The organism is Flavobacterium riviphilum (assembly GCF_055231795.1).
Genome location: NZ_JBUYSY010000003.1, coordinates 1 through 57,671, shown reverse-complemented (window position 1 = coordinate 57,671; position 57,671 = coordinate 1). Strand labels below are relative to the sequence as shown.

Sequence of the window (57,671 nt, the reverse complement as noted above, 5' to 3'; positions counted from 1 at the left end):
ACTGGGGACACGTGGAAGTGTAACTTAAGGCAAAGCATTCAATTCGGCCTGTATTTTTTTCGTAAGACTTTTAAAAACCAAGTCATACGAATGGTTTATTAATTCCATCAACAGACCATCAGGAACATCTTGATTGAGAGCAATCGTGTTCCAATGTTCTTTGCTCATATGGTAGCCTGGTTGGATGCCATCATAATGGGCTCGCAAGTCCAAAGCACGCTCAGGATCGCATTTGAGATTTACTGAGGGTGCTTGTTTTTCCCATTGCTGTAATGAGGTCAAGGCAAACATCTTGCCTCCCACTTTAAAAACCAAGGTATCTTCATCAAAAGGAAAATGTTCCGTAACCCCTTTTTGGGCCAAACAGTAGTGGTAAAAAGTTTCCAAATCCATAGAAAAGTACTAAACAAATTGTTTTTAAGTCATTTTTAAGCTGCTCTCAAAATTAACTCTTTTTTAAAGCTAATTTGATTATCCGGCGATAAACATTTTCAATACTTTGGCTATTAATTCAATAATTTTCCTATTATCTTTGCCATCTAAACTCAGTCTTAATAAAAAAAAGCGAGTCGTTAAAGCAAGACAATATGAAATTAGATAAAAAAGAAATCTTAAATGCCTTATCCACTATCACTATTGCTGGAGAAGGGAAAAATATGGTAGAAAGTGGCGCTATTGCCAATGTGGTGGTTTTTGGCAATGAAGTTGTCGTAGACCTAGTATTGCACACTCCTGCCATGCACATCAAAAAAAGAGCAGAAGAAGACATTAAAAAAGTAATCCTAGAAAAAGTAGCTGCTGATGCTGTGGTAAAAATCAACACCAAAGTAACCGTACCAGAAAAAGCAGAAATTAAAGGAAAAGCCATCCCTGGCATCAAAAACATCATTGCTGTAGCTTCTGGAAAAGGAGGAGTAGGAAAATCTACCGTTACGGCTAACTTAGCTGTATCTTTAGCCAAAATGGGCTTCAAAGTAGGCGTATTAGATGCTGATATTTATGGACCTTCAATGCCTATAATGTTTGACGTTGAAAACGAAAAACCCATTTCCATTGAAGTTGATGGCAAATCAAAGATGAAACCTATCGAAAGTTATGAAATTCAAATGCTTTCTATTGGATTTTTCACTTCGCCAAGTCAAGCTGTAATTTGGAGAGGACCAATGGCGGCCAAAGCCTTAAATCAAATGATTTTTGACGCGCATTGGGGCGAACTGGATTTCCTTCTTATTGACTTGCCTCCGGGAACAGGAGACATCCATTTGTCTATCATGCAATCGTTACCAATTACTGGTGCTGTGGTGGTAAGTACCCCACAAGCCGTTGCGCTAGCCGATGCCAAAAAAGGAGTGTCGATGTTTTTATCAGATGCCATCAATGTTCCGGTTTTGGGTATCATAGAAAATATGGCGTATTTTACACCCGAAGAACTCCCAGAAAACAAATACTATATTTTTGGTCAAGAAGGTGCCCGAAATCTTGCCACCGATCTGTCCGTTCCTTTCTTAGGAGAGGTGCCAATTGTTCAATCCATTCGTGAAGCTGGAGATTATGGCCGACCAGCCGCTTTACAAACAGATTCTATAATCGGTACCGTTTTTGAAAACATTACCCGTCGTGTAGTAGAGGAAACCGTAAAAAGAAACGAAAATTTGCCAGCAACCGAAGCCATCAAAATCACGACCATGGCCGGATGTTCAGCAGTAAAAAAATAAATTAGCGAGCGGTCTAAAAGACCAGAAAACCATTTTGTGTTGAGCAACACACTCATCACAAAACATCCGAGGGGCAAACTCTTAATACCTGACTTTTAGACCGCTTTTTAAAATAAATCCAATGATGACAACACAAGAAGTTACCGAAAATGTAATGAAAGCCCTTGATGAGATCAGGCCATTTCTAAAATCGGACGGTGGCGATATCACCCTAATTTCGATTGAAGACGACAAACATGTAAAAGTGCGTTTGGAAGGTGCTTGCACAAGTTGTAGCGTTAATCAAATGACTTTTAGAGCTGGTGTGGAAACTACCATTAAAAAATTTGTACCACAAATCGAAACCGTAGTCAACGTACCATATTAATTACCAGACATTTACAATGTCATTGTTTTCGTTCCGTATGGACACAACCATTTCTTTAGGTAACGAAAACTTAGGACAACAAACACAAAACAACAACGTTTATGTTAAAATAATTGATTATTTTTAATGATTTTTTATTAAATCAACAAAACACAATAGGATTTATTGTTTTTTTTATGGTGTTTTTTTTCAAAAAAAAATATATTTTTGGCTTTTAATCAAAATCAAACCATAAATAAGGTACAAAAAACTAATGTTGCAATGTTACAAAAAACAAGCGCTAACAAATTGATTTTCTACCTTTAACAAGTAAACAATAAATAACTACATATGAAAAAACAGTACTTAATTTTACTTTTTTTGTTGTCGGGTTTTGTCAATTATGGACAAGAATTAATACAAGAAGCTTTTGTGAAAAGAGCGTACGTTGCTGTTGATGGCGAGTGGCAGGACACTTCGTTTTCCACACCAGTAGAGATTTTTTCCAACCGACTCGGGCATTTGAAAATTAAAGGAGCCGAATTTTTAATCCAACTCAGTGGAGAAAAAGCCAAAATGCTCGAAAATAGCGCTTACAATACAGCCGAATTGAGTTCGCAAGTATTAGCCAAAACCAAAAACGAAAAAAACGGACTGGTAAACACAACTTATGAAGGCAAGTTAATCTACAAAACTATGGACGGTGTCTACACACCCAACGTAGCAGTAGTATACACCATCAATCAAGCCGATGTGGTGCGATTAAAAATTAGTAATTTTAAAAACAATAAAGAATATATTCTGGATCTCGAGATCAAATAACCAATACAAATGGATGTTACAATAAAAATAAAAGATAGAGAAGGTATTGTACACGAGTTACAAGCCCCAACTGATATGGCCATGAACATCATGGAGTTATGCAAAGCCTATGAACTTCCCGTGGAAGGCACCTGTGGAGGGATGGCCATGTGCGCTTCTTGCCAATGCTACGTACTCAATGATGTTGCATTACCCCCAATGGGTGATGACGAAGAAGCCATGTTATCTGAAGCTTTTTATGTAAAATCCAACAGCCGATTGGGATGTCAAATTCCCATCACAGAAAATTTAGACGGACTCGAATTAGAACTAGCCCCCGAAAATTAATCACACAAGCCTTGATCATCTGCATCAAGGCTTTTTTTATTTTCGAACTATGGCACTGGCAATAGGAAAAATACGGTCCACAAACAAAGCATATGCTTTTTCAGAAGGATGCAATCCATCTAAAGCTACCAAATAGGGTTCTGTCACACCTTGTCTTGTAATATCCGTTATGGACACATACGCAATGGCATTGCGATCGCAAAAACTTTTGGCAAAAGCATTATACCGGTCAATCTCCGTCGAAATTTTATCAGGATTTAAGGAACGCTGTCCAAAAGGAGTGTAGGCATAATCCGGTATAGAAATTACAATAACGCGGCTTTTATCCCCTTTCGCCAAGAAGATGGCCCGATTTACCAATTCGGGAAACTCGCGCTCATAAATACTAAACTCTCTATTTTGAAATTGATTGTTCACCCCAATCAGCAAGGTAACCATCCCCTTATCGTTAGTAGGATTCCGCTCTTGCAATGACGAAATTAAATTGGAAGTAGTCCATCCCGATTGGGCAATGAGCTGTAAATTTACGGTCAGATTAGAAATAGTACTCTCTAGCTTCCGCTTCAATTGTTCAGGAAAACGACAGCTCGCACACACACTAGCCCCTATGGTATAACTATCGCCCAAGGCTAAATAATTAACCGTGGTGGCTTCAGGTAAAGGCTGAGGAGAAGGTGCTGGTGTTGGCGCTACAACCACAGGCATTGAACTGGGAGCATCGGTGCTGCATTGTACGGCAAAAAAAGCCGTAAAAAACAACAACACCCAACGCTGCACCACAGCACAATGAATCCTACCTTTTACCATCGCTTTAGATTGAAAAATCCCACTACCTTGTTAGCCATCTGTCCTTAGACCGAAATATTGGAGTTAATCTCCTATAAAATTAAAAAAGCTCCTTGTTTCCAAGAAGCTTTTGCGCTGAATTTATCAGATAATTAATATTCGTTTAGCTTATTTAAAAGCAGCAATTCCTGTGATGTCCATTCCGGTAATTAATAAATGAATATCATGAGTACCTTCGTAAGTAATCACAGATTCTAAATTCATCATATGACGCATGATAGAATACTCCCCAGTGATTCCCATTCCACCTAGCATTTGTCGTGCTTCACGAGCAATATGAAGCGCCATATCTACGTTGTTGCGTTTGGCCATAGAAATCTGTGCCGATGTAGCTCTTCCTTCGTTTCTTAGTACGCCTAGTCGCCAAGTCAACAATTGCGCTTTGGTGATTTCGGTAATCATTTCGGCTAATTTCTTTTGTTGCAATTGAGTAGCTGCGATGGGTTTATCAAATTGAATACGCTCTTTGGCATAACGCAAAGCGGTATCATAACAATCCATAGCGGCACCAATAGCCCCCCAAGCAATTCCATAACGAGCAGAATCTAAACATCCTAGAGGTGCACCCAAACCAGATTTGTTGGGCAACAAGTTTTCTTTTGGCACTTTAACATTATCAAAAATCAATTCTCCAGTTGCCGAGGCACGTAAAGACCATTTGTTGTGTGTTTCTGGAGTGGAAAACCCTTCCATACCACGTTCAACAATTAAACCGTGAATTCTTCCTTCTTCATTCTTCGCCCATACTACAGCTATATCTGCAAAAGGGGCATTAGAAATCCACATTTTGGCACCATTTAACAAATAATGATCGCCTTTGTCTTTAAAGTTGGTCGTCATTCCACCAGGATTAGAACCATGGTCTGGCTCGGTCAATCCGAAACAACCTATTAACTCACCTGTTGCTAATTTTGGCAAGTATTTTAATCGTTGCTCTTCGTTGCCATATTTCCAAATAGGATACATTACTAAAGAAGATTGCACTGAGGAAGTAGAACGCACTCCCGAATCGCCACGCTCAATTTCTTGCATGATGAGACCATAGGAGATTTGGTCTAAACCAGCTCCGCCGTATTCAACGGGAATATAAGGGCCAAAACCGCCAATTTCCCCCAAACCTTTAATGATTTGCTTTGGAAATTCAGCTTTTTGAGCATAGTTTTCTATAATTGGAGATACTTCTCTTTTTACCCAAGCTCTTGCTGCATCGCGCACTAACTTGTGTTCTTCGGTTAATAAATCGTCAAGATTGTAATAATCAGGAGATTGAAATAAGTCTGGTTTCATGGTTCGAAAATTTAACAGCAACAAATCTACATAAAGAAATATAACAAAACGAGTATTTTTTGTTATATTTTTATTTTTTATGAATTTGATATTAGATTCGAACCCAAGGCAGCTATTCTACTACGCCCTGTTCTTTTGGAAATTAAAAATTAGCAATATCACATCTTCAAATAAAAATCCTTAGTCAGCGCTATGTATTCAGGAGTATACACGTGGCGGGCCGTTTCGATAACCAATTCGTCAATTGATAAGTCATTAGTTTTATTTCGGCTAAAAGCCAGTAAGCTTCGTTTGATTTCTGTAGTAGGTGTTCCTTTTACCCGAGTAATTTTAAAAGGATACAATTCGAATTCGTTGGCCAAAGCCATAAAGTTTTCTTCTTCTTTGAAGGGAATAATGACTGCTAAAATTCCGTTTTCAGAGAGCAACAAATCAGCTGCTTCAAGTAATTGCTCAAAAGGCATAGCGTCTTGAAATCGGGCTAAGTCGCGTGATTCATTTTCGGTTTTATAATCCTCTGAATAGAAAGGAGGGTTGGAAACAATCAGATCGTACTCGTCTTCAGGTTCTTCTATAAATTCGTCCAAACCCGCATGAAAACAGAACAAACGATCGTTCCAAGGGGAATTTTCGAAATTATCTGTGGCTTGTTCGTAAGCGTCTTCATCAATTTCTAAAGCATCAATTTGCTGTGCTGCGCTTCTTTGTGCTAACATCAAAGCGATGATACCCGTTCCAGTGCCAATGTCTAAAATACTAAAAGGATGATTGTCAATAGGAGCCCAAGCACCCAATAAGACCCCATCGGTACCAATTTTCATGGCGCAACGGTCTTGCTCAATAGCAAATTGTTTAAATGTAAACATAAATTAAAATTCCAATTTTTTAAATTCCAAATTCCAATACTGAAATTTCAAATTCTAAATTCCAAATTCCAAAATCCAAAATCCAAAATCCAAAATCTAAAATCTAAATCTCAAATTCTAAATTCCAAATTCTAAATTCCAAAATCCAAATTCCAAATTCTAAATTCTAAATTCTAAATCTCAAATTCCAAAATCCAAATTCTAAATTCTAAATTGCAAATTCCAAAATCCAAATTCCAAAATCCAAATTCTAAAATCCAAATTCTAAATCCCAAATTCTAAATTCTAAACTTAAATTCGCAATTTGTTTTTTATTGAAAATTAAACACTAGAACTTATTTTGGTTATAATTGCAGATAATATTTTTCTTAATTCCTCAACTTCATCTAGAAGTGATTCTGAGGTTTCTCTATGTTCTGGATTCAACTCATGCAATAAGCGAATCCAATATATTGACTCTTTAGCTTCTTTTCTTGCGATTTTCAAACGAAAAACTAAGTCTTTGTCTCCAAGCTTCTCATTTGCTTCTATGTAATTGGCTCCAATTGACCCAGAGGATCTTACTAATTGCTTGCTATCTTCTATATTTGAAGTAGTTTTGTGTAGCTTTTGAACATAAGATCTACACTCTTTAGCGAACAAAAAAGTTCTTTCTTCTAAATCATAAGGTTTATTCATAAAGCTGTAAAATTCCAAAAATAAAAAATCAAAATTCCAAACATCTTAATGGATCAAAGATACATCTAGTTGGTTTTTTATTTCAAATCTAGAGTAAAATATTTGAATTCCCATTTAAAATTGGGATTTGGAATTTCTTTTTTGGAATATTCTTTTTTGATTCCCTTTATTTGGAATTTGGCATTTCTTTTTTTGGGATTCTAACTAAAGGTACATTTCAATTAAGCCTTCTGGTAAATCCATAATGATTTTTTTGTTTTCGCGGTCTACTTTTACCAAAAAATGGTCAATCATTGGGATTAAAATCTCTGTATCGCCTTTGAGTACCTCAAATAAAGGTTGTGCAGTGGTGTCGTTTATGGCTTGTATATCACCAACATACCCTAGGCGTTGGTCTTCTATAGCAAAACCGATAACTTCGTGAAAATAGAATTTATTGCCGCTTAGTTTGGGCAACATGCTTAAAGGCAAGTACAATTCGCACCCCACTAAAGCGTCGGCTTGTTCCTCGGTAGTAATGTCTTCAAAAAGAATACGTAAAAAATCGTTTTTATGAAGGGAACAATGCTCAATAAAAAAAGGAATCAAGTGTTTGTTTTGTTCCACAAACACTGATTCCAAGTTTTCGTATAACTCCGGTTCGTCTGTATCCAAATAGGCTAAGACTTCCCCTTTGAAACTAAATTTTTTTGCGATTTTACCTAAATAGAAACAGTCCTTTTTACGCATTGTCGCAAGTTAAAATTAAGCCTCAGCTGTTTCGTTATTTTCTTCTGTAGCAGGAGCCTCTTCAGTAGCTTCTTCTGCAGGAGTAGCAGCAGCCAATGCAGCAGCCTCAGCTTCTGCTTGAGCAGCTAAACGTTTTGCATTTACTTCTTGTTCTGCTTTTAAAGCTTTTGCTTTTTCAGCAGCTTGTGCTTTAGTCAAACCTTCTTTTTTAGCTTCTACTTTACCAGCTTTAGCTTCTAACCAAGCAGCCAATTTAGCATCAGCTTGTTCTTGAGTCAAAGCACCTTTACGAACTCCTCCGTTTAGGTGGTGTTTCAATAAAGCTCCTTTGTAAGAAAGAATAGCTCTAGCAGTATCAGTTGGTTGCGCCCCATTTTGCAACCATTTTGCAGCACTATCAATATCTAATTCAATAGTTGCAGGGTTAGTGTTTGGATTGTAAGTACCGATTTTCTCTAAGTATCTACCATCTCTTTTTGCGCGTGCATCTGCCGCTACTACCCAGTAAAAAGGTTTACCTTTTTTACCGTGTCTTTGTAATCTAATTTTTACTGACATAATCGTTTGATTAAATTTTGAGGTACACGACCTCGATTAATTAAGGGTGCAAAGATACATTTTTTATTTATACAAACTAACAATCAGTTTAAAATTGTAATTCAATTGATTAGGACTACGGTTTAAGTTCGCAAGGAATTGTCTTTGCCTTATTTATCAAACCAATAGCAACAAGATTATACCTTCTTAAAATTAAAAATGTACATTTGTAAGTACTGTTTAGGATTTTGCCCATGAAAAAATTTATACCCACTCTACTATTCGCCCTCCTTTTCAGCTCCTGTGCAGAGGAAGTTGTCTTTAATTCGCCTTCGGTACAAGGGTTACAGAACAGTCAGTTTTGGAGAGCATTACAAAGCAAAGCCAAAATAGACCGTGAAGGAAGCATCACTATAGAAGCGGTTACAACAAACGAAACTCTAAAGCTGCACTTCACCGCTCCCCTATCAGGAACCAAGATTCTAAACCAAAACAGCGTCGATTATGCCAGTTTTGAAAAAAGACTGCTGGGAACAAGTACTGTTTTTTCGACACAAAACGAACAAGGCGAAGGAAAAATCACCATTACGGACTATGATCCTACACGCGAAACGATAAGCGGCACCTTCACTTTTTTGGCCTCTGAAACAGACGACGACTCCCATACCGCCGACACCATGTATTTTTCGCAAGGGGTTTTCTACCAAGTTCCTGTGACAAAAGAAGGTAATTCCGCTCAATAATGCCTTTTTTGCCAATAATAAGCTAAATTTAATCCCATAAAAGCGTTTTTAGAATTATATAAGACTACATTTGTCTTTTATTATAATCATTCATATATGAACATTTTTGTTGGAAGTCTTCCTTGGAGTATCGAGGAAGCGGATTTAAGAGAGTCTTTCGAGGCTTACGGAGCTGTAGCATCGGCTAAAGTTATCACGGATAAAGTTACCGGAAGAAGCAAAGGATTTGGTTTTGTTGAAATGCCAAATGACGATGAAGCTCTTAAAGCTATAGAAGAACTAAACGGCGCTACTGTGCAAGGCCGTACCATAGTGGTAAACAAATCGGAACCAAAACCTGAAGGGGAAAGAAGATCTTTCAATACTAACCGCGGTGGAGATACACGAAGAAGTTACGGAAACAACCGTGGTGATCAAAACAGAGAAAGATACTAATCTTTCTAAACAAAAAATTAAAAGCGTCAATTCTCATTGGCGCTTTTTTTTGCTTTATTCTCAATAGCAAATAGATACTGTAAAAAACAAGTTAAACCTTGAGTTCAACCGTACCTCCCAAATTTTTTTCTTCGCAAGGAGCCACTAATGCGTCGTAAGTCTATTGATTTCTGATTTCATAGTTGCTACGCTTTCACACCGAGGGAGGACAAAAACCATACATTTGTGTGGCTGTACTGTAATGCTTACAAACCTTCATTTCCTATACTCTACACTTAAGGCAAGCCTAGTTAAGCGCTATTCCTACCACTAATCCGACCCATGGCTTGTTTTGGTACATCCAAATGTTGCGGTCGGGACTCAGAAGATAATCATAGCCAAGCGCAATGCCAAAACTAGCAATGCTAAGCTCTATAAAACCAGCAACTCCCCCCTGAAAGATCATTCCATTATATTCATCGGAGCTCTTGTTACGTGTGGTAAAAGGACTAACCAAAGTGGTACCTGGCCCAGCAAAAACGCCAAAATCATAACCCCAATTATTAATTTTACGATAACTCTTACCTAAAGGGTCTTTTTTACTTAGTATTTTGTACGAATCATACCGCCAACCCGTGTACAAAGCAATATTTAAGTCAGTCGTTAATTGTGCAGGCACCCCATTAGAAGACGGACGATATTTAAATAAAATGGAAGTCAGATCAATATCAAGGCTTTGTTTTTTAAATACCATCTGTTGAACAACCTGCCCATCCGTTGTTTTCAATGGGATGGTCAAAAATTGATTAGGATCAACTTCTCTTTTTTTATGATCATGAACCGCAATCTGTTCCTCGGTAACTTCTAAATACACCTCCCTACGCTTTTCACTTTCAGAATTCAGCGTATAAAACCCACTCTGAAAACCATGAGTAGAAGCCTTTTCCAAGGCACTACAAGAAGAGAGTAGTCCCATTATCAAAATGGAAATAGATAGGTATTGACATTTACACATCACAAACAAGTTGATTACTTAAAAGTACTACATATTTGTTACATGGTCTAATTAAAATGAACTTTTCATCGTAAAAAACGGAAAACCCCACTTACATTAACATCTTGACGTACTGATTTTTAACAGCTTTACCCAACTGAGATTATCAAGGAAAAGCTTCTTAAAAACGCCATTGTCTCACACCCTTGACCTGAAAGTCCATGCAATATCCTTTTGAGTATCGCTATTGATTAAAGCGTATACAAAATACTCAAATAAATATACCGACTGCGTTTGAGTTAAGAGTAGTTCTGATACATTGCTGTAGCTGTAAGTGGCTGGTTATTTATTGGTCTCAAATTCGTTATTCCCACGAATAATGATTTCTTTCGATTTTTTAATATTTTCTTCGGTTTTAGTAATCAAGCGAATAAAATTCACATTCCGTTTTTCTTTCTTGTTTTCATACTTCTCAACAATGATTTTTAGAATATAATTTTCATCTACTATATAGCTATCATAGTTAGCGTTTATTATTTCATTGTCAATTTGAAAAATTGTTGGTTTGTCAGTTAGGTTGGTATATTTCAACTTCAAACTGTTTAACGAAATGAATTTAGGCTTATAGGTTGGTTTAGTTACAATATAAAGTTGTTGGTGATAGTTTACCTTTTCAATTTCAATATTATTTTTTTCAACCTTCACTGTTGCAATATCATTCGGATTTAGACTTCTTAAAATACTTTCATTAATCAGCTTTCCATTTAAAAAATAAGCAGGCTTTTTATTACTTTCAATTTCGGTTTTATATACAACTTTAATAATTGTGTCGTTTTCAGAAGCAATTTCTTGTTTTGTAATTCTCAATCCGGGAACTTTTCCAGTTAATTTTTGCCCAAAACTATTAATTGAAAAAAGTATGGTCGCAATGAAAAGTATCTTTTTCATATTTTTTTCTTATCTACTGATAACCATCCACTAAAGTTTTGGCAGTACAGCGGGTTTGGGATTAAAGATGCGTAATCTTTCGGTTAAAAACAAATGTATCAAACACAAACTATTTTCAAATTAAGCCCATTGCCCAGCTTGCTTGTAGCGTGTGTTGAACTAAACCTTCGGTAGCACCAAGCAAATGATTTAGTACCTTACGAATATACTTTAAAATTTGTAAACTATGGTAACAAAAAAAAGAATCCTGAAGATTTAAGAGAAAACAAAATCCTAAATCAAGCCAAGCGAGAAGTTGTAGGTTTTGAACAATTATTAGCACGATTTGAGCGTACCGTTTCGGTTTTGGGACGCAGTCGGAGCACTTACGAAAACTATGCTCGTCATCTTGCGGCCATTTCGCTGTATTTTGGTAAAATTCCTACCGAATTGGACCCCGAACAAGTACAAGACTACTTGTTTTATCAGCAGAAAAAGTCAAAAACACCTTCGCAAACCTATTTCAAACACTGCGTTTACGGCCTTCGGTTTTTGCTGAAATCCGAAGGATTGCCCTATGAATTCCTTCGTTTACCCTCGATAAAACACGAAAAAAAATTGCCTGTAGTACTGAGCAAAGAAGAAGTTTGGGCAATGCTTCAAAAGGCTAAACTGCTCAAACATCGCGTTCTTATTGGCTTGCTTTATGGCTGTGGCTTGCGTTGCATGGAAGCCAGAAGTGTACGTTTGCAAGACTTGGATTTCGACAGAAAACAACTCAAAGTCGTGCAAGGTAAAGGTAAAAAAGACCGCTACGTTCCTTTATCGGAACACTTAATTCGTGGGCTCAAAAAGTACATCGAAGCCGAAAAACCACAAGATTTTCTATTCAACGGTCAGCCTAATGATAGGGCTGGTGGTACTTCGACTTCGCTCAGCACAGGCTTTGACAGCCGTTATTCCCAACGCGGCGTACAATGGGTAATCAAACAAGTGACCAAGGCGGCCGGTATCCAAAAGGAGGTTTGTGTACACACGCTTCGACATTCCTATGCCACGCATCTGCTCGAAGACGGAATGGACATTATGACGCTCAAAGACCTTTTGGGACACCAAAATATTGAGACCACTATGGAATATCTGCAGATTGCCCAACTCGAGAGTCAGCGTATTTTTAGTCCCCTCGATACACTTTTCGAAAAATGCAGCACGAAGTAGCCTGCACTGAGCCAAGTCGAAAAGCCTGCACTGAGCCAAGTCGAAGTGAGGTAGCCGATGTACTGCGAAAACTAGGAAAGAGCATCGAAAATTTGGGTTTGAATTCCTGGCAGCTGCGCACGCTTTATGCGTTAAAAAAATGCCGAACCGCCGAATTGGGCGGACATATTGATGCTTGTGATGATTGTGGTAATTTGAGTATTAGCTACAACTCGTGTCGCAATCGGCATTGCCCGAAGTGTCAGGGCAACAAACGCGAAGATTGGATACAAGCCCGAAGCACCGAACTCTTGCCTGTGCCCTATTTTCACGTGGTTTTTACCCTCCCCGAAAGCATCAATTCTTTGGCGATGCATCACCCCAAAATGGTGTATGATATACTCTTTGAAGCCACTTGGGAAACGCTACATCAATTTGGCAAAGCCAAAGCAATGCAAATGGGTATGATTGCCGTGTTGCACACTTGGGGACAAAACCTGAGTTTGCATCCGCACCTGCATTGTATTGTCCCTGGAGGTGGTGTGGACAAAGAGGGAGGGTGGAAAAACAGCCACACTAAAGGTAAATTTCTGTTTCCGGTAAAAGCTTTGTCGAAGGTTTTTAGGGCTAAATATTGTCAAAAACTCAAAGAAAAAGAGCCCGTTAAATACGAGCAAATCCGGCAAGAGTTATGGCAAAAGTCTTGGGTGGTGTTTGCTAAAAAGCCCTTTGGAAGCCCAAAAACAGTAGTAGAATATTTAGGAAGATACACCCATAAAATCGCCATTAGCAACCGTAGAATCAAAAGCATCGATAACCAAAACGTGACTTTTGAGTACAAAGACTATCGTGCTGAGGGTTTTAAAAAACAGATGACACTCTCGCATCAGGAGTTTATCAGGCGGTTTGCCTTGCATATTTTGCCCAAACGCTTTGTAAAAATCCGTCATTATGGTTTTTTAAGCAGTACCTGGAAACGTCAAAAGCTACAGCTTTTGCAGGAAAAGCTCCAAATTAAAGTCTTGAAAAAAGCTGAAAAGAAGCCCTTTTTGCCCAAATGCCCCTGTTGCAAAACAGGTAATTTGCACCGAATAGCGGTCTTTGACCAACGTGGGCCGCCTGCTTGGTTTCTTGGCGGTAGCCAAAAATCCATTCCCTGTGAAAGTTAGTTTTATGGGTAAGGGTACTTATGCTTAATAGTGAAGGTAAACACTCAAAAACCATACTTCATCTTAGTCCCCAAAAAAAAAGAGGATCTAAATCCTCTTGAAAATTACAAATTCTTTTTACGATAACCCCATAGTACTGGAAGTAGAGCGGTTCCGTTCAACACGGGTTTCATTGTTCGTGCTACGCACCCAACGAAACCCTAGCTGTTAGGTGGCGTTTTTTTATTTACTTTAATTTTTCTAATATTTTTACAGTTTCTATCGTATCAGTTATTTTACAATTTTCTTCGTATGTTAAACTTGAATCTAATCCAAATTCAGTCATAATTTCTTTTCTCAACATCTCATTTTTTGGATTTCTTAAATCAAATTCAGTTTTGTAATATGGTTCTCTGTTAAAGTCAAATACATTATTATTTATTATTGTTTCAACTATATCAACTTTCCAATAACTTGTGCTGAATCCGCAAGAATAATAACCGTAAGGATTTTGCATAAATCTTGAAGTACTATTTTCTGGTAAAAATATATTTTCACCGTTTATGTATTTATTGAATTTACTAATAGGAAGTTCTCTATGAATTAAACCCCATTGAAGAAATACATTTGTATCGCCAAATCTTATACTTCTGCCATAAGATATAGGATATTCGAATTCTTTTTCTTCAAGTTTTTTATGACCAATTATTTCATATTCTCCGTAATGTAAATGGTTATCCATCATATAATCTGAAGGCAACGCATTTAGATTTTCTAATAATTTTATGTCAATGTTTTTTTCTAATGATATATATGGGTATAATTTTACTAAAACAGGCATTCCCATTAATAAATTTAGACCGTGATTTTTCTCTAATAAATTACTTTTTCTTAACTTATTAATGTCAAGTAAAATTCGTCCAAATCCATAATTATTTCTATCAATTTTATATGCGAAAAAATCACCTGATTTATATTTTACGATTTTCTTTTTAGCATTTTTAAACTTGTTGATTTCTTTCAAATGATTTTCATCCGAGTTTTTTATGAAATCTTCTACCCAAAAACTAAATTTATTTTCTTCTTTTTGTGTTTTGTCTTCCCAATTACTAGAATAAAAAGTTGTCTTTGTAGTGTGATTTCCAATTAATAAACTTCCAAAAGAGGTTAATGAAAAATAGACTCCAATTGGTGTTTTTGACGATAGAACTGATGCAGTTAATTTCTGTTCTTTTCCTTTACTTGTTTTTGGCAATATGATTTCTCTGTTCTTTGTCAGTTCTTCATATTGGAATTCTACATATTGATGTTTGGTGGAAATTATATGTTTTTTTATTGTATTATCTTCAAAATATAGAATACTGGGTTCACGGTATGTATCGCCTTTTAGTATTACTTTTTCCCAATTTGGTTTTACTTTATCTAGCCCTAAATATTCTCTTTCTGTATTTGATAATTCAAAATTCATTTCTTTTTTCGTTTTTCTGTCAAAATGCCACCTAACGTCTGCAGCCTTGTGATGGTGGCGAAATAGACAGAACAAAATCTTCTTATTTCGCCTAAATCATACCAAATAAGAGAAAAATAACTAAATTAATAACTAATCCCGCCACTAGCACAAGACTGCTGTTAGGAGCTGGCTTTTTATTACAAATATTAATAATTAAAAAATAAAATAAAATGAACTTACAAAAATTAAAAGAGTATTTTGAAAAATTTCCTAAAGGAAAAGAGTTTGATTATGGATTATCAAAACCATTCTCTTGGAGAGGAAGTTATGACGAAGTTGCTTTTTCTATAGAAGGAGCTATGAGTAGAGAAGATATTTTGAAAAATATAGAATTAGCATATACAGAAACGTTTTTTGGCTATAAAGGCGGAGAATATAGATATGACGATTATACTTCTGTAAATTTTGAAGAATATGGCTCTAGGAATTATTCAGACGGCGGATACACTTCAAGAAAAATAGCTGAATTAGAAGAATCTGTTCCATATAAAAGTCAAGAGGAAAGGCTTGTTTATTTAGCTTTCTCTTAAGCTTGCTCCTAACTAGCTTATAGGTCTAATTTTATCAGACCTATCACACCAAAATTGGAGTGATAGATCCCTATAGTCTCCGTTTTTATCTTCATCCAAATATAAATAAAATTTTTACAAATCATCAAAAGGACTCTTAATTTGTTGCAAACTTTTCGCACTAACATGGGTGTAGATTTCGGTAGTCCTACTGCTGCTATGACCCAACAACTCTTGGATATAGCGCAAATCCGTACCGCTTTCCAATAAATGTGTGGCATAACTATGACGCAACCAATGCAACGTAACAGGTTTGCTAATCCCTACTTTTTGCAAAGCTTGCTTCAAAATACTCTGCAAACTCTTTTCTGAATAGGGCTCACCCGCCAATTGCCCCTCAAAAAGCCAAGTGGTGGGTTTGTACAAACTGTAATAGGTGCGCAACATTTCGAGTATTTTGGCCGACAAAGGTGCAATGCGGTCTTTTTTGCCCTTGCTCTGACGAATCAAAACAATGCCGCGTTTAGAATCAATATCCTTGGGTTTCAAATGCAACAATTCGCTTCGTCGCAGCCCACAGCTATATATCATCGAAAGCATCATCCGGTGTTTGATATTGCTGTGAGCATTCAAAATCATTTTTACCTCAGCTTTGCTCAACACGTTTGGAAGCAATTTCTCGCGCTTCGGACGGTGAATTTTGTCGATCTCTATTTTGGTGTCGCGTACCGTTGCAAAAAATAACTTGATCCCATTCACAATTTGATTCTGATAAGATGCAGAAATGTTCTTCTCCAAAATAAATTCGTTGTTGTAGATAATAACATCTTCATTCGTGATTTCGGAAATGGGTTTCTCACGATGAAAAATCAAAAATGATTTTAAAGCCTCGCAATAAATCGTAATCGTACTTTCACTGTAGCGTTTCGAACGCATCCATTGCTTGAACTTGTCGATTTGTTCTATACCCTCGGCCGAGGGCAAATAGGAAGGAGCAAAAATCCGGAACCGAATCCGATAATCTTCCGTATCGGGCAAATGCCAAACCCCCAGGGTCTGACTCCATCTCGCCCCATCCAACTGTTTGATTCGGGCTATCAATTCAGGATCTTTTTCAAAATAAACGGCAATCCGCTTTTCTTTTCGGTGTGTAATCAATTGGGCATTCCAACGCATAAGGCTTATAATTAGAGCCTTAAAGATATAGAAAAAAAAGTTATTAGCGAAAAGTGAGGAGTAATAAACAAAAACACACCCCCAGCCCCTCTAACTCCAAATTTTATTTATTTATCGGAGTCGTTGAATCTTCGATTTCAAGAGGGAGTTTTGGTGGTAATTATTGTGATTTAGGATTCGACAAAAACACACCCCCAGCCCCTCTCAAGAGGGGAGCAGTCTCTGCTATAATTGGAATTTGGTACTTAAAAATTGGAATTTAATTACACTAACGTTTCTAGCCCTGATGGGAACGGCATCCTCTTGTGGCGGGGTTCGACACAAGAGATATAGTGGACAGCAGGATTAGCTCCTAAACATTAATCCAAATGCCATCGCAAACCTATAAAAGCGCGAATGCCTTGGTTGGGTCCGTAGGCGTAGGTCGGGTCGAAAGTGAGTGCATAGGGATTGTCGGGAGTGGGTTGTGCGACGCCATTGCTATCGAAAGTGACTTGCTTATCGAAAGGGTCATGGGCACGCGCAATTAAGAAAGGATTGCCGCGATTGGGTGTCCAATTCAGGAGGTTTTTGACGCCTCCAAACAACTCTACATTGTGGAATTTCTTGTACGTGATTTGAATGTTTTGAATGCTGTACGGCAAGGAATACTCGCGGCGCGGATCGAGGGGCGACAACAAGGGCAAACGCATACTGCCAGTATAACTTCCGGTATAATCCAAACTCAGGAACCAGTTGGGGATTTCGTAGCTCAAAGCCCAAGACAAACTGACTTTTTCAGTAAACAAAGGCACAAAACGACGGCCTTCTTGCTCGGTCAACGGATGGAAATAACTACCGCCCAAAGTCCCTTTCACCCCAAACGGACTGACCCAATCCAAGGAAATACTACTTCCGAAAATTCTAGAAAAACCATCGAGATTGGCATAAATGATTTGGTTGGGATTCGTATCATAGTCGGCAATGATGCGGTTTTTGAAATGGGTGTACCAAGTCGAAACTTCGAGGGTGAGCACGCCCGCGGTGTTGGTATCGAATTTTTTGAGGTAATTCAGGTTGGCGGTATACGAAGTTTCGGGGTCTAAATCGCCTTTGAGAACGACATCTCGAGCACCCGAAAGCGCTTGATGGTCTTCGGTAAACAAATTCACCACTCGGAATCCCGTTCCCAAATTGAGTCGCAAAATATCGGTGGCGGTGGGTTTCCATTTCAGAGCGAGACGTGGGGTGACAATCGAGCCGTGTGCTGGGTGATAATCGTAACGCGCGCCCAACAGCAAGCCCGTTTGCTTAGAAAGTTGGATATCGTCTTGGAGAAATCCACTGTAAATAGCGGTTTGAGAGGAAGTGGCCGTAGCGGGCGTGTTATCGTTATACCAAGTAAAGCGCGCCGCGGCACCGAACAAAAGCGAATGATTTTGGAGCTCTTTGTCCCAAAGGTATTGCCCGAACGCAATTTTTTGGTTCGCCAAAAAAACGGAAGTACCATAGACCGAGTTTTGGTCGTGGCCCACCATCGAAAATTGCAGGCTCATTTTTTCGTCCAAAGGCAATTGGTACTTGCCCAAGATTTCGTAGCGCGAGGTGTAAATACTTTCGCCATAGACTTGGTCACCTCCTCGAAAGCTAGAATTCCACTGCATTTCGCCACCCCAACGATCTTCATACAAATACCGGGCGACGAGGCTCATTTCTTTTTTGGAACGGCGTTCAAAATGCCAGCGGCTAAAAAAGGAAACTCTTTTCTGCAAGGAAATATCCGTAAAATTGTCGCCATTGTTATCGACAGCATAGTCATTGTAAAACGTGCTGAGTCCAAAAAGCGCATTAGATTTTTTACCAATGTTGGTGCGATAACCCAAATCGAGACTGTTTTCCAGCCAAGAAGTAGTCATCAAGTCGGCAGTAAATTGAGGGGCGTTTTGTGGTTTTTTGGTAATGATATTGATGAGTCCCCCTACTGCCTCGCTCCCATACAAACTCGAAGCGGCGCCTTTGATGATTTCGATTTTGTCGATCATCGCATTTGGAATTCCAGACAAACCATACACCGTTCCCAAGGCACTCACTATGGGCATGCCATCTATCGTGACCATCGTATAAGGGCCTTCCAACCCATTGATGCGAATATCGCCGGTGTTACAAACATTGCAATTGTTTTGTGGACGCAAACCATTCACGTTTTGCAAACCTTCAAAAACAGAAGCGGTGGGATTTTGTTTCAAAAAAGTAGTCGAAATAATTTCTACTGGCACCGGATTTTCTAAACGACGTACGGCTTTCATCGTACCCGAAACCACTACTTCGTCGAGCAGTTGCTCATTCGTCACCACATTTATTTTTAGTAAATGCTTAAAATCCGCACTGCTGATGGACTGCTGATGGGTTTTGATGCCGATAGCAGTAACGCGCAGCGTGTAGCGTTGGAGCGGCAATTGAGGAATTTCAAAAAAGCCCAAACTATCGGTTTGCGTCCCAAAAGCGGTACCTACAATTTCGACCTGTGCTTGTGCTATGGGTTGATTTTCGGAGATGACTTGTCCACGCAACGTGGCTTTTTCTTGTGCCAAAGCAAGAGATAACGAAAAGAAAAACAAGCAGCTATATAATAATTTCATTAGAGTAAATAATATTTTAGACAAATCTAAAAAATAAATACATACAAACGAAAAAAATCCAGTATCGAACTTCAATACTGGATTTTACTATAATTTTACTTGACTATCCTAGACTAGTGCCATTTTGGCGAATAAATTAATTGTGGAATGTTTTTCATTAAACTTTATTCTCTCTGTTCTTTGCGTCTCTGCGACTTTGCGTGAAATTTGGCTCGCAAAGGCGCAGCGTCGCAAAGGAAATTTTTCATTTTTTAATCTCTTGGTATGACCTATAATTTTATCTTGATTAATTGCGGGCATTATAAATTGTCCTATTAAATTCCCATTTGGACTTACGCTATTTTGTTATCATTGCTTAGCTTACAAATCTTCAAAAATTTGAACCGTCAAACCGGATTCTTGATCATAATCAATCTCCAAAGCTCCGGCTTCGAAAGTGATGCTCACATAATCGCCAGAGAATTGTTCGTCTTCTCGCTCTACTTTTATGGCTAGCAATGGTGTTTTGATGTTTTCTACCCATAAAGGGGCAGCAGCAACATCTATGCGTTTTAAAGACAAGCTACCGTTAAATTGTTCTTCTAATTGTTGTTGCTCTTTTTCGAAATCATAATCGGTCACAATAGAAAATCCTGTATCTTCCTCATTGATTTTGAAAAACAATTTTTGTTCGTTCTCAAAATGCAATTCTACCGTATCAATAAATATGAATTTATTGTCCGGTTGTACCATATTGACCCACAAATGATAAAACACAGCGGTTACTTTACTACCTTTTTGAACTTGGGATAAAAGAGATACTTCTTGTGAACTAAAGGTATAACTACTACTCATAAAATGACTTGGATTAAAAAAATAAACAGTTCACAAAATTGACTGTCGCTATTCAACGCGCAAAATTACGATAACTAAGAGGAAAAAAAGAGGAATACGTTATAAATCTTTTCGAAGATCGACGAGAAACCGACTAGAAAGAGAAGCGTATTTAGACATGTCTAAAAAAATAGTTTTGGAGAACTTTTTTTGTATATATTTGGATAATAAAACACTATACAATTGAGTCATTCCTTAGAAGAAGTCAACCAATCGGTGGCTACGCAAAATAAAAGAACAACCTTTAGAAAGATTTTGGCTTTTCTAGGCCCCGCTTATCTCGTAAGTGTAGGCTATATGGATCCTGGCAACTGGGCCACTGATATTGCGGGTGGAAGCCAATTTGGTTATGCCCTCTTATGGGTACTTTTGATGAGTAATTTGATGGCCTTGCTGTTGCAAAGTTTGAGTGCGCGTTTAGGGATTGTCACCCAACGCGATTTGGCACAAGCTTCCCGCGAAACCTACTCGCCTTTTGTGAATTACATTTTATATTTTTTTGCCGAAATTGCGATTGCCGCCTGCGATTTGGCCGAAGTACTCGGAATGGCGATTGGGATTAATTTACTGTTTGACATTCCGCTGATCGAAGGCGTTCTGATTACGGTTTTGGATACTTTTTTATTGTTGTTTTTAATCAATAAAGGCATTCGGAAGATGGAAGCCTTTATTATTGCTTTGGTCGCCATTATAGGCTTTTCGTTTGTATTCGAAATGTTGTTTGCGCAACCCGAAATTGGCAGTGTCGTACAAGGGTTGATTCCAAGTCTTCCTAACGAAGCCGCTTTGTATATCGCCATAGGAATAATTGGAGCCACCGTTATGCCCCACAATTTGTACTTGCATTCGTCTTTGGTGCAAACCCGAAAATTTGATCGAAGTCCCAAAGGCATCCGACAAGCTTTAAAATACAACCTCATCGACTCCACCATCGCGCTGAATTTGGCTTTTTTTGTCAATGCCGCTATTTTGATTTTGGCTGCGGCCACCTTCTACAAAAACGGACTATTTGAAGTAGCCGAAATTCAAGATGCCCATCAATTTTTAGCACCGATTTTAGGTACAAAATGGGCTTCTATCCTATTTGCCGTGGCTTTGATTGCGGCTGGACAAAGTTCAACCATTACGGGAACTTTAGCAGGTCAAATTGTAATGGAAGGCTACTTGAATTTACGCATTCAGCCTTGGGTGCGACGCATTATTACAAGACTGATCGCCATAGTACCAGCAGTTGTAGTCATTTTAATTTATGGCGAAAGTGTCACCGGGAAACTACTCATTTTTAGCCAAGTCGTTTTGAGTTTGCAATTGGGGTTTGCCATAATTCCATTGATCCATTTTGTAAGCGACCAAAACAAAATGAACGGTTTTCACATCAATACACTAACGAAAATAGCCGCTTGGACCATAGCTTTGATAATTGTGTCGCTCAATGCCAAATTGGTTTTTGATGAGATTCAAGATTGGTTGGCCGCCGCCGAAAATCCTATCATCCTTTGGCTAACAGTAGTACCCTTGGCCTTTGGTTTTTTAATGTTACTCCTTTACATCGTATTTCGACCGTTTTTGGCGCAATCTAAAGTGAGCATTCAAAACCACTCGCCCCATCATTTGGCGTTGCAATTTCAATCCATCTCAGCGCATCCGCCGCAAAAAATTGCCATCGCAGTCGATTTTTCATCTGCCGATGAAACCGCGCTGAATTATGCCTTCAACTTAGGCGGAAAAGAAGCCCAGTACACCTTGATTCATGTGGTAGAAACAGTGGGCGCCTTGATGTACGGTAAACAAACCGACGATCACGAAACCACCATCGACGAAAAGTTATTACATGAATACAAAGACATGTTTCAAGAAAAGGGCTTTTGCATCAAAACCCTTTTAGGTTTTGGAAAACCCAACAAAGTGATTCCGAAATTGGTCAACAAAGGCAAATTCGACTTACTGATTATGGGGACTCACGGACATACTGGCATTAAGGATTTGTTGTTGGGCACCACCATCGACCGTTTGCGTCACAAGATTTCCATTCCGTTGGTCTTGATTAATAATGCTAAAAAATAATACTAACACTTAAAAACCCTTCCAGAGTTTTGAACTCTGAAAGGGTTGATTAAATAATATATGATGACCCATTCCGAAGAAAATTATCTCAAAGCCATTTATCATTTAACCGTGCAGCTTGAAGCCGAAGTGCCTACCAACGCCATTGCCGAAATGATGGACACCAAAGCTTCTTCGGTAACCGATATGCTCAAAAAATTATCGGATAAAAAACTGATTCATTACATCAAATACCAAGGCGTTTCCTTGACCGAAAAAGGACGATTGGCCGCCAAAATGATTGTTAGAAAACACCGTTTGTGGGAAGTTTTTTTGGTCGAAAAATTGGCTTTCACTTGGGATGAAGTACACGACATTGCCGAGCAATTAGAACACATCAAATCCGAACAACTCATCAACAAACTCGCTGATTTTTTAGGCAACCCCACCGAAGATCCTCACGGCGATCCCATTCCAGATGCACAAGGTCGAATTGCTAAAACCGAAAAACTCTTGCTCTCAGAATTGGCGCTTGAAGAAACCGCTATTTGCGTAGGGGTAAAAGATTCTTCCGTGGATTTTTTGCAATACCTCGACAAACAAAAAATAGCCTTAGGCGTCACCATAAAAGTGATAGGAAAAGAAAATTTTGATGCTTCCCTTCATTTGCTCATCAACGATACCCCACTTACCGTATCGTCAAAAATTGCAGGAAACTTGTACGTGAAGCGGATTTAACTTAGCGTAAGTGAACTAGCTTCTTCCATATGATTATTAGTTATATACTGAACCAAATAACGCTGGTCTCTTTGGTCAAAAAATACATACCAAGATGTTTTGTTATTTAACGAAATTACTATAAAGTAGCTTCCATATTGACTTAAAAATTTAGGCGTTTTGTAGTGTTGCCTTACATCAATATACTTTTCGATTTCATCTCGAAGCGCAATTACATATTTTTCTGCATTTTCTATATAACTGAAATACTCTTCAAAAAAAAGAATCGTAATTAAATCAATCAAATAGTTTTCAAATGATGGAGTATAGACTATTCTTTTTTCCAAGGCAAGGTGCGTAAATGGGTGTGAACACGTTTTACCAATTCCTCTCCTGAAATGCCCTCAGACCATTTTTTTTCAAAATTTTCTTCTTCGGATAAAGCGCCTACTTGCTCTAAAAAAAACTGCAAGGCTTCTCCGTGTTTTTGTAAATCTATCGTTACCGATTTTGCTTTACCAGAAACATCTCTTTTAAATTCAACACCTGAAATATTTTTCATTTGTAGCTTGTTTTAACTGTGATAGATGACATCATTTAGAGAAACTTTCATCAGAATCTTACTTATAAGACTGCCCTTCAAGTCATTTGAATACGACACTAAGAATTGTTTTGAACAAATGATCTACAAATATAGGGATTTAACCACAGCCACAATTCCCGTCTCTACAGTTTTTTTTGGACTTCTTTTTCCAGAAAAACTTCCGTATAAGGAAAACAATGGCAATAGCCAATAAAGAAAAAGCGATGATTTCTTGTAGCAACATCGAAAGTTTGTATATAAAATTAAACCCAGATTCCGAATTAGAAATCTGGGTTAAAGGTAGGCTTTATTTAAAATTTGGCACCAATACTAATGTAAAAAGTACGTCCATCATTTGGCAATACGCCAGGTCCAGGATAACCTCCAGCACGACGAGTAGCATAACTAACATTCGTAAGATTATTAATTCCCGACTTAATATTATAATTCCCAAAAAAGTCATATTTCATAGAGAAATCATAGACGCTAAATCCTGCTAATGCCCCAGTTACACCGTTTGCTGATGGAGTTTCGGTGTTGTTGGCATCGGTATAAATCTTACTGGTTCTTCGATTTTGAAACGTGGTAGAAATATTTTTGAAATCCCAGCTAATCCCAAAATTGTGGATGTAGCGTGGTGCGTTTTCCACTTGTTTTCCAGCCAAATTGCTTTCAATAATCTCTTTTTTTCCAGTTATTGGATCAGTTTTTACTTGAGCCAATTTAAAATCAGTGTAAGTAGCATCAATGAAAGACATCGTAGCAAAGAAGTTAATATCTCCTATTGTCTCATTTACCTGAAATGCTTTGGCTACGTTCACATTTACAAATCCTTCAATTCCTTTGTGTGTAGTCTCCCCTAAGTTGGTTCGAAATAAAAAAGTTTTTTGTGTTGTTGGATCATCATTTTCGAATTTAGAAATTCCTCCCACTCTGTTTTGATATGACATATAAAAATACGACACATCAAAGTTTACAAAACCAAGAACAGAACCTCTATATCCAAAATCAAAATTGTAACCTTTTGCATCTTTCAAGTTTGGGTCAATCACATCGGTGGTTGCAGAAGGTGTCAAATCAGAGAATAAAACTGGACGGAAGGCTTGCGAAAAATTACCGTAAAAATTGGTTCTTTCCCATTTGTATTCTACCCCTAAACCAAACAATGCCACATTTCGAGTAATATCTTGCGGAGTCGCTATAACATCATTTCCATTGGTGATATTAATTCTTCCTTGGCTGGTAGATCGAATCGATTCGAAACGCACACCAGGAGTCACACTTAATCTTGGGGTAATTTTGAACTGATTTTCCGCAAAAGCGGCAAAATTGTCTGTGGTGAAATCTAAATCGCGGTTGTAACGACCTTCAATACTCAAATCAAAATCGGAACCCGTTGTTCCGCTTCCTTGTTGCAAACGGTTCATATTGGCTTGGTACAAACGAATTCCAAAGGCTAATTTTTGTTCTTCTGTTCCTAGTGTGTACTTAAAAATACTTCTGGTTTCTAAACCAATATTTTTATAAAAATCACGATCTACCTGACGATTGTCATAAGCATTTGTAGCTGGATTAATTGCATCGACCAAATTTGGAGCTTTTATAAAACCTACTGAATTTCGTTCTCCGATTAATCCAAAAAGTTTCGCATTAAAAGTCAAACGGTCACTGAATTGGGTATCCAAAATCAAAGCGCCTACATTCCAAGGCGTACCAAACCAGTTACGACTGCGAAGGGATTGCTGTGGATTGGCTTCAAATTGCGCATCTGTCAAACCTCCCGCTTGTTGCATATCATAATCCATATTGGTATATTCTGCCGAAAGTTTGGTTTTCTCGTTGAACTTGTACGCAAAATAAGCGTGGGTATTGCGCACCGCATAGCGCCCGTTTTCTCTCCAACCGTCCCCGTTTCTGGAATGATTGTACACGTAATAGTCTATTTTTTTTGTGGTGCCACCAATGGCGTTATAAGAACTAAATAAGCCATAGCTTCCCACCGTATTTTGCGTTTCGAAAGAGAAAGCCTTTTCGGTTTCGCGTTTCAATTCGTAGTTGAGCATTCCACCAAACTGAGAACCAAATTGTAGTGAAGCACCACCGCGAACCAATTGAATATTGGCTACTGCTTCCAATGGAGGATTGTAATACGCCTCTGGATAGCCAAATACATCCGAGGAAATATCATAGCCATTCTGACGTGTATTCAACTCCCAACTTCTGTTTGGACTCAAACCGCGAACCCCTACATTGATTTGTATTCCAGACCCCTCATTTTCCCAAATCGAAACACCAGGTACTTTCGCAAAAATTTCTCTTGCGTTGTTAGTCACCACATTTCCATTGGTGTTTAATAATGAAATCACTTCGTTTTTCTTACCAGAAAACAAACTATGGCCTTGTACTTCTTTTAAACGTTCTACAGGCTGTTTTTTATAATAAACCGTTACAGGATAAAGTCTTTTGATACTGTCATGGAGTGCAACATCATTAGCATCTGTCTGTCCCAATACTATACTGCTTGTAAGGAGTACAAGCGCAACAAAATACGATTTCATTTTTATTTAGATTAATTCTACACGGCAAAGGTATAAGGAATTCTTAATTTAGACAAATTAAAAATTAGATAATCCTTAACTTTTTTTTGGCAGAACTTAAGACAATACTTGATAGACCACCAAGGCCATGGTGTAGGCGAAAATACTCATAAAAAGAAGTTGTCCCAAAGGCCAGCGCCAACTGTTGGTTTCTTTTCGTGTCACCGCTAAGGTACTAACACATTGCATGGCAAAAGCATAAAAGAGAAGTAAGGAAATCCCAGAGGCAAAATTGAAGACTTTTTCACCTGTCAAAGGATTGATTTCGGATTGCATTTTACTCTTAATCGTATCTTCGTTATCGGTGTCGCCCACGCTGTAAATCGTAGCCAAAGTTCCCACAAAGACTTCTCTGGCAGCAAAAGAACTAATGATGGCTATCCCTATTTTCCAATCGTATCCCAAAGGCGTCAAAACTGGTTCGATAGATTTACCCATCAATCCGATATAGGAATTCTCCAATTTTTGAGAAGCGACTTCGTTATCAAAGGCTGTCTTAGAAAGTGGTTGATCAGCATGTTTGGCTACTACAATTTGCTCTGCATTGCTGAAGTTTTCACCTGGGCCATAGGATGCCAAAAACCACAAAATGATGGAAATGGCTAAAATGATTTTTCCAGCCCCCACAACAAACGATTTGGTTTTTTCGATCACATTGATGGCTACGTTTTTAAATAAAGGCCATTTATAGTTGGGCATTTCCACAATAAAATAAGATTTCCCTCTAATATGCAACACTTTGTTCAACACATAAGCCGAAAAAATAGCCATACCAAAACCCAACATATATAGCAACATCAGGGTTAGGCCTTGCAAGTTGAAAATTCCCAACATCCTTTGATCTGGAATGACCAAGCCAATAATGATGGCATAAACCGGCAAACGGGCCGAACAAGTGGTAAACGGAGTAACCAAAATAGTAATCAAGCGTTCTTTCCAATTTTCGATATTGCGGGTAGCCATAATCGCTGGAATGGCACAAGCGGTTCCAGATACCAAAGGCACGACACTTTTGCCAGATAATCCAAACTTGCTCATGATTTTATCCATCAAAAACACTACACGACTCATATACCCACTCTCTTCGAGTATCGAAATGAACAAAAACAAAAAGGCAATTTGAGGAATAAAAATTAAGATTCCGCCAATTCCGGGAATAATCCCTTGCGAAATCAAATTGGTCAACATCCCGGCAGGTAACACCTCGGCCGACCAAGCGCTTAAGCTAGCAAAAGTGGCATCGATAAAATCCATAGGTACTTCGGACCACACAAAAATGGATTGAAAAATACCAAAAAGAATACAAAAGAAAATCACATAACCCCATAATTTATGCGTCAACACTCGATCCAATTGCGCTCTAAAATCTTTAGCAATAGCTTGATCAACGGTCATTCCCACTTTCAACACATCGTTGATGAATTGGTAGCGTTTGATGGTTTCCTTTTGTTGCAATCGTTTCAAATCCGAATGCGATTTGGTAAACGTACTCTGGATTTCTTTGCGTTCCAAATTCAAAAAGTTCACATCTTGGGTAATCACTAACCACAGTTTGTACAACAATTGGTTGGGGAACGCTTTTTGCAAACTAGCAAAATACTCGGTATCAATGACCGAGGCATTCATACACGGTTCCGTAGGGAGTGATTTATAAGAAACAATTAGATTTTTTAGTTCTTCAATTCCTTGTCCTTTTCTGGAACTCACCAACGCAATTTTGGTTTTCAGCTTCTCTTCCAGATAAGGAATATCTAAGCTAATGCCTTTGTATTCCATACGATCCGCCATATTGATGACCAAAATCGTGGGAATTTCTAGGTCTTTGATTTGAGTAAAAAGCAACAAATTACGTTTTAAATTCTCCACATCGGTCACCACTATGGCTACATCGGGATACAATTTATCGTTTTTGTTGAGCAGTAATTCAATCACCACATTTTCATCAATCGAACTGGCATTCAAGCTATAGGTTCCAGGTAAATCCAGAATATTGGCTTTAAAATTATAAGGCAGTTTACAAAATCCTACCTTTTTTTCGACAGTAATACCGGGATAATTACCAACTTGTTGATTCAGACCCGTTAGTTGATTAAATACAGAGGTTTTCCCCACATTCGGGTTCCCTATCAAAGCGACATTGATATTGTGATTGCTGGTCATTTGCTTTATTGGATTCGTTCCACTTCTATTTCCTGAGCCGTTGCTACGCGAATGGCTACGTGCGATCCGTTAATATTCAAATACAAGGGATCACCGAAGGGAGCAATTTGCAACAATTCCACTTCATTACCCGGCAAACAGCCCATTTCGAGCAATTTTAAAGGAATAGCGTCGATATCAAAATCTTTGATGATGGCTTTATCGCCTTTTTTAAGTAAATGTAGTGTGGTTCGCAAATCTTATTTAGATTGAATTTAGATTGCAAAAATACATATTAAAATAGAAATTCAAATGATTATTATCAGGATTTATACAGAACCGCTACTGAATTTTGGCTAATTGGAACACAAAAAGTTAATATCTTCAAGCAATCGGGTCATGTCCTCTTTTTTGGTTCCATCATAAAAACCACGAACACGTCTTTTTTGATCGACCAAGACAAAATTTTCGGTATGTACCATATCGTACAATTCCTCGGGTTTTCCTAATTTCACTGCCAAATACGATTTTCGAGCCATTGTATAAATTTCCTTTTTATCGCCGGTAACCAAGTTCCATTTGCGGTCTATCACCCCGTGTTCAAGAGCGTATTTTTTTAAAACAGGCACACTATCGGTCTCGGGAAAAACCGTGTGCGACAACAGCATTACTTTGGGATTATTTTTGATAGCCGCTTGCACTTCGGCCATGTTTTTGGTCATTTTGGGACAAATCGAACCACAAGTGGTAAAGAAAAAATCGGCCACATACACTTTCCCTTCATAATCCTTTTGGGTAATCGTCTTCCCATTTTGATTCACAAAAGCAAAATCGGCAATCGTATGTGCTTTACTCACATATTGTACGGTACTATCTACCATTTCCGGATTCACATCGGCCGGATTGTATATGGGCAATGTTTTTTCGGGCTTCAAGGCGTTATAAAACAAACTAATGGTTACTACAGAAAAGAGCAGTAGAACGCCAAAAAACAATCGGTATTTATAGAAGAAAGCTTTCATTAGCAATTGAAAAAAGGGGGCATGATTAAAGAATAATTCGCCACAAAAATAAGAAAACGTACCAAAATTTGACCTAAAAAGCTCTTGGATTGGTAAACAAAAAAAGAGGTTTTACACATGCAAAACCTCTTTTTCTTTGACTTGTATTATGAATTACAACAAAGCGTCTAAGCTATCAGCATAGGTTTGCTTTGGCGCTACACCTACTTGTTTGCCTACTACTTCACCGTTTTGGAAAATTAAAACAGTAGGAATATTACGTACTCCGTATTTGGCTGCAAATTCTTGGTTAGCGTCTACATCCACTTTTCCAATTACCGCTTTACCTTCGTACTCACTGCTTAACTCATCAATGATTGGGCCAACCATTCTACAAGGTCCACACCATGCTGCCCAAAAATCTACCATTACGGGTTTGTCTGATTTCAATACTACTTCTTCAAAAGTAGCGTCTGTTATTGCTAATGCCATTTTGTATTTGTTTTAAAAACCCTTATCCGAAAGATTAGAGTGTTGATTGATAAATTATTTCGAGGCCAAATTTAGGAATAATATATCAATCCTAAAACTTCAATTTATTAGTTTTGGCTATACACAAATTGTTTGTTTTTATATTTCCTTTGGATAAAGATGAGGGACAAAAAAAAGTTGTTACCGCAGCAACAACTTTTTCATAACCTTTATGATAAATGGATTACAAACTGTATTTCAACCCTACAGTCATTCCTAAACCACTAATCCCAACATAAGAACTTAATTCGTTCAAAGCTTTGGAAGTATCCACTCCATTTGGATTAGTAATAGCGTTTGAAGTAGTAGTTAATTTGTCTACATAATTTGTATGAATCTGAGAATACGTTCTGGTACTCAATTTGTCCTGACCGTTTACCGTAAACATAGTGGTCTCTTTTGTCTTTCCGTGTACGGTAAAGTTACGGTATTCTAATTCCGCATAAAGCGAAAGGTTTTTCCCAATTTTATAAGAAGTTCCCATTACCGCTGAGAAGCCAATGGTTGGATTTGGTTTCACCACATCTTTGCTTCTAACTTGGCCCATAATTGGCAAACCTGTAGCTGGATTCACAGCCACTGGAGCCAATGCATCTGAAGTAATTTCTAAATCACCGTGTACTGGTACTAAAACACCTACTTTTGTATAAGGCTCAAAACCTTTGTGCTCACCTAAAAACAAAACTAAGGCAGGAGCCAAATCAAAAGCTGTGATTTGTCCAACAGAGGTAAAATTATATACATTTCCAGTAGGAATATAAGGAACATCTGTAGTGGTTTTAGCCATCGTTTTATCAATACTATTGTAGTAATTGATTCCCATTTCTACCCCTAATCTTTCGTTAAAACGGTATCCCGCAGTAATACCTGTTCTGAAACCTTCTCCAAAAGAACCAGTAATACTTTCTTCAGACACTAATTTTCCTCCTTGATATACTTTATCCAAAGCATCTTTACCACCAACGGTTGGAAATTCAGTAGCAGCGGTTTGCATAAAATAGGAACCCCCTAATTTAAAATACCAACTCTCTTTTTTTTCTGTTTGTGCCAATAAAGTACTTGCACACAATAGGAAACTTAATGATAATACTAATTTTTTCATGATTTTTGAATTAAAATGCAATATTACCATTTAAAACTATTCGCTTTTATTTACTATGCATGCATACTATCGTAAACTACTCAATACCGCAGTACTTTTAAGACAATACTACATACTCAATAAAATAGACCTGATTTTACCTCATAATCATAAAAACATTAACATTAAAAAATTAGTTCAATTTAAAGTTAATCTGCATTTTTTCGAGGGCAAACAATAAAGGATTGGAGATTTTCACTTTCAATTTACGACTAGGCATACTCAATTTGGTGACCACTTTGACCTCTTCAATCTCTTCCATTTTGGCCACAGGCGCCGTCATAGATTGCCCTCCAATTCCTTCTTCATCAAAATCAGGATGCGACTCAAAATCTTCTGCCTCTAGCTCTTCTGCCTCGGACGTTTTGAGGACCATTTTCCGAATTCTTTCAAGTTCCATGACTTCAAATGTGACCGTATGCTCACCTTGATTCTCATGAAACAGTTGCTGCAATTGCAACACAAATTCGGGTTGTATATCATTAATATTAAGCAATAACACTAATTTTTTGGCATAGGCTTCTAATACATCTTGTAATTGCTTTACCTCAACAAATTGAATTCTAGGCTCTGCACGTTTGCCCGTCTCTTGATTGACCCAACCTTCCTTAATCAAAAGTTTGATATAGGTGTAATTGTTTTGAATAAAGAAATGGCGAAACTTTAAATACTCTTCGCCAAAAATGCGAAACTCATAGTTTTCATCATACCCTTCCAAAGTAAACATTCCCCAACCTTTTCCATTTTTGGCTACGCGGTGTTGCACATTGTTAATGATCCCGCCTACAGCAAGGGTTTTCCCTACATGTTGCTCCAAATTTTTAAGGGCTTCCAGTCGGACATTACAAAAATGTTTCATTTCGAATTTATAATCGTCTAGCGGATGACCCGAAATGTAAATCCCCACCACTTCTTTTTCTTTGGCCAATTTTTCCATGGTGCTCCAATCTTCGCAGGGAGGCACCACGGGTTCGGCGATTTGCACTTCGCTGGTTTCGCCAAACAAACTCACTTGAGAGGAATTTTCATTGTCTTGATACTTGGCCCCATAACGCATGGCTTTTTCATAAAAGGTAATGCCATCGCCGTCGTCATGAAAATATTGGGCACGAGTAGTCCCTTCGAAGGAGTCAAATCCTCCGGCTAATGCTAAATTTTCGAAAGCTTTTTTATTGGCAGCACGCAAATCAATACGTTTGGCCAAATCAAATATCGATTTGTATTTGCCGTTTTTACGGTTTTCGACTATAGTAGCCACCGCACCAGACCCCACTCCTTTGATGGCCCCCATCCCAAAACGGATAGCATAATTTTCGTTTACCGTAAATTTATAAAACGATTCGTTCACATCGGGGCCCAACACCTGCAATCCCATACGCTTACATTCCTCCATAAAAAACGATACTTGTTTGATATCGTTCATATTATTGGAAAGCACCGCCGCCATATATTCGGCCGGATAATGCGCTTTCAAATAAGCGGTTTGATAAGCAATCCAAGCATAACAAGTAGAGTGCGATTTGTTGAAGGCATAACTCGCAAAGGCTTCCCAGTCTTTCCATATTTTTTCGAGTATGGTAGCATCATGTCCTTTGGCAGCGGCTTGCTCGACAAATTTGGGTTTCATTTTGTCCAAAACATCTTTCTGCTTTTTTCCCATGGCCTTACGCAATACGTCGGCCTCCCCTTTGGTGAAACCGGCCAAAGATTGAGACAAAAGCATTACCTGTTCTTGATATACGGTAATTCCATAGGTTTCCGACAAATATTCGGCGCAAGCCTCTAAATCGTATTTGATTTCTTCTTCTCCATTTTTACGACGAACGAAAGAAGGAATATACTCCAACGGTCCCGGACGGTATAAGGCATTCATGGCTATCAAATCTCCAAACACTGTCGGCTTAAGGTCCTTCATGTACTTTTGCATCCCGGGCGACTCGTATTGGAAAACCCCTACGGTTTCTCCGCGTTGAAACAATTCGTACGTTTTGACATCGTCAATTGGAAAATTATCAGGGTCCAATTGAATTCCGGTTCTATATTTAACCAGCTTAACGGTATCTTTAATTAAGGTAAGGGTCTTCAAACCCAAGAAGTCCATTTTCAGCAATCCCGCACTCTCGGCCACCGAGTTGTCAAATTGGGTCACATACAAATCCGAATCCTTAGCCGTTGTCACCGGTACATAATTGGTAATATCCGAAGGGGTAATAATTACTCCACAGGCATGGATTCCGGTATTTCGCATGGAACCTTCTAGGATCTTGGCCTGCTGTATGGTTTCGCCAGCCAAATCGCCCTCGTTGGCAATAGCCACCAATTCCTTAATCCGATCAAACTCTTCTGAATTTTTTAAGGCCCCTTTTATGTTTTCTTCCTTTTCAGCAATAAATCGAGCCAAATTCCACTTGGAAGGCATCATGGCAGGAATCAGCTTGGCAATCCGATCCGCTTCAAACAAAGGCAAATCCAAAACACGAGCCGTATCTCGAATAGCCGATTTCGTAGCCATTTTACCATAAGTAATAATTTGCGCTACTTGATTGGCACCATATTTATTGATAACATACTCCATGACACGTCCGCGGCCTTCGTCGTCAAAATCGATATCAATATCGGGCATGGACACACGATCCGGATTTAGGAAACGCTCAAAAAGCAAATCGTACTTAATCGGGTCAATATTGGTAATTCCCAAACAATACGCTACTGCCGATCCCGCTGCCGATCCACGACCTGGACCTACCGAAACATCCATTTTACGGGCTTCGGCGATGAAATCCTGTACAATCAAGAAATAACCCGGATAACCTGAATTGGAAATGGTCAACAATTCAAAATCCAAACGTTCTTGAATTGATTCGGTGATTTCACCATAACGACGCTTGGCTCCTTCCATAGTTAAATAACGCAAATACGCGTTTTCCCCTCGCACGCCTCCATCTACCTCATCTTCTGGCACCATAAATTCCTGTGGAATGTCGTATTTGGGCAACAATACATCGCGGTACAAAGAATACACTTCGACTTTGTTGATTATTTCTTGGATGTTGATGATGGCTTCAGGCAAATCAGCAAAGAGTTTTTTCATTTCCTCTCCTGATTTGTAATAATATTCCTGATTAGGCAATCCATATCTATAGCCTCGTCCCCTTCCTATTGGAGTGGCTTGCTTTTCGCCGTCTTTCACACACAACAAAATATCGTGTGCATTGGCGTCTTCTTTATTTAAATAATAGGTATTGTTGGTGGCTATGAGCTTAATTTGATGCTTTTTAGAAAACTCAATCAAGGTTTTGTTAACTCTATTTTCATCTTCTTGGTTGTGACGCATGATTTCGAGATAGAAATCGGCACCAAATTGGGCATGCCACCATAACAAAGCTTCCTCGGCTTGTTTTTCGCCTACATTCAAAATTTTACTCGGAATTTCTCCGTATAAATTTCCAGACAACACCATAATGTCGTCTTTATATTGTTCTACTATCGTTCTATCGATTCTAGGCACGTAATAAAACCCTTCGGTGTAGGCAATAGAGGCCATTTTGGCCAAGTTGTGGTAGCCGTTTTTATTTTTGGCCAATAAAACTACTTGATATCCGTTGTCTTTTTTGGATTTATCCAATCGATTGTCGCAAATATTAAACTCGCACCCAACAATAGGTTTAATCTCGGTTTCAGTAGGTGCTTCTCCACTCTCCACCAACGCTTTATTTTTAGCAGACGCCGATTTGTTGTGATTCATCACGGCACTTACAAAATGGAAAGCCCCCATCATGTTGCCCGTATCCGTCATGGCTACGGCGGGAAAATTGTTTTTGGCAGTGGCTGCTACTAATGCACCAATAGCGATCGTAGATTGTAAAACCGAAAATTGGGTATGATTGTGTAAATGCGCAAAATTAGCCGCAGAAAAATCTTTTTTATCGGCTTCGGTCCAAATGGGTGCATCGGGAGCAACGTTTTTCTCTTTGAATTGGGCTCGAATCGCATCCGAAGCGGCCTTGAGATTGATATGTTTTAAACCAATTAAAGGAAAAGGATTGGGGTTTTGCTCCCTAAATTCTCTAAAGTAGGTTGGTTCCACCTCCAATTCTTCTTTGGTGAAAATCTCCGTACGAATCAACTCCAAAAAACAACGGGTGGTAGCCTCTACGTCGGCAGTAGCGTTATGAGCTTCGGCAAAAGGTTGATCAAACAAATATTGATGCAACTCGGTAAGCGTAGGCAGCTTGAACTTTCCTCCACGCCCTCCTGGCAATTTCAATAAGGAGGCCGTTACTTCGGTACAAGTATCCAAAATCGGCATTTGAGTCAACGATGATTCCACCCCCATTCGATAGAACTCGCACCCCATAATATTCACGTCGAAGCCCACGTTTTGCCCCACAATAAACTTGGCTTTGGAAAGCGCTATGGTAAACTTTTCCAAAACTTCGGCCAAGGGTACTCCTTCTGCTTGTGCCAATTCGGTGGAAATTCCGTGTATGCGTTCGGCATCATACGGAATATTGAACCCCTCGGGTTGTACTAAATAATCTTGATGCTCTAAGAGATTTCCCATAGCATCATGCAACTGCCAAGCAATCTGTATACATCTTGGCCAGTTATCCGTATCCGTTAATGGTGCGGCCCAACTCTTGGGCAATCCTGTGGTTTCGGTATCAAATATTAAGTACATAGGCTGGTATAACAAAATTTAAAAATTCAAACGCCATAATCCAAAACGTAACCCTCTGATTTTAGTCCAACTGGAAAATAGCTTGAATGAATTTGTGGAACCTCAAAATTAGTTTTTTTTTGAAGAATTAAAACCTCAAATCCTTTTTAATTTATCAAGATAATGTTGCCTTGCGAATGGCAAAACAAGTAAGGGCTTCTGGCCGTAATCCATTAAATTTCATTTTTGGATGTCGTAAAACGAAACTAGAAAAAACAGATACCAACCAACTAAAAGATGAAATTTTATCCTACAAATACAACATAAATACAAAACAAGTTACAACAAGTTTTTTAATTCAAAACCGAACAATTAATACATATTTTGCAATAAACCAATTAACAAATACAACAATATTGCGAATAACATAATAAAACTGCATTATCCAAAAAGGATTTGAATTTCTATTACATTCCCCATCCTTCAAAGCATAGGAATCGAAAACAACGGATAAAATTGCAAGGCACAAAGCTCAGATGAAGTAAAAAACAGGAGTTTCTGTAATTTGGGTATCGTATATACTCTCATTTGGAAATTGTTCCCTTTAAAGGGTTTTTTACTTTTGTTTCCCAAACGACAATTTTTGTGGGAAATCAATCCCCATAGTAAGACCAATACAATTAAAAAAATAGTTAACATGAGTACTACATTATTCGACAAAGTATGGGATTCGCACGTGGTGCGTAAAATTGAGGATGGACCAGACGTTTTCTTCATTGACCGTCATTTCATTCACGAAGTTACCAGTCCTGTTGCTTTTTTAGGATTAAAAGCTAGAGGTGTAAACGTATTGTTTCCAGAACGTACTTTTGCTACTGCCGATCATAATACCCCTACTATCAACCAACATTTGCCTGTAGCCGATCCACTTTCGGCCAACCAATTAAAAGCCCTAGAGGATAACGCTAACGAATATGGTATTTCGCATTGGGGATTAGGTCATCAAAAAAATGGCATTGTTCACGTAGTAGGTCCAGAAAACGGAATTACATTACCAGGATCCACTATCGTTTGTGGGGATTCGCATACTTCAACTCACGGGGCTTTTGGTGCTATCGCTTTTGGAATAGGTACTTCCGAAGTAGAAATGGTATTGTCTACACAATGTATCATGCAGCCCAAACCCAAAAAAATGCGCATCAATGTGAACGGACAATTGAATAAAGGTGTCACGCCAAAGGATGTGGCTTTATACATTATCTCCAAATTGACTACATCAGGAGGAACAGGTTATTTTGTAGAATATGCCGGAGATGTTTTTGAAAAAATGAGCATGGAAGGACGTATGACGGTTTGTAATTTGAGCATCGAAATGGGCGCTCGCGGCGGAATGATTGCACCGGACCAAACCACTTTCGATTTCTTGGAAGGTCGTTTGTATGCTCCAAAAGGAGAAGCATGGGAAAAAGCCGTGGCGTATTGGAAAACTTTAAAAACGGATGCCGATGCTGTTTTTGATGCCGAATTGACTTTTGATGCAGCAGATATCGAACCTATGATTACCTACGGTACCAATCCAGGAATGGGTATTGGAATCTCTCAAAACATCCCAAATGCCAATGAAGTAGAAGGTGGAGCCGAAACGTACAAAAAATCATTACAATACATGGGCTTCCATGAATCGGATGCTATGATTGGAAAAACTATAGATTATGTATTCTTAGGCAGTTGTACAAACGGACGTATCGAAGATTTTAGAGCTTTTGCCGAAATTGTAAAAGGAAGAAAAAAAGCCGATAACGTAACCGCTTGGTTAGTACCTGGATCGCATGTAGTAGAAGCGCAAATTAAAGAAGAAGGAATTTTGGACATCTTAACCGAGGCTGGTTTTGTTTTACGTCAACCGGGATGTTCGGCTTGTTTAGCCATGAACGATGACAAAGTACCTGCCGGAAAATATGCGGTAAGTACTTCTAACCGAAACTTCGAAGGCCGTCAAGGTCCTGGTTCAAGAACGTTGTTAGCCTCTCCTATCATGGCAGCAGCAGCGGCCGTTACCGGAAAATTGACCGACCCAAGGGAGTTGATGTAGATAAGCTACGGGCTTGGGGCAGTGGGCAATCAACTGAAAGCTCATGGCTCGAAGCCGACAGCCAAAAATATGAGAGATTTTAGAAAGTATACTATTTGGCAAGAAAGTCATTTGTTTACACTTGAAGTTTATCAGGTAACAAAAGAATTTCCAAAAGAAGAATTATTTGGATTAACAAGTCAATTGAGAAGAGCAGTTTCTTCTATTCCAACAAATTTTGCTGAAGGTTGTGGTTCTAATTCCGAAAAAGAATTTGCAAGATATTTGAATATTGCAATTGCTTCTTGTTCAGAAGTTGAATATTTACTATTACTTACCTTTGACTTAAACTATTTAAAACCTGAAATTCATCAGACTTTAGAAAGCAAAGTGATTCAAATAAGAAAACAGATTTATCAATTAAGACTAAAATTAAATCAATAAAATTACAGCAGTTTTTGCCCAAAGCCCTAAGCTCAAAGCCGACTGCCAAAAACAAATCACAATGGCATACGATAAATTTACCATCCTTACTAGTAGTGCAGTGCCACTACCCATAGAAAACGTCGATACTGATCAAATTATCCCAGCGCGTTTTCTAAAAGCTACCAAACGTGAAGGTTTTGGAGATAACTTATTTAGAGATTGGCGCTATAATGGAGACGATACTCCCAAAGCCGATTTTGTTTTAAACGATGCAACTTATACCGGAAAAATCTTGGTCGGTGGAAAAAACTTTGGTTCAGGTTCCTCCCGTGAGCACGCGGCTTGGGCAGTGTATGACTATGGCTTCCGTGCAGTAGTTTCGTCCTTCTTTGCTGATATTTTCAAAGGAAATTGTTTGAATATTGGGGTTTTACCCGTGCAAGTAAGTCCAGAATTTTTAGAAAACATCTTCAAAGCGATAGAAGCGGATCCTAATACCGAATTGGAAATCAATTTACCCGAACAAACCATTACCTTGTTAGCCACAGGACAAAGTGAATCTTTTGCTATCAATGGCTACAAGAAAAACAACTTACTAAATGGTTTTGACGACATTGATTACTTGCAAAACATCAAAGAAGAAATAACTGAATTTGCCAGTAAACTGCCTTACTAATACTATTTTCTCAAACCCAGTTACTTTAGCTTAACCAATACGGTCAGGCTAGAGTAACTGTTTTGGAATTGTTGTGGTGGATTACCTTCCACTTTGGTCTTAATTTTTGAACATGGAAAAAAGAAAAATCGAAATCATGGATACCACGTTACGCGACGGAGAACAAACTTCGGGCGTATCGTTTTCGGCTGCAGAAAAATTAACCATTGCTCAATTATTACTCGAAGAATTAAATATTGACCGAATTGAAATTGCCTCTGCTAGAGTGAGCGAAGGTGAATTTCAAGGGGTAAAAGGCATTATGGACTGGGCCGCGGCCAAAGGATATACTGATCGTGTAGAAGTATTATCTTTTGTTGATGGCGGCATCTCGATCGAATGGATGAAAAAAGCAGGAGCCAAAGTCCAGAATTTATTGACCAAAGGCTCACTCAACCATTTGACCCATCAATTAAAAAAAACACCCGAGCAACATTTTGCAGAAATTGCTGCTTGTATTGCCTTGGCCAAGGAAAATGGCATTGCTACCAATGTTTACCTTGAAGATTGGAGTAATGGTATGCGTCATTCTCCAGACTATGTCATGCAATATTTGGATTTTATCACCAAACAGCCCATTCAACGGGTGTTGCTACCCGACACTTTGGGCGTTTTAATCCCTTCAGATACCTATAAGTACATCGCTACGATTACTCAAAAATACCCTAACATTCATTTCGATTTTCACGCTCATAACGATTATGATTTGAGTGTGGCCAATGCAATGGAAGCCATAAAAGCAGGTATCAGCGGTTTACACGTGACTGTAAATGGAATGGGTGAACGTGCTGGAAACACACCATTAGAGAGCACTGTTGCCGTAATCAATGATTTTTTACCCCAAGTAATAATCAATGTCAAGGAAACGTCTCTTTATTCGGTGAGTAAACTTGTAGAGACTTTTACTGGATACCGAATTCCAGCAAATAAGCCTATAGTGGGAGACAATGTTTTTACACAAACCGCTGGTATTCATGCTGATGGAGACAACAAAAACAACCTATATTTCAACGATTTACTACCCGAACGATTTGGCAGAAAACGAAAATACGCTTTAGGCAAAACTTCGGGCAAAGCCAATATCGAAAAAAATCTTCAAGAACTCGGATTGCATCTCAATCAAGAAGATTTGAAATTGGTTACCCAACGCATCATCGAATTGGGAGACAAAAAAGAAACCGTTACCAAGGAAGATTTGCCTTATATCATTTCGGATGTTTTGGACAGTCAATCGTATCAAGAACGCATCCTCGTCGATTCGTATGTTTTAGTACATGCCAAAGGCATGCGCCCCTCGACTACACTTTGTTTGAAAATTGATGGCGAAACTATTGAAGAAAATGCACAAGGCGACGGACAATTTGATGCCTTTATGAATGCCCTACGCAAGATCTACAAAAAGAAAAAAATGCAATTACCCAAATTGGTAGATTATGCTGTTCGAATCCCCCCAGGAAGTAGTTCCGATGCCCTTTGCGAAACCGTTATTACTTGGACAAGCAACGGCAAAGAATTTAAAACACGAGGATTGGATTCAGATCAAACCGTGGCGGCTATTGTTGCCACACAAAAAATGTTGAATGTAATCCATTAAAAAGCCACTAAGGATCTAAGTTTCTAAGTTTTCAAAAAAAGACTTAGAATTTTAGAAACTTAGAATTTTAGAATTTTAGAAACTAAAAAATAATAAACAATGAAATTAAACATAGCCCTTTTAGCCGGTGACGGTATTGGCCCAGAAGTAATTCAAGAAGCCGTAAAAGTATCGGATGCTATAGCTAAAAAATTTAATCACGACATCACTTGGACTCCCGCGCTAACCGGAGCTTGCGCCATCGATGCAGTAGGAGTGCCTTATCCAGATGAAACGCACGAAATCTGTATGAAAGCCGATGCGGTACTTTTTGGCGCCATTGGCCACCCAAAATACGATAACGACCCAAGTGCCAAAGTACGTCCTGAGCAAGGTTTGCTATTGATGCGCAAAAAATTGGGATTATTTGCCAATGTACGCCCTACTTTTACTTTCCCTTCTTTGATTGACAATTCTCCTTTAAAGAGAGAAAGAATTGAAGGTACTGATTTAGTATTCTTGAGAGAACTTACTGGTGGAATTTATTTTGGCGAAAAAGGAAGAATAGACGAAGGTGAAACTGCTTTTGACAATTGTGTATACACCAGAGCCGAAGTACAACGTTTGGCTAAAAAAGGTTTTGAATTGGCGATGAGTCGTTCTAAAAAATTATGTTGTGTAGACAAAGCCAATGTACTTGAAACCTCTCGTTTGTGGAGAGAAACAGTACAAGCGATGGCCAAAGACTATCCAGAAGTTGAAGTAAGCTACGAGTTTGTCGATGCTGTTGCTATGCGTTTGGTACAATGGCCAAACTCTTACGATGTATTGATTACCGAAAATTTATTTGGAGACATCCTAACCGATGAAGCTTCGGTAATTTCAGGTTCTATGGGATTAATGCCATCGGCTTCTGTTGGAGAACACACCTCTTTATACGAACCCATTCACGGATCGTATCCACAAGCCACTGGATTAAACATTGCCAATCCATTAGCTACTATACTTTCGGCCGCCATGATGTTTGAAGATGCTTTTGGTTTAAAAGAAGAAGCGCAAGCCATAAGAGCCGTTGTCAACAAATCTTTAGCCGAAGGTGTTGTTACCGAAGATCTAGCTGCCAAAGGAGCTAAAGCCTACAAAACAAGCGAAGTGGGCGATTGGTTAGTGGCCAATTTGTAATCTTTCCAACAACTTAAAATAAAAGTTTCAGACAACAAGTAGCGAACAACTTGAAGTCTGAAACTTTTTTTTAACCCTTTACACACACTCATCAGCTGCTTTTAAAACATTAACCCTACTGCTAGTCCCCAGTACTTAAATTCATAAATAAAATCATTTTTATGTTTTCATATCCGATGGTTTCTTTATTTTTGAACTATGACTTCCAATGCCAGCACACAATACGATTATATCTTTACCGGAGTAGGCTTAGCCGCATTAATGACGGCTTACAAAATGACACAAAACCCTTTTTTTAAAGACAAAAAAGTTTTGTTCTTGGACGATCGCCCAAAAACTTCGAACGATCGTACTTGGTGTTTTTGGTCCACCCAACCTACACTCTGGGACAAGGCCGTTGTACAGCATTGGGACACTGCAAAATTTGCTTGTAGCCATTTTGAAAGAGATTTACAATTACGTCCTTATCAGTACTACATGATTCGAGGACTTGATTTTTATCAATTCGTGTGGGAAGAATTAAAACTACATCCAAATTTCATCTTTGTTAATGAAAAAGTTACCGCCATTGAGGAAACTGAAGAACAAGTATTTGTTCAAACCGCCACAAACACCTATTTTGGAAAACGTATTTTGAATAGTATTTACGATCCAACACGAGTAGTAGCTCAGAAAAAATATCCCATCCTCCAGCAACATTTTATTGGATGGACCGTACAAACAAATGAAGCTGTTTTTACCCCCAACCTCCCAACCTTCATGGATTTTTCGGTGGCGCAGAAAGGCAATACTCGATTTATGTATGTTTTACCCAATTCGCCCACTGAAGCTTTAGTTGAATACACCCTATTTTCGGCAAACCTATTACCCAAAGAAGAATACGAAACCGAAATTCAAAATTATCTTGAAAAATTAGGCGTTAGCCAATATAAAATTCTAGAAAAAGAACAAGGCAGCATCCCTATGACCTGCTATCCCTTTTGGAAAGCCAACACAAAAAATGTAGTCCATATTGGCACTGCTGGTGGCTGGACCAAAGCCAGTACAGGATATACCTTCAAAAATTCGGATAAAAAATCCTCAGCTTTATTATCTTATTTAGAACAGAAAAGGCCCTTTACCCAATTTCATAAGAAAACCAAATTTTGGTGGTATGATCGCTTATTGCTCGATATTTTGGACCGTACCAACGAAAAAGGCAGTGAGATTTTCTCTAGTTTATTTCAAAGAGGAAATCCTCGCCTGATTTTTAAATTTTTGGATGAGGAAACTTCCTTTTTTGAAGACCTACAAGTTATTATAAAATGCCCAAAATGGCCTTTTATCAAAGCCTTGTTTCGACTATTGCGCTAATTATCATATATTTACAAAATTAGTTTCATTTCAATAGTTTTCCCTACATTTGTAGCCTATGAAAAACACCACTTTCATATCGAGATTTTTCTTGATGCTGCTATGGGCTACTGCGTTATTTCAAACGGCGCACAGTTATACCCACATGGTGGAAGAAATTGGTGTACCCGAGTGCCATCATAAGCAGTATGCGCACCAAAAACAAATCACACATGCCCATCATTATGCCAAGGATTGTTCGGTTTGTTTTTACTCTGTTAGTCATTTTTTAGCACCAAGTGCCACTTTCTTTGAAACGGCAAATGTAAATTGGGTTACAAAAAAGACTACTATTTATACTGATAGTTCTTTCCATGACACTACCCCTAATTGGTTTTCACTTCGCGCTCCACCAGTAGCAGCCTAACCTACAACACTCGTCATTTTCAATTCCTGAAGATGACTTCTCTCTTATTTTAACATTTTCGAATAAAAAAATGCAAGCAAAAAGCTGTAGTATTTTGGTATTCTTTTGGTTCACTGCAGTTGTTTTTTCACAAAACAAACTGAGCGGTACCATTACTACTGAAACGAAAAAAAACCTTGAAGGTTGTCACGTACATATTGGAAATAAAACGATAAACACCAACAAAAAAGGGTTTTACGAAATCAAAAACTTGCCTTCTGGTACGTTGAAGGTGTCGTTGTCCTATGTGGGTTATCAAACTATTGACACGGTGATTACATTGACATCCGATACTGTATTGAATTTTGTGATGAAGCAAAATACAGAGGCTTTGTATGAAGTTTTGGTGAAGCAAAAAAACACGACACCCAATCAGTCGGTGCTGGAACAAAAAGTAAAAGCAGCCACAATTGAGAAGTTTAGTAATCAGTCCTTGGGCGATGTTTTGCAAGAAGTAGCTGGTGTTTCGGGTTTAAAGACTGGAAGCACCGTGGTCAAACCTATTGTAAACGGGATGTTCGGAAGCCGAGTACCTATCATCAATAACAACGTCCGTATGCAAGATCAAGAATGGGGAACAGAACACGCTCCCAATTTTGACATCAATGCCGCGGGAAAAATAACGGTGATTAAAGGCGCATCGGGCTTACAATACGGTGGCGATGCTGTGGGAGGTTTGGTAATTTTAGAACCGATTCAAGTGCGAAAAGACACCTTGTTTGGAAGAACAATGCTCAATTTGGCTTCCAACGGAAGAGGTGGTTCGGTCACTACAAGTGTACACAAAGGCAATGCCCTTGGCTGGAGTTGGAACGTACTCGGCACTTTCAAATATATGGGAGATCGCGAAGCTCCCGATTATGTCTTGTCGAATACTGGTAACCGCGAATCCAATTTTACGGGCGATGTAAAGTATACTGGAAAACATTATTTCCTGTCAGGGTTTTATAGTTACTACAACGCTACTATCGGAATTTTGAGTGCAGCACACGTTGGGAGTACTAATGACTTGTATGATGCAATAAAGAATAAACGTCCTTCAGTGATTAAGGATTTCACTTATACTATCGCCAATCCAAAACAAGAGGTACAACACCATTTGGCGAAGTTGAATTATCAGTACTATTTTGATGAGACGGCTTCTCTTTATTCGCAATATTCTTTTCAATTCAATAAGCGATTGGAATTTGATATAAGAAGAGAATCCTATAATAATCTAGCGGCTTTGGATTTAGAATTGTTTACCCACAATTTAAATGTAGATTTCAAGAAAACCTACCACGATTGGCATTTGAAATCTGGAATAAATGCAGGTTTCCAAAATAACTTTGCCAGTCCTGCCACGGGTATTCGTCCGTTGATTCCCAATTATGAAAAGCTGGACGCTGGAATTTATGGAATTGCGAGTGTTTCCTTGTCAGACGGTTTGGTTCTAGATGGTGGTTTGCGCTATGATTTTTCAAAAGTAGATGCCAAAAAGTTTTATTTTAAAAGTAGATGGATTGAAAGAGGCTATGATGTTCTTTTTCCACAATTTGAGGTAAGAGAGGTGGGAGACCAAATTTTGGCACACCCAAGTTTTACTTTCCATAACCTATCGGCTAGTCTTGGTTTTAGAAAAACGTTCGACAAGCAATGGGATTGGTATACTAATATTAGTTTGGCTGCAAGGAATCCTAATCCATCGGAATTTTTCAGTGATGGATTGCATCATTCTACTGGTATGATTGAATTGGGAGATTTGGCATTAAAGAAAGAACAATCGCTAAAATTATCATCGACCCTACAGAAAACATGGAATAATTTTTCGCTTGAAGTAAATCCTTACATCCATACGGTACAAAACTATATGTTTCTACGCCCAATTCGCCCTGAAAAAACAAATCGTGGTACGTTCTTAGTTTGGGAATACCAACAAGCCAAAGCGCTACTGGGTGGATTTGATGTACAAACGAATTGGACAATCAATTCGCAATGGCAACATCGTTTTACGATGGCTTATATCAAGGGGGATGATCTAGATAATGACGAACCGTTGATCGATTTGCCTCCATTTCAATTTACCAATACCATCGTATTCAAGAAAAAAGAATGGCATGATTTATTACTAGAGTTAAAGAGCGAGGTTGTGACCCAGCAACAATCCTATCCTAATAACAATTTTGAAATTACCGTCATTGAAAATGGTAATTTAGTGCCTAGAGAGTTGGATATTAGCACGCCGCCGGCAGGGTATCATTTGCTTCATTTTTACAGTGAAATAAAATTCAAAACGTTTTACAAAACCACGACTACACTTGGTTTTTCTATTCATAATATATTCAATACAAATTATAGAGATTATCTCAACCGCCAACGCTTCTTCGCAGATGAAGTAGGGCGTAATTTTCAACTACAAATTAAATTTAATTATTAACAAACAAATTTTACAACAATGAAAACAATTCAATTAATACCTCTAGCGTTACTTACTTTATTTAGTTTAAATGCATGCAGCAATGACGATCCTATTCCTGTGAACGAAGAAGAAGTAATTACCTCTATTGAAGCAAAACTTAAAGCGGGAGATGTCGAAATTCTTCTTAAATCTAGAGACCTAGATGGTGACGGTCCTAATGCTCCAGTTGTAACCGTTTCTGGTGATTTGAAAGTGAATACTACGTATTATGGTAGCCTTCAAGTACTAAATGAAACCGTAAGTCCTTCTATAAGTCTTAATCCTGAGATAATTTCGGAAGGTGATGAACACCAATTTTTTTATCAAGCGCCATTAAGTATAGGATCATTTAAGTATGTTGATAAAGATGTAAATGGAAAACCCCTTGGTATACTTTTTACTCTAACCACAGCCAAAAGCCCAAGTACTGGTACTATTACTATCACACTAAAGCACCTTCCAATAAAAGGCGCTCCTGGTGTTGCTGATGGAGATATTACCAATGCAGGAGGGGCCACAGATGCCTTAGTAAGTTTTCCCGTTAAAGTAGTCAACTAGGTTAATCTTACAAAATAAAAGCTAAAAAGCGTTACTCGAGAGAAAGTAACGCTTTTTTTTATGACCCTTCCATCGTTTGCGTTAGTAAATTTAATGAAAAGGCGCTTTTTCGAAATTTTGCTTATTTCAAAAAATGGTAAATTTGTGAAAATCGAAACATTCATGGAAGCTACAACTAAACCCTCCAAATACGAACTTGGCGAAATGCTCTTAGAAATCGCCTCTATTCTTATGGTATCGGGTGCCAACACCGAGCGCATCAAGATTACCATAGATCGTATCTCGGCAGCTTTTGGCTGTCACGCTGATTTAATGATCACGAATCATGCGCTAATGATTACGCTGAGTTATCACAACAAAAGTAAAACCTTCACTCAAGTAAAGAAAATTCCAAGCATGCATCTTAACTTTAATCTGATTTCAGAAATCAGCATTATGAGTTGGAAAATTGTGTTAGAAAAATGGAGTGTAGAACGGGTAAATCACGAACTAGCCCAACTAAACAGAAAACCACTGTACCCAAGATTTTTGGTACTCTCGGCAGTAGCCCTAGCGGGTGCTTCATTTTGCAAATTGTTCGGCGGCGGTTACACCGAAATGGCCGCTTGTTTCATCGCTACTTTTGCCGGCCTTTATGTGCGACAAGAAGCCATGAAATTGAAATTTAACTTCTACTTATGTGTGTTTTTTGCAGCAGCTACAGCGGCTTTAATCTCGGGTGGTTATTTCTACTTTAATCCTACGTTGACCTACATTCATGCCTTTTCTACTTCGGTTTTATTTTTAATTCCTGGAGTCCCCATGATGAATTCCTTTAGCGATTTGATGGATGGAAAAATCTTAAACGGAATAACTCGTGCTGTAAACGTTTTGATCATTGCATTTGCCATCGCCATGGGCTTGTTGATGGGAATATTAATTTATAATTTTTAAACCATGGAAGTACTCTTATTTTTAGAAAAAGGAATCTGGTTAGGATTTGCCGCTATAGGTTTTGCCTTACTGTTCAACGTACCTAAAAGAGCCTTAGCTGCCATTTTTGTAATAGCCGCCTTAGGAGGATTAACCAAATTTTTCATGATGGAATACAATGTAGGCATTGTACTTGCCACACTTTGCGGAGCCTCTTTAATAGGTTTTCTTAGTGTATTGGCAGCGCATCAAAGAAATTGTCCTCCCATAACTTTTGCCATTCCCTCTGTAATCCCAATGATTCCAGGAATGTTTACCTACAAAGCCATGATTGCTATAATTGAGCTTACCGAGAAAAAAGACCCTGAAACTTACGCCTCAATATTTTTTGAAGGAGTCAACAATGGTACAAAGGCCATATTCATCGTTATCGCGCTTGCCATAGGAGTAGCTGTCCCACTGTTAATTACCCGAAAAAACACCGTAAAACGACTTCATAATGATGAAGAATGGGAAGCGTAACGGCGTTTTTATGGCGAAATCTTCGACAAAAACGCTAGGTTTTTATCTTATTTTTCTTTAAATTTGAGTATAACTTAAAATAAGAATAACGATGAAAGTACAAATCAACACCGACAAGAATATCGAAGGACATGAGAGATTAGAAGCGTATTTTTCTGGTGAAATAGAAAAGTCTTTGGCTCGTTTTGAAGATAAAATTACTCGAATTGAAGTGCATTTTGGGGATGAAATAAGCAATAAAGCTGGAGTTGACGACAAACGCTGTTTGATTGAAGTTCGCGTTGCTAATAGCCAACCTGTGGCCGCTACTGAGCATGCTTCTTCTTTAGAAAAAGCCTTTTCAGGGGCAGTAGAAAAAATAAAGCGTACCTTGACCACTGTTTTTGAAAAACAGAAAGCTTACTAAATCTTTCCCTTCGCGGAATATTATACCCAAAAGGCGATGTCAACTCTAATGACATCGCCTTTTTGTATGAAAAATAACGAAGTTTTAAAAAGTAAGGGCTGCCCCTACTTGAATCACCTGATTCTCTGAATTTGTGAAACGAGCTACTTCTTTAAAACTACCGATGTATCTGCCGTTGATAGAAAGCCCGAAAGGTAGATTTAATGACATACCCACCGCCCATGCGGTATCAAAATCTCTAAAATCAGGATTCAATGGCCCTCTAATTTTATCGCTTACTTTAAAACCAAATTGTGGCCCAGATTCGATGCTGATTATTTTCATCAAATACAATTTTGCCAATACCGGCACTTGAATATAATTCAAATCAAAATCAGATGTAATGGTAGAGAACCCTTGTTTTGAAAATTGTATCTCGGGTTGTATAAACAACATACTAGGAATAATTCCTACTTCGCGATAGATGCCTGCATAATACCCATTGTTATTTCTTACTTCAGGGAAATTACCTCTACTAGCAGTAGATAAATTAGCTCCAGCTCGAATTCCGAAATTTTGGGAAAACACACTTTGAGAAAAGCTAAACATCAGAAAAGTCACTAAAAAAAAACGAACGGTCTTCATAACACTTTGATTTTGTTGGTTTAACACTTCAAAAGTAATTCAAAAATCGATTGTTTTGACAACCTATTCAAAATTTTAAACCTAAGATTGAATTAACGAATAATTTTCATTTACTTTTGTTTACCCTTGATTTATAACACCATACCCATGAAAACCATTACAACCCTTGCGTTTTTTTTCTCCTTTGCATTGATTCCAAGTGTGCTTTTTTCGCAATCGACAGTCCAAAAAGAAATCGGTCATAGATTGGATCAATGGCACCAGGCTGCCGCTGAAGCAAAATATGCCCCCTACTTTGAAATGATGACTGATGATGCCATTTTTATCGGAACAGACGCTACAGAAAACTGGAACAAAACTGCTTTTCAAGCCTTCGCCAAGCCCTATTTTGACCGAGGTAAAGCATGGCATTTTACCCCCATAGAACGGCATATTTTTGTAGATTCCAAGGGAAAAACTGCTTGGTTTGATGAATTACTTAGCACGCAAATGAAAATTTGTAGAGGCTCAGGCGTGTTAAAAAAAGTAGGCAATCAATGGAAAATCCAGCATTATGTGCTCTCCATGACCATTCCCAATGACAACGTGAATGAAGTAGTAAAAATCAAAACCCCTTTGGAAAATGCGCTACTTGAAAAATGGGGTTTAAAAGAATAAATTGTTTTGCAACGTAAAAAGAGAGGCTTCAAATAATAATGCTTATTTTTGCCGAAAATTATAAAATACCGTGGGAAGTAAAAATAAATTAAAACGATTCAAAGAAAACGAAACCTTCAAGAATGTATTTCAACCTACAAGAGAAGAAGTCGTAGGCGAATTATTCCCTATGAAAGGGAAATGGAATAAAGAGTTTTTTAAAAATGACCATCCCATAGTTTTAGAATTGGGTTGTGGCAAAGGGGAGTATTCTGTAGGTTTGGCCGAAAAATATCCCAACAAAAACTTTATTGGAATCGATGTTAAAGGCGCCCGATTTTGGAGAGGAGCCAAAACGGCCATTGAAACGGGCCTAGACAATGTGGCTTTTGTTAGAACACAAATCGAATTGATCAATTATATTTTTGCCGAAAATGAAGTAGACGAAATCTGGATTACGTTTCCTGATCCACAAATCAAATATAAACGTACCAAACACCGAATGACCAATTCGGAATTCTTACAGTTGTACAAAAAGATTCTCAAAAAAGACGGTGTTGTCAATCTAAAAACCGATTCCGAATTCATGCACGGTTATACTTTAGGATTGCTTCATGGTGAAGGACACGAGGTTTTGTATGCTAATCACAATGTCTATAAAAACGAAGGTAGCCCAGAAGAAGTAACTTCGCTAAAAACCTTTTACGAAAAACAATATTTAGCCATCAACAAAGCCATTACCTTTGTTCGGTTCAAGATAAAATAAACATCAAAATAAGCTCCAAATCCCATAAAAGCTATGCCCTTAACAGGATCTTTTTTACTTGGTTTTATTAGCGCGGTTGTGGGTACAGCTTTACCCGGGCTGATCAATATGACCGCGGTTAAAGTCAATTTAAAAGAAGGAAAAAAAACCGCATTATGGTTCATCGTTGGCGCGGTAAGTATTATATTTTTTCAAACGTTCATAGCACTTTTGTTTGCCAAACAAATAGACCGAAGCCCTTCACTTATTATCTATCTCAGAGAACTTGGAGGGGTTATTTTTTTTCTGCTTACCATTTATTTTTTGTTTTTGGCCAAAACCCCTAAACTCAAAGAAGGTAACATAAAAAAATACAGCAAAAGTTCTCGTTTCTTTTTGGGAATACTACTTTCGGTGCTTAATTTTTTCCCCATCCCATATTATATAGTTTTAGGAATCACTTTTTCTTCCTACCGTCTTTTTACCTTTGAGAATTCATCCATCTCTCTTTTTGTTAGCGGTGTAGTCTTAGGAGCTTTTGCCATATTTTATGCCTATGTGGAATTTTTCAATTCCATTCAATCCAAGGCCGATTTTATGATGCAGAATATGAACAAAATCATCGGTTCCATTACAGGATTAATCTCGGTGATTACCTTATGGAATATTTTAAATCATTACTTTTTTCATTGGTACTAATGCAAGAAGCGTCTTTTTTTGAACGGGTCTACGAAGTGGTACGCCAAATACCTTATGGAAAAGTGACCTCCTATGGGGCCATAGCCAAAGCATTGGGCACAGGTCGTTCAGCTCGAATGGTGGGTTGGGCAATGAATGCGTCACACAATTTAGAAGATGTACCCGCACATCGTGTGGTCAATCGAAAAGGACTTTTAACAGGCAAACACCATTTTGATGGCAGCAACCTTATGCAACAGTTATTGGAAAGCGAGGGTATTATGGTTCAAAACAATCAAATCGTACATTTTGAAGCCCATTTTTGGGAACCCGAAGTGACAACTCAAGAGAAATAACACTTTCTTTATTTACAGCCTAAAGCAACGTGTACAATACGGGTTTACTTGGACTGGCATCATTTTCAAAAGAAGCGATTTGCAAATTCAATACATAAGGACCATCTAGCACTTCGTCGGGTACGTAAATCATTTCGGTAATGGTGCAATTTAGTCTTGCATCTGCATTAAGGTTATTCACATCTTTTACATTCCAAAACGCTTTGTGTGCCACTAATTTCCCTTCATCTTTCTCTTTGTCTACACTAGGCAAATCGATTAATAAGTGTTGGATACCGTTTTCACGAATAAAATGCGCTGCTTCTTCCGTTAGATACGGCGGATTGGTATTCGAATAGTTTTGGTGTTTTTTTCGTTTGAAATTGGGCAAAGTTCTAATCACAATCGCTTCTGGCATAGTAACACCAAGTACTTTTTTTAGCTGATTTCTAGTAATGATTAAATCTTCTCCTTGCATTTCTGGCACCACAGAAATCAATTCGGCTCGAAAGAAAAACTGTTGCAAACATTGATTCACACTGTAAAATTCACGTGTGATATGCCCCAAACATTCGGTATGCGTCCCGTGCCCGTGCGGATTGAAAAAGATGTTATTAAAATTGGTCGAGGAACTTCCTTCGGATACTTTCCCTACCCAATCCCCAAAAACCACGGGTTCAATGACAGGTTTTTCGATATACCAAGCAATAGGATTTTCGTCGGTATTGGTCAAAGGAATCGAAATATCAATAGGTTTTGATAGGTCGATTATAACAGTTTGGTCAATTAGTTCTATTGTGGCTTTCATCGTTTAAACACTAAGTTCACTAAGAAGTCACAAAGAACACAAAGCTTAGTAAACTTAGTGATTTCCTTGTGCCTTTGTGGTTAATTTACTCTTCCAAATTTAAATAAAACAAATCACTCGCAATTCCATCCGTCAAGAATTTTCCTTTTGAGGTAGGTTTCAAAATATTGTTCTCAATAGCGAGCAACTCATCCTTTATGAATTTATCAGATTGTTTAATTAGATAATCTAAATAGCGTTCTCCAAATTCTCTTTCTATTCTTTCTAAAGCGACGCCCCAAATCGTTCGCAATCCTGTCATAATGTATTCGTTATAACGGTCGGCCGTCGATAAAACCTCAACTTCATTGGGCAATTGATCTTGTTGCATAGCTTTCAAATACAAAGCATTATTCGCCACATTCCAACTTCTCGAAATCCCATCATAACTGTGCGCCGATGGACCAATTCCGATGTATTTTTTCCCTAACCAATAGGCCGAATTGTTCTTCGAAAAAAAATTCTCTTTCCCGAAATTGGACAACTCATAATGAATAAAACCATTTTTCTCGAGGGTTTCGACTAGTATTTGGAAATGCTCTTCGGCTACTTCGTCTTTAGGTGCATCAATTTTACCCTTTTGAATGAGTGTATTCAAAGCCGTTTTGGGTTCTACCGTCAAGGCATAACTCGAAATATGAGGCACACCAAAACGCAATGCTGTTTCGATATTTTGCTGCCATTGTTCATTACTCATCCCTGGAATTCCATAAATCAAATCGATTGAAATGTTGTCAAAATATTGAGTCGCGAGTTCCAAACATTTTTGAGCTTCTTCCGAATTGTGCGCACGATTCATCATCGCTAAATCGGCTTCAAAAAACGACTGAATTCCAATTGACAATCGATTAATTCCAATTTTCGAAAGCTCAATTAAATATTCTTCCGACAAATCATCAGGATTCGCTTCAAGTGTGATTTCTGGATTTTGAGCAACTTTATAATTCTCATAAATTGTATCTATCTGCAATTTCAAATCTGCAATCTGCAATCTGCTCGGCGTTCCTCCTCCAAAATAAATCGTTTCCACTTCCGAGAATTCAGGATCATTTTTGTCACTTCGAGCGCAGTCGAGAAGCTCATTTTTACGCATTTGCAATTCTTTGGCAATAGCCAAAACCATCTCCTCTTTTTTCTTCATCGAAGTCGAAAAATGAAAGTCGCAGTAGTGACATGCTTGTTTGCAAAAGGGAATGTGAATGTAGATAGCCCCTCCCGACCTCCCCGAAAGGGAGGAGGCAAAACTGGAAATATAATTTGAAAAAGCCATAATTATTTTTTCTTTTTCGGAGCGTTTATAGACAAGCTATTTCCCCCTTTGGGGGTTAGGGGGCTGTTTTCCTTCACAAAAGCATCCCAACCTGAGTACCTTTTTTCTCCGATTGTTTTTCCAGAATTGAAGAAATGACAAACTGCCGCAGCCAAACCATCGGTTGAGTCGAGGTTTTTAGGTAATTCTTTTAGTCCTAAAAGTTGTTGTAGCATTTTGGCCACTTGTTCTTTACTTGCGTTTCCGTTGCCGGTGATGGCCATTTTTATCTTTTTGGGTTCGTATTCGGTAATGGGAATATCTCTGGAAAGTCCAGCAGCCATCGCCACACCTTGCGCACGCCCTAACTTCAACATCGATTGTACGTTTTTACCAAAGAAAGGCGCTTCAATCGCGATTTCGTCGGGATGGTGCGTTTCGATTAGCTCAATGGTCCGCTCGAAAATGACTTTCAATTTTTGGTAATGGTTGTCGTATTTGGACAAAATCAACTCATTGAGCTGAATAAATTCCATTTTTTTATTGATAACCCGAATCAATCCAAACCCCATAATCGTAGTTCCTGGGTCGATGCCTAATATGATGCGTTCGTTTGACAATTTTTTAGTTTTAAGTTTACCGTTTCCAATACAAAGTTTGTTGTTTCTTTGCAAAATAATTTTTCACACAACAATTCACCCTTTGGGGGCTAGGGGGCCTATGATTTCAATTCCACACAAAACTAAACAATTCCTTGTACTTCTAGTCAAACTTTTGATTGTAGGGGGAGCGTTTTATTTTATCTACAACCAACTCGCCAATAATGACCAACTCGATTGGGAGAAGTTTATCAAGTTGTTTCGCAAGAATCAATCCGTGGGAGGCATTCTTTTCATTCTCTCGTTTAGTGTCCTGAATCGCTATTTCGAAATTTTAAAATGGCAAAACTTAGTCCGTTTTCTACATCCTATTTCGGTAGGCGAATCCACCAAACAAGTGTTGGCTGCTTTGACTGCGGGTTTGTTTACCCCAAACGGAGTAGGCGAATACGCTGGAAAAGCTTTGTATTTTGATAAAAAATCAACCAAAAAAATCATCTTTTTGAACTTGATTTGCAACGGAATACAAATGATTTTGAGTATTGTTTTTGGGATTTTTGGTTTGTTGTATTTCAATGCCATTTTCGCCATTATCAAACCCAAAACCGTGCTTTTACTCTTTGGAGGACTTGTATTTATCGTACTGATTGTGTTTTTTTCAAAGAAAATCAACATTAAAGGGTATTCCATCGAGAAACTTATTCATAAAATCAACGAAATTCCAAAAGCAATTCATCAAAAAAACATACTGCTTGGAACCTGTCGCTATTTGGTGTTCTCGCATCAATACTATTTTTTATTCTTAGCTTTTGATGTGGATTTACCTTATCTGACTTTGATGGCGGCGATTGCTTCGGTCTATTTTCTGGCTTCGTCTTTGCCTACTTTTCAGTTTTTGGATTTTGCGGTAAAAGGAAGTGTGGCGGTATTTTTCTTTGGAGTGTTGGGCGTAAACGAGTGGATTGTGGTTTTCATTTCGACTTTGATGTGGTTTTTGAATGTAGTCCTACCAGTGGCCATTGGAAGTTATTTTGTTTTGAAATTTAGCCCCCTTGCCCCCGAAGGTGGAAACATTAATCTCAAAGAAAAACAATGATTTTTGTTTTACTAGGCATAGCAATCGTTTATGTGCTGGCTATCAGTTGGCTCATTTATGGTTATACCAAAGTGTCCTTGTATAACAAAAAAGAGGTGCCTCCAAAAACTACCTTTTCTATTTTAGTACCTTTCCGCAATGAAGCCGAAAATTTACCGATTTTACTAGAAAGCATTACCAAACTCAAATATCCAACGGATTTATTTGAAGTGGTATTGATTGATGATGCATCGGAAGAAAAATTCCAAATTCCAAATTCCAAATTTCAAATTACCCTAACCAACTCTATTCGACAATCGAATTCTCCGAAAAAAGATGCCATTACCACAGGCATTCCTTTAGCTAAAAACGAGTGGATAGTCACCACCGATGCCGATTGTATTGTTCCCAAAAATTGGTTGCTCACGATGGATGATTATATCCAAAATCATACGGTCGAAATGATTGCTGGGGCGGTTACTTATGAGTGCAAGCCTTCGTTTTTACATCATTTTCAGCAATTGGACTTGACGAGTTTACAAGGCGCCACTATTGGAAGTTTTGGAATTAACAAAGGTTTTATGTGCAATGGTGCCAATTTTGCTTATACAAAATCTCTTTTCCAAGACTTAAATGGATTCGCAGGCAATGAAAAAATAGCCAGCGGCGATGATGTGTTTTTGCTGCAAAAAGCCATAGCGCAATGTCCAGAAAAAGTACATTATTTAAAATCGAAAGACACGATTGTCCGAACACAACCCACGGATAGCTGGAAAGCCTTGTTCCATCAGCGCGTGCGTTGGGCTTCGAAAACTAGCTCTTATCAGAGTCGGTTTGGGATAGGATTAGGATTAGTCGTTTTTGCAGGCAATCTTAGTTTGATTTTGGGATTGGTATTGGGATTTTTGGGTTGGATACCGTTTCTCTATGTCGCTTTACTTTGGCTAACTAAATTTATGGTAGACTCGATATTGCTCTACACCACCCATCGTTTTTTGTGTCCTTCCAAAATGCGCTATGGGTTAGCCAGTAGCTTACTCTATCCTTTTTTTAGTACTAGTGTGGCTTTGTATGCTGTTTTTGGTTCTTACGAATGGAAAGGGAGGCGATTTGAAAAATAATCGTTTAACTTAGCTCGACTGCTCTAGTCTAGATGGACACGAGCGAAGCGAACTGACGAAGTAAACGGCTTCCTTTGTCTCCGGTCCCAAAACTTCGGGATCAGGAGCGACAGATATAGTGGACAGCTGGAAATAGCTCCTAAAAAAATTATTGTGTTTTTAAAATTACCGGCAAAATAAATTGTGTTTTCACAGGAATGCCTCGTTTAATGGCGGGATTTACTTTAGGAAAACCGACTAAACGAGCGCGAAGAATACTATCGATTTTGATGGTATCATAAGCCACAGAATCTTTGGGAAATTGGGGTTCAAATTTCAATGTCGAATTGGGATAAACCGTGACTTTAACTTCAATAGTATCCAGCTCTGGATACAGCGCCGCCAAGGTATCTACGCTTAATTTTTCTTGAATAAGCTGTGTCAATCGCTCAAAAAAGCACTGTTGTTGTTGCTTTTTATCGGTTATTGTTTCACAATCTACCAAAGAAGGATATTGATCAACTTCTTTCCAATTGATCGATTTTAATTCTTTTTGCAACAATTCCTTTTCAGAGGGAACTTGTTTTTCAAAATATTGACAGGAGACCAACAGTAGGGCCAACATATAACAATAACCGATTCGCCATGCCGTTTTCGGTACTGAAAGGGAATTGATATACACACTCACTTGCTTTGTTGTTTTAAAGGTGGATTGGTCAAACTTTTTTAGATAATTCGAATGCAATAGCGTCGCACCAACGACAAGGCTATTAGGCTACAATAAAGTACTACAAATTTATTCAAAAATCCTAAAATGTAACCAAACTGATGCAAAGAAATGATATTCTGTTGGGCTTTGCACTAAAAATCATTTAAAAATTCAATCCAAAGGCTAGACGGTGGTTAACAAAATATTTTATGCTAACTTTATAAAAAAGAATTATGGATATGGATATAGTACTTTTACTCCTTGGATTATTCTGTATGATTGTAGGCATTTTGGGCAGCTTTCTTCCTGTATTGCCAGGGCCAGGATTAAGCAGTTTGGGCTTACTTTTCTTATTTGCCACCCAAGCTATTCCGGCCAACTATTGGGCCATTGGCATTAGCCTGCTGCTAGCATTAATTCTAACGCTTTTGGATTATATAATTCCAGCACAAGGAACCAAAAGATACGGTGGCAGCACTTATGGTGTTTGGGGGACTCATGTGGGCTTACTCATCGGATTACTGTCTCCAATTCCATTAGGCTTTATCATCGGCCCCTTTATAGGTGCGTTGGTGGGCGAATTACTCTATAACAGTCAAGATCACCACAGAGCCATTCGAGCGGCCTCGGGTTCGTTTATAGGTTTTTTAGCTTCAAGTTTTTTGAAATTTGTAGTTTGTAGTATACACTTAGGCTATTTTATATGGCTAGTTTGGCAATACAAATCGATATGGTGAGTTGTAATTTGCACTGTATTCCCCTAAAATACTTATAAAAAAAGAAATGAGAGCGTTTAAAAG

Annotated in this window: 59 protein-coding genes (1 of these 59 running past the window's edge); 31 read left to right on the top strand and 28 right to left on the bottom strand. The window is 38.3% G+C overall.

Annotated features, from left to right (window positions below):
• A protein-coding gene (locus ACZIX2_RS05150) for an NUMOD4 domain-containing protein (protein ID WP_463339016.1) crosses the window boundary here: on the top strand, positions 1 to 23 show its 3' end. 556 nt of this gene lie to the left of the window's left edge; 23 of the gene's 579 nt are visible here — the last part of the coding sequence; the start codon falls outside the window, past its left edge; it ends in the stop codon at positions 21 to 23.
• Between the two features lies 1 nt (position 24).
• Here the strand turns inward: ACZIX2_RS05150 and ACZIX2_RS05145 are convergent, their stop codons facing one another.
• On the bottom strand, positions 25 to 393 hold the full coding sequence (locus tag ACZIX2_RS05145) for an MmcQ/YjbR family DNA-binding protein (RefSeq protein WP_463339015.1): 369 nt from the start codon (positions 391 to 393) through the stop codon (positions 25 to 27).
• Between the two features lie 194 nt (positions 394 to 587).
• On the opposite strand from ACZIX2_RS05145, the gene ACZIX2_RS05140 reads away from it, so the two are divergent.
• The 4 genes from ACZIX2_RS05140 (at position 588) to ACZIX2_RS05125 (ending at position 3,210) form a co-directional block, all read left to right on the top strand.
• Positions 588 to 1,715, top strand: a complete 1,128-nt coding sequence (locus ACZIX2_RS05140) for an Mrp/NBP35 family ATP-binding protein (RefSeq protein ID WP_463339014.1) — start codon at positions 588 to 590, stop codon at positions 1,713 to 1,715.
• A 124-nt stretch (positions 1,716 to 1,839) separates the two neighbouring features.
• On the top strand, positions 1,840 to 2,082 hold the full coding sequence (locus ACZIX2_RS05135; protein ID WP_463339192.1) for a NifU family protein: 243 nt from the start codon (positions 1,840 to 1,842) through the stop codon (positions 2,080 to 2,082).
• 330 nt (positions 2,083 to 2,412) lie between these two features.
• Positions 2,413 to 2,883 (top strand): hypothetical protein, encoded by a 471-nt coding sequence (locus tag ACZIX2_RS05130; RefSeq protein ID WP_463339013.1) that lies wholly within the window; start codon positions 2,413 to 2,415, stop codon positions 2,881 to 2,883.
• Between the two features lie 9 nt (positions 2,884 to 2,892).
• Positions 2,893 to 3,210, top strand: coding sequence for a 2Fe-2S iron-sulfur cluster-binding family protein (locus ACZIX2_RS05125; RefSeq protein WP_463339012.1), 318 nt, complete (start codon positions 2,893 to 2,895; stop codon positions 3,208 to 3,210).
• Between the two features lie 36 nt (positions 3,211 to 3,246).
• Here the strand turns inward: ACZIX2_RS05125 and ACZIX2_RS05120 are convergent, their stop codons facing one another.
• The 6 genes from ACZIX2_RS05120 to ACZIX2_RS05095 all read right to left on the bottom strand — a co-directional run bounded on the left by ACZIX2_RS05120 (position 3,247) and on the right by ACZIX2_RS05095 (position 8,174).
• Positions 3,247 to 4,017, bottom strand: coding sequence for an SGNH/GDSL hydrolase family protein (locus ACZIX2_RS05120; protein WP_463339011.1), 771 nt, complete (start codon positions 4,015 to 4,017; stop codon positions 3,247 to 3,249).
• Between the two features lie 147 nt (positions 4,018 to 4,164).
• Positions 4,165 to 5,343 carry an acyl-CoA dehydrogenase family protein gene (locus ACZIX2_RS05115; protein WP_463339010.1) on the bottom strand — a complete coding sequence of 393 codons (1,179 nt, stop codon included), beginning with the start codon at positions 5,341 to 5,343 and terminating at the stop codon, positions 4,165 to 4,167.
• A 158-nt stretch (positions 5,344 to 5,501) separates the two neighbouring features.
• A complete protein-coding gene (locus tag ACZIX2_RS05110; RefSeq protein WP_463339009.1) occupies positions 5,502 to 6,209 on the bottom strand; it encodes a tRNA1(Val) (adenine(37)-N6)-methyltransferase in 708 nt (235 codons plus the stop codon).
• A 321-nt stretch (positions 6,210 to 6,530) separates the two neighbouring features.
• Complete coding sequence (locus ACZIX2_RS05105) at positions 6,531 to 6,887, bottom strand: four helix bundle protein (protein ID WP_463339008.1); 357 nt, start codon at positions 6,885 to 6,887, stop codon at positions 6,531 to 6,533.
• A gap of 204 nt (positions 6,888 to 7,091) precedes the next feature.
• The gene (rimM, locus tag ACZIX2_RS05100) at positions 7,092 to 7,616 is read right to left on the bottom strand and encodes a ribosome maturation factor RimM (protein WP_463339007.1); all 525 of its coding nucleotides are present in this window, start codon (positions 7,614 to 7,616) and stop codon (positions 7,092 to 7,094) included.
• Between the two features lie 15 nt (positions 7,617 to 7,631).
• Complete coding sequence (locus ACZIX2_RS05095) at positions 7,632 to 8,174, bottom strand: 30S ribosomal protein S16 (protein WP_463339006.1); 543 nt, start codon at positions 8,172 to 8,174, stop codon at positions 7,632 to 7,634.
• Positions 8,175 to 8,407: 233 nt separating this feature from the next.
• On the opposite strand from ACZIX2_RS05095, the gene ACZIX2_RS05090 reads away from it, so the two are divergent.
• Positions 8,408 to 8,896: a DUF6252 domain-containing protein gene (locus ACZIX2_RS05090; RefSeq protein WP_463339005.1), complete on the top strand. Its 489-nt coding sequence runs from the start codon at positions 8,408 to 8,410 to the stop codon at positions 8,894 to 8,896.
• Between the two features lie 96 nt (positions 8,897 to 8,992).
• Entirely contained in the window at positions 8,993 to 9,331 is a 339-nt protein-coding gene (locus ACZIX2_RS05085; RefSeq protein WP_463339004.1) for an RNA recognition motif domain-containing protein, read from the top strand.
• Between the two features lie 286 nt (positions 9,332 to 9,617).
• Here the strand turns inward: ACZIX2_RS05085 and ACZIX2_RS05080 are convergent, their stop codons facing one another.
• Both ACZIX2_RS05080 and ACZIX2_RS05075 read right to left on the bottom strand, forming a co-directional pair.
• On the bottom strand, positions 9,618 to 10,325 hold the full coding sequence (locus ACZIX2_RS05080) for a hypothetical protein (protein WP_463339003.1): 708 nt from the start codon (positions 10,323 to 10,325) through the stop codon (positions 9,618 to 9,620).
• A 321-nt stretch (positions 10,326 to 10,646) separates the two neighbouring features.
• Positions 10,647 to 11,252, bottom strand: coding sequence for a hypothetical protein (locus ACZIX2_RS05075; RefSeq protein ID WP_463339002.1), 606 nt, complete (start codon positions 11,250 to 11,252; stop codon positions 10,647 to 10,649).
• 345 nt (positions 11,253 to 11,597) lie between these two features.
• On the opposite strand from ACZIX2_RS05075, the gene ACZIX2_RS05070 reads away from it, so the two are divergent.
• Complete coding sequence (locus tag ACZIX2_RS05070; RefSeq protein ID WP_463339001.1) at positions 11,598 to 12,449, top strand: tyrosine-type recombinase/integrase; 852 nt, start codon at positions 11,598 to 11,600, stop codon at positions 12,447 to 12,449.
• Positions 12,434 to 13,597 carry an IS91 family transposase gene (locus tag ACZIX2_RS05065; RefSeq protein ID WP_463339000.1) on the top strand — a complete coding sequence of 388 codons (1,164 nt, stop codon included), beginning with the start codon at positions 12,434 to 12,436 and terminating at the stop codon, positions 13,595 to 13,597. The genes ACZIX2_RS05070 and ACZIX2_RS05065 overlap by 16 nt, the downstream gene beginning before the upstream one ends.
• 226 nt (positions 13,598 to 13,823) lie before the next feature.
• Here the strand turns inward: ACZIX2_RS05065 and ACZIX2_RS05060 are convergent, their stop codons facing one another.
• Positions 13,824 to 15,044, bottom strand: a complete 1,221-nt coding sequence (locus ACZIX2_RS05060) for an immunity 26/phosphotriesterase HocA family protein (protein ID WP_463338999.1) — start codon at positions 15,042 to 15,044, stop codon at positions 13,824 to 13,826.
• Positions 15,045 to 15,256: 212 nt separating this feature from the next.
• On the opposite strand from ACZIX2_RS05060, the gene ACZIX2_RS05055 reads away from it, so the two are divergent.
• Positions 15,257 to 15,616, top strand: coding sequence for a hypothetical protein (locus ACZIX2_RS05055; RefSeq protein ID WP_463338998.1), 360 nt, complete (start codon positions 15,257 to 15,259; stop codon positions 15,614 to 15,616).
• A gap of 114 nt (positions 15,617 to 15,730) precedes the next feature.
• Here the strand turns inward: ACZIX2_RS05055 and ACZIX2_RS05050 are convergent, their stop codons facing one another.
• The 3 genes from ACZIX2_RS05050 to ACZIX2_RS05040 all read right to left on the bottom strand — a co-directional run bounded on the left by ACZIX2_RS05050 (position 15,731) and on the right by ACZIX2_RS05040 (position 20,223).
• Entirely contained in the window at positions 15,731 to 16,771 is a 1,041-nt protein-coding gene (locus ACZIX2_RS05050; RefSeq protein WP_463338997.1) for a tyrosine-type recombinase/integrase, read from the bottom strand.
• Between the two features lie 359 nt (positions 16,772 to 17,130).
• Entirely contained in the window at positions 17,131 to 19,389 is a 2,259-nt protein-coding gene (locus tag ACZIX2_RS05045) for a TonB-dependent receptor (protein WP_463338996.1), read from the bottom strand.
• A gap of 360 nt (positions 19,390 to 19,749) precedes the next feature.
• A complete protein-coding gene (locus tag ACZIX2_RS05040; protein WP_463338995.1) occupies positions 19,750 to 20,223 on the bottom strand; it encodes a hypothetical protein in 474 nt (157 codons plus the stop codon).
• A 222-nt stretch (positions 20,224 to 20,445) separates the two neighbouring features.
• Here ACZIX2_RS05040 and ACZIX2_RS05035 point away from each other — a divergent pair, with 222 nt between their 5' ends.
• Together ACZIX2_RS05035 and ACZIX2_RS05030 are read left to right on the top strand one after the other, a co-directional pair.
• Positions 20,446 to 22,326: an Nramp family divalent metal transporter gene (locus ACZIX2_RS05035; protein WP_463338994.1), complete on the top strand. Its 1,881-nt coding sequence runs from the start codon at positions 20,446 to 20,448 to the stop codon at positions 22,324 to 22,326.
• Positions 22,327 to 22,389: 63 nt separating this feature from the next.
• Positions 22,390 to 23,043 (top strand): metal-dependent transcriptional regulator, encoded by a 654-nt coding sequence (locus ACZIX2_RS05030; protein WP_463339191.1) that lies wholly within the window; start codon positions 22,390 to 22,392, stop codon positions 23,041 to 23,043.
• Here the strand turns inward: ACZIX2_RS05030 and ACZIX2_RS05025 are convergent.
• The 10 genes from ACZIX2_RS05025 to dnaE all read right to left on the bottom strand — a co-directional run bounded on the left by ACZIX2_RS05025 (position 23,040) and on the right by dnaE (position 35,695).
• Positions 23,040 to 23,369: a hypothetical protein gene (locus ACZIX2_RS05025; protein ID WP_463338993.1), complete on the bottom strand. Its 330-nt coding sequence runs from the start codon at positions 23,367 to 23,369 to the stop codon at positions 23,040 to 23,042. The genes ACZIX2_RS05030 and ACZIX2_RS05025 overlap by 4 nt on opposite strands.
• Entirely contained in the window at positions 23,354 to 23,584 is a 231-nt protein-coding gene (locus ACZIX2_RS05020) for a hypothetical protein (RefSeq protein ID WP_064715399.1), read from the bottom strand. Before ACZIX2_RS05020 ends, ACZIX2_RS05025 begins: the two co-directional genes overlap by 16 nt.
• 139 nt (positions 23,585 to 23,723) lie before the next feature.
• A complete protein-coding gene (locus ACZIX2_RS05015) occupies positions 23,724 to 23,849 on the bottom strand; it encodes a FeoB-associated Cys-rich membrane protein (RefSeq protein ID WP_463338992.1) in 126 nt (41 codons plus the stop codon).
• Between the two features lie 67 nt (positions 23,850 to 23,916).
• Positions 23,917 to 26,163 (bottom strand): TonB-dependent receptor family protein, encoded by a 2,247-nt coding sequence (locus ACZIX2_RS05010; RefSeq protein WP_463338991.1) that lies wholly within the window; start codon positions 26,161 to 26,163, stop codon positions 23,917 to 23,919.
• Positions 26,164 to 26,259: 96 nt separating this feature from the next.
• Positions 26,260 to 28,362, bottom strand: a complete 2,103-nt coding sequence (feoB, locus tag ACZIX2_RS05005) for a ferrous iron transport protein B (RefSeq protein WP_463338990.1) — start codon at positions 28,360 to 28,362, stop codon at positions 26,260 to 26,262.
• Positions 28,363 to 28,367: 5 nt separating this feature from the next.
• Positions 28,368 to 28,598 carry a FeoA family protein gene (locus ACZIX2_RS05000; RefSeq protein WP_463338989.1) on the bottom strand — a complete coding sequence of 77 codons (231 nt, stop codon included), beginning with the start codon at positions 28,596 to 28,598 and terminating at the stop codon, positions 28,368 to 28,370.
• A gap of 99 nt (positions 28,599 to 28,697) precedes the next feature.
• Positions 28,698 to 29,363: an SCO family protein gene (locus tag ACZIX2_RS04995; protein ID WP_463338988.1), complete on the bottom strand. Its 666-nt coding sequence runs from the start codon at positions 29,361 to 29,363 to the stop codon at positions 28,698 to 28,700.
• Between the two features lie 153 nt (positions 29,364 to 29,516).
• Positions 29,517 to 29,834 carry a thioredoxin gene (gene trxA, locus ACZIX2_RS04990; RefSeq protein ID WP_463338987.1) on the bottom strand — a complete coding sequence of 106 codons (318 nt, stop codon included), beginning with the start codon at positions 29,832 to 29,834 and terminating at the stop codon, positions 29,517 to 29,519.
• Positions 29,835 to 30,057: 223 nt separating this feature from the next.
• Entirely contained in the window at positions 30,058 to 30,975 is a 918-nt protein-coding gene (locus ACZIX2_RS04985; RefSeq protein ID WP_463338986.1) for an outer membrane beta-barrel protein, read from the bottom strand.
• 172 nt (positions 30,976 to 31,147) lie between these two features.
• Positions 31,148 to 35,695: a DNA polymerase III subunit alpha gene (gene dnaE, locus ACZIX2_RS04980; protein ID WP_463338985.1), complete on the bottom strand. Its 4,548-nt coding sequence runs from the start codon at positions 35,693 to 35,695 to the stop codon at positions 31,148 to 31,150.
• 676 nt (positions 35,696 to 36,371) lie between these two features.
• On the opposite strand from dnaE, the gene leuC reads away from it, so the two are divergent.
• The 12 genes from leuC to ACZIX2_RS04920 all read left to right on the top strand — a co-directional run bounded on the left by leuC (position 36,372) and on the right by ACZIX2_RS04920 (position 48,274).
• Positions 36,372 to 37,766, top strand: coding sequence for a 3-isopropylmalate dehydratase large subunit (gene leuC / locus ACZIX2_RS04975; RefSeq protein WP_463338984.1), 1,395 nt, complete (start codon positions 36,372 to 36,374; stop codon positions 37,764 to 37,766).
• 69 nt (positions 37,767 to 37,835) lie between these two features.
• Entirely contained in the window at positions 37,836 to 38,189 is a 354-nt protein-coding gene (locus tag ACZIX2_RS04970) for a four helix bundle protein (RefSeq protein WP_463338983.1), read from the top strand.
• Between the two features lie 61 nt (positions 38,190 to 38,250).
• Positions 38,251 to 38,847: a 3-isopropylmalate dehydratase small subunit gene (leuD, locus tag ACZIX2_RS04965; RefSeq protein WP_463338982.1), complete on the top strand. Its 597-nt coding sequence runs from the start codon at positions 38,251 to 38,253 to the stop codon at positions 38,845 to 38,847.
• Between the two features lie 112 nt (positions 38,848 to 38,959).
• Positions 38,960 to 40,480 (top strand): alpha-isopropylmalate synthase regulatory domain-containing protein, encoded by a 1,521-nt coding sequence (locus tag ACZIX2_RS04960; protein WP_463338981.1) that lies wholly within the window; start codon positions 38,960 to 38,962, stop codon positions 40,478 to 40,480.
• Positions 40,481 to 40,579: 99 nt separating this feature from the next.
• Positions 40,580 to 41,641, top strand: coding sequence for a 3-isopropylmalate dehydrogenase (gene leuB, locus ACZIX2_RS04955; protein ID WP_463338980.1), 1,062 nt, complete (start codon positions 40,580 to 40,582; stop codon positions 41,639 to 41,641).
• Between the two features lie 198 nt (positions 41,642 to 41,839).
• Complete coding sequence (locus ACZIX2_RS04950) at positions 41,840 to 42,994, top strand: lycopene cyclase family protein (RefSeq protein WP_463338979.1); 1,155 nt, start codon at positions 41,840 to 41,842, stop codon at positions 42,992 to 42,994.
• Between the two features lie 58 nt (positions 42,995 to 43,052).
• Positions 43,053 to 43,400, top strand: a complete 348-nt coding sequence (locus ACZIX2_RS04945) for a hypothetical protein (protein ID WP_463338978.1) — start codon at positions 43,053 to 43,055, stop codon at positions 43,398 to 43,400.
• 70 nt (positions 43,401 to 43,470) lie between these two features.
• On the top strand, positions 43,471 to 45,855 hold the full coding sequence (locus ACZIX2_RS04940) for a TonB-dependent receptor (protein WP_463338977.1): 2,385 nt from the start codon (positions 43,471 to 43,473) through the stop codon (positions 45,853 to 45,855).
• Between the two features lie 18 nt (positions 45,856 to 45,873).
• Positions 45,874 to 46,434, top strand: a complete 561-nt coding sequence (locus ACZIX2_RS04935) for a type 1 periplasmic binding fold superfamily protein (protein WP_463338976.1) — start codon at positions 45,874 to 45,876, stop codon at positions 46,432 to 46,434.
• 144 nt (positions 46,435 to 46,578) lie between these two features.
• Positions 46,579 to 47,367: a threonine/serine exporter family protein gene (locus ACZIX2_RS04930; protein ID WP_463338975.1), complete on the top strand. Its 789-nt coding sequence runs from the start codon at positions 46,579 to 46,581 to the stop codon at positions 47,365 to 47,367.
• Between the two features lie 3 nt (positions 47,368 to 47,370).
• On the top strand, positions 47,371 to 47,868 hold the full coding sequence (locus tag ACZIX2_RS04925) for a threonine/serine exporter family protein (RefSeq protein ID WP_463338974.1): 498 nt from the start codon (positions 47,371 to 47,373) through the stop codon (positions 47,866 to 47,868).
• A gap of 91 nt (positions 47,869 to 47,959) precedes the next feature.
• Complete coding sequence (locus ACZIX2_RS04920; RefSeq protein WP_463338973.1) at positions 47,960 to 48,274, top strand: HPF/RaiA family ribosome-associated protein; 315 nt, start codon at positions 47,960 to 47,962, stop codon at positions 48,272 to 48,274.
• An 84-nt stretch (positions 48,275 to 48,358) separates the two neighbouring features.
• On the opposite strand, the gene ACZIX2_RS04915 is transcribed toward ACZIX2_RS04920, so the two are convergent.
• Positions 48,359 to 48,898: an outer membrane beta-barrel protein gene (locus ACZIX2_RS04915; protein ID WP_463338972.1), complete on the bottom strand. Its 540-nt coding sequence runs from the start codon at positions 48,896 to 48,898 to the stop codon at positions 48,359 to 48,361.
• A gap of 147 nt (positions 48,899 to 49,045) precedes the next feature.
• On the opposite strand from ACZIX2_RS04915, the gene ACZIX2_RS04910 reads away from it, so the two are divergent.
• From ACZIX2_RS04910 to ACZIX2_RS04895, 4 genes are all read left to right on the top strand, one after another.
• Positions 49,046 to 49,555, top strand: a complete 510-nt coding sequence (locus ACZIX2_RS04910; RefSeq protein ID WP_463338971.1) for a nuclear transport factor 2 family protein — start codon at positions 49,046 to 49,048, stop codon at positions 49,553 to 49,555.
• Positions 49,556 to 49,625: 70 nt separating this feature from the next.
• Positions 49,626 to 50,300 carry a tRNA (guanosine(46)-N7)-methyltransferase TrmB gene (trmB, locus tag ACZIX2_RS04905; RefSeq protein ID WP_463338970.1) on the top strand — a complete coding sequence of 225 codons (675 nt, stop codon included), beginning with the start codon at positions 49,626 to 49,628 and terminating at the stop codon, positions 50,298 to 50,300.
• A 33-nt stretch (positions 50,301 to 50,333) separates the two neighbouring features.
• A complete protein-coding gene (locus tag ACZIX2_RS04900; protein ID WP_463338969.1) occupies positions 50,334 to 50,978 on the top strand; it encodes a LysE family transporter in 645 nt (214 codons plus the stop codon).
• Complete coding sequence (locus tag ACZIX2_RS04895) at positions 50,978 to 51,313, top strand: MGMT family protein (RefSeq protein ID WP_463339190.1); 336 nt, start codon at positions 50,978 to 50,980, stop codon at positions 51,311 to 51,313. Before ACZIX2_RS04900 ends, ACZIX2_RS04895 begins: the two co-directional genes overlap by 1 nt.
• Before the next feature lie 19 nt (positions 51,314 to 51,332).
• Here the strand turns inward: ACZIX2_RS04895 and ACZIX2_RS04890 are convergent, their stop codons facing one another.
• The 3 genes from ACZIX2_RS04890 to ruvC all read right to left on the bottom strand — a co-directional run bounded on the left by ACZIX2_RS04890 (position 51,333) and on the right by ruvC (position 54,008).
• Positions 51,333 to 52,100: a cyclase family protein gene (locus ACZIX2_RS04890; protein ID WP_463338968.1), complete on the bottom strand. Its 768-nt coding sequence runs from the start codon at positions 52,098 to 52,100 to the stop codon at positions 51,333 to 51,335.
• A gap of 85 nt (positions 52,101 to 52,185) precedes the next feature.
• Positions 52,186 to 53,409, bottom strand: coding sequence for a radical SAM family heme chaperone HemW (gene hemW / locus ACZIX2_RS04885; RefSeq protein WP_463338967.1), 1,224 nt, complete (start codon positions 53,407 to 53,409; stop codon positions 52,186 to 52,188).
• A gap of 2 nt (positions 53,410 to 53,411) precedes the next feature.
• Positions 53,412 to 54,008: a crossover junction endodeoxyribonuclease RuvC gene (gene ruvC, locus ACZIX2_RS04880; protein WP_463338966.1), complete on the bottom strand. Its 597-nt coding sequence runs from the start codon at positions 54,006 to 54,008 to the stop codon at positions 53,412 to 53,414.
• Positions 54,009 to 54,108: 100 nt separating this feature from the next.
• Here ruvC and ACZIX2_RS04875 point away from each other — a divergent pair, with 100 nt between their 5' ends.
• Together ACZIX2_RS04875 and ACZIX2_RS04870 are read left to right on the top strand one after the other, a co-directional pair.
• Complete coding sequence (locus ACZIX2_RS04875) at positions 54,109 to 55,083, top strand: hypothetical protein (RefSeq protein WP_463338965.1); 975 nt, start codon at positions 54,109 to 54,111, stop codon at positions 55,081 to 55,083.
• Complete coding sequence (locus tag ACZIX2_RS04870; protein WP_463338964.1) at positions 55,080 to 56,183, top strand: glycosyltransferase family 2 protein; 1,104 nt, start codon at positions 55,080 to 55,082, stop codon at positions 56,181 to 56,183. Before ACZIX2_RS04875 ends, ACZIX2_RS04870 begins: the two co-directional genes overlap by 4 nt.
• A gap of 148 nt (positions 56,184 to 56,331) precedes the next feature.
• Here ACZIX2_RS04870 and ACZIX2_RS04865 read toward each other — a convergent pair whose 3' ends face one another.
• Positions 56,332 to 56,787, bottom strand: coding sequence for a hypothetical protein (locus tag ACZIX2_RS04865; protein ID WP_463339189.1), 456 nt, complete (start codon positions 56,785 to 56,787; stop codon positions 56,332 to 56,334).
• Positions 56,788 to 57,110: 323 nt separating this feature from the next.
• Between ACZIX2_RS04865 and ACZIX2_RS04860 the strand changes: the two genes are divergently transcribed.
• Positions 57,111 to 57,608, top strand: a complete 498-nt coding sequence (locus ACZIX2_RS04860; protein ID WP_463338963.1) for a DUF456 domain-containing protein — start codon at positions 57,111 to 57,113, stop codon at positions 57,606 to 57,608.
• The last annotated feature ends 63 nt before the right edge of the window (positions 57,609 to 57,671 follow it).

Coding starts and splice junctions, on each gene's coding strand:
- trxA (WP_463338987.1), bottom strand. CDS start 29,834: ATGGCATTAGCAATAACAGACGCTACTTTTGAAGAAGTAGTATTGAAA.
- ACZIX2_RS04865 (WP_463339189.1), bottom strand. CDS start 56,787: ATGTTGGCCCTACTGTTGGTCTCCTGTCAATATTTTGAAAAACAAGTT.
- ACZIX2_RS04945 (WP_463338978.1), top strand. CDS start 43,053: ATGAAAAACACCACTTTCATATCGAGATTTTTCTTGATGCTGCTATGG.
- ACZIX2_RS05120 (WP_463339011.1), bottom strand. CDS start 4,017: ATGGTAAAAGGTAGGATTCATTGTGCTGTGGTGCAGCGTTGGGTGTTG.
- ACZIX2_RS04925 (WP_463338974.1), top strand. CDS start 47,371: ATGGAAGTACTCTTATTTTTAGAAAAAGGAATCTGGTTAGGATTTGCC.
- ACZIX2_RS05110 (WP_463339009.1), bottom strand. CDS start 6,209: ATGTTTACATTTAAACAATTTGCTATTGAGCAAGACCGTTGCGCCATG.
- hemW (WP_463338967.1), bottom strand. CDS start 53,409: ATGGCTTTTTCAAATTATATTTCCAGTTTTGCCTCCTCCCTTTCGGGG.
- ACZIX2_RS05135 (WP_463339192.1), top strand. CDS start 1,840: ATGACAACACAAGAAGTTACCGAAAATGTAATGAAAGCCCTTGATGAG.
- ACZIX2_RS04915 (WP_463338972.1), bottom strand. CDS start 48,898: ATGAAGACCGTTCGTTTTTTTTTAGTGACTTTTCTGATGTTTAGCTTT.
- ACZIX2_RS05045 (WP_463338996.1), bottom strand. CDS start 19,389: ATGAAATTATTATATAGCTGCTTGTTTTTCTTTTCGTTATCTCTTGCT.
- ACZIX2_RS04900 (WP_463338969.1), top strand. CDS start 50,334: ATGCCCTTAACAGGATCTTTTTTACTTGGTTTTATTAGCGCGGTTGTG.
- ACZIX2_RS04875 (WP_463338965.1), top strand. CDS start 54,109: ATGATTTCAATTCCACACAAAACTAAACAATTCCTTGTACTTCTAGTC.
- ACZIX2_RS05030 (WP_463339191.1), top strand. CDS start 22,390: ATGACCCATTCCGAAGAAAATTATCTCAAAGCCATTTATCATTTAACC.
- ACZIX2_RS05055 (WP_463338998.1), top strand. CDS start 15,257: ATGAACTTACAAAAATTAAAAGAGTATTTTGAAAAATTTCCTAAAGGA.
- ACZIX2_RS04910 (WP_463338971.1), top strand. CDS start 49,046: ATGAAAACCATTACAACCCTTGCGTTTTTTTTCTCCTTTGCATTGATT.
- ACZIX2_RS04940 (WP_463338977.1), top strand. CDS start 43,471: ATGCAAGCAAAAAGCTGTAGTATTTTGGTATTCTTTTGGTTCACTGCA.
- ACZIX2_RS04995 (WP_463338988.1), bottom strand. CDS start 29,363: ATGAAAGCTTTCTTCTATAAATACCGATTGTTTTTTGGCGTTCTACTG.
- ACZIX2_RS05145 (WP_463339015.1), bottom strand. CDS start 393: ATGGATTTGGAAACTTTTTACCACTACTGTTTGGCCCAAAAAGGGGTT.
- ACZIX2_RS05060 (WP_463338999.1), bottom strand. CDS start 15,044: ATGAATTTTGAATTATCAAATACAGAAAGAGAATATTTAGGGCTAGAT.
- ACZIX2_RS04870 (WP_463338964.1), top strand. CDS start 55,080: ATGATTTTTGTTTTACTAGGCATAGCAATCGTTTATGTGCTGGCTATC.
- ACZIX2_RS04895 (WP_463339190.1), top strand. CDS start 50,978: ATGCAAGAAGCGTCTTTTTTTGAACGGGTCTACGAAGTGGTACGCCAA.
- ACZIX2_RS05115 (WP_463339010.1), bottom strand. CDS start 5,343: ATGAAACCAGACTTATTTCAATCTCCTGATTATTACAATCTTGACGAT.
- ACZIX2_RS05130 (WP_463339013.1), top strand. CDS start 2,413: ATGAAAAAACAGTACTTAATTTTACTTTTTTTGTTGTCGGGTTTTGTC.
- ACZIX2_RS05075 (WP_463339002.1), bottom strand. CDS start 11,252: ATGAAAAAGATACTTTTCATTGCGACCATACTTTTTTCAATTAATAGT.
- dnaE (WP_463338985.1), bottom strand. CDS start 35,695: ATGTACTTAATATTTGATACCGAAACCACAGGATTGCCCAAGAGTTGG.
- leuC (WP_463338984.1), top strand. CDS start 36,372: ATGAGTACTACATTATTCGACAAAGTATGGGATTCGCACGTGGTGCGT.
- rimM (WP_463339007.1), bottom strand. CDS start 7,616: ATGCGTAAAAAGGACTGTTTCTATTTAGGTAAAATCGCAAAAAAATTT.
- ACZIX2_RS04985 (WP_463338986.1), bottom strand. CDS start 30,975: ATGAAAAAATTAGTATTATCATTAAGTTTCCTATTGTGTGCAAGTACT.
- ACZIX2_RS05125 (WP_463339012.1), top strand. CDS start 2,893: ATGGATGTTACAATAAAAATAAAAGATAGAGAAGGTATTGTACACGAG.
- ACZIX2_RS05090 (WP_463339005.1), top strand. CDS start 8,408: ATGAAAAAATTTATACCCACTCTACTATTCGCCCTCCTTTTCAGCTCC.
- ACZIX2_RS05050 (WP_463338997.1), bottom strand. CDS start 16,771: ATGCGTTGGAATGCCCAATTGATTACACACCGAAAAGAAAAGCGGATT.
- ACZIX2_RS05020 (WP_064715399.1), bottom strand. CDS start 23,584: ATGAAAAATATTTCAGGTGTTGAATTTAAAAGAGATGTTTCTGGTAAA.
- ACZIX2_RS05095 (WP_463339006.1), bottom strand. CDS start 8,174: ATGTCAGTAAAAATTAGATTACAAAGACACGGTAAAAAAGGTAAACCT.
- ACZIX2_RS04960 (WP_463338981.1), top strand. CDS start 38,960: ATGGAAAAAAGAAAAATCGAAATCATGGATACCACGTTACGCGACGGA.
- ACZIX2_RS05040 (WP_463338995.1), bottom strand. CDS start 20,223: ATGAGTAGTAGTTATACCTTTAGTTCACAAGAAGTATCTCTTTTATCC.
- ACZIX2_RS05105 (WP_463339008.1), bottom strand. CDS start 6,887: ATGAATAAACCTTATGATTTAGAAGAAAGAACTTTTTTGTTCGCTAAA.
- ACZIX2_RS05010 (WP_463338991.1), bottom strand. CDS start 26,163: ATGAAATCGTATTTTGTTGCGCTTGTACTCCTTACAAGCAGTATAGTA.
- ACZIX2_RS05085 (WP_463339004.1), top strand. CDS start 8,993: ATGAACATTTTTGTTGGAAGTCTTCCTTGGAGTATCGAGGAAGCGGAT.
- ACZIX2_RS04860 (WP_463338963.1), top strand. CDS start 57,111: ATGGATATAGTACTTTTACTCCTTGGATTATTCTGTATGATTGTAGGC.
- feoB (WP_463338990.1), bottom strand. CDS start 28,362: ATGACCAGCAATCACAATATCAATGTCGCTTTGATAGGGAACCCGAAT.
- ACZIX2_RS05080 (WP_463339003.1), bottom strand. CDS start 10,325: ATGTGTAAATGTCAATACCTATCTATTTCCATTTTGATAATGGGACTA.
- ACZIX2_RS05015 (WP_463338992.1), bottom strand. CDS start 23,849: ATGTTGCTACAAGAAATCATCGCTTTTTCTTTATTGGCTATTGCCATT.
- ACZIX2_RS04890 (WP_463338968.1), bottom strand. CDS start 52,100: ATGAAAGCCACAATAGAACTAATTGACCAAACTGTTATAATCGACCTA.
- ACZIX2_RS04970 (WP_463338983.1), top strand. CDS start 37,836: ATGAGAGATTTTAGAAAGTATACTATTTGGCAAGAAAGTCATTTGTTT.
- ACZIX2_RS04920 (WP_463338973.1), top strand. CDS start 47,960: ATGAAAGTACAAATCAACACCGACAAGAATATCGAAGGACATGAGAGA.
- leuB (WP_463338980.1), top strand. CDS start 40,580: ATGAAATTAAACATAGCCCTTTTAGCCGGTGACGGTATTGGCCCAGAA.
- ACZIX2_RS05140 (WP_463339014.1), top strand. CDS start 588: ATGAAATTAGATAAAAAAGAAATCTTAAATGCCTTATCCACTATCACT.
- ACZIX2_RS04950 (WP_463338979.1), top strand. CDS start 41,840: ATGACTTCCAATGCCAGCACACAATACGATTATATCTTTACCGGAGTA.
- leuD (WP_463338982.1), top strand. CDS start 38,251: ATGGCATACGATAAATTTACCATCCTTACTAGTAGTGCAGTGCCACTA.
- ACZIX2_RS05065 (WP_463339000.1), top strand. CDS start 12,434: ATGCAGCACGAAGTAGCCTGCACTGAGCCAAGTCGAAAAGCCTGCACT.
- ACZIX2_RS04935 (WP_463338976.1), top strand. CDS start 45,874: ATGAAAACAATTCAATTAATACCTCTAGCGTTACTTACTTTATTTAGT.